Genomic DNA, 51,581 nt, shown 5'->3' with positions numbered 1-51,581 from the left:
CCCGCAATCATTGCGAAACGTCCCGGACACGTCCGACGACCCGGCAGTTGCGCCACCACCGCCCGCAGTATTGGTGACGGACGCCACCTGACCGGGAAATCCGCTGGGCAGCGATTGCAGCGTCTGGCCTGCGCCATTCACGCACGATGTCTGCCCGCCGCGATATCCATTCCCCGAACTGGCATTGCCCGCACCACCCGACCCGATCGTGAAAACGAGGTGATCGCCGGGGGTTACGGTATAAATCCCCTCCATGATGCCGCCACTGCCGCCGCCTGCGCCGGAAAATGTCTGCGACGTGGTGGTGGCCGAACATCCCGTTGCGCCCGCACCCGAACCAATCCCCCGCAGGTAAACCCGCGTCACACCAGATGGCACCACAACGGTGGTCGAGGCACTGACCAGAGAGAGCGGCGAGGACGCCAACGCCAGCGCGGAGAGCGGGGCAAACAGCGCCCGCAATGCGGCCAGGACCTGTGCGTTGTTGGTTTTGTCGGGTGTGAGCCCCCCAGCAAGCACAATGCTGCGCAACTCCTCCTGTATCATATTCAGCCACCAGTAACGGACTCTGGTGGGTGCCCCGCCACTTGTGGATCCGCCCGTAAAAAATCCGGGCAGGCCAATATTATCCGTCGGCAGCGCAGGCAGCGACGCCACGGCTGTTGCATCGTCGATCTGATATACCATTAGTGCAGTTATCCGTAGGAAAAGAAAACGGTTGTCCGTGCCGGTTTGCGGGACTGGATTTCACACTCCAGGACCGCGTTTCCCCATTCGGCGAGGGGTTCGTCAGCGAACGAAATATCGGCCGAGAAATATTCGACCGTGACGGCAGATGCATTGACGCGCCACATATAGGCCCAGAACGGGTCGTAAACGGGCTCGTCAGCACATAGGAAATCTGCGCGGGCAGGCGCGAATTCCGTGATACTGATGTCGTATCCAAGGTTTGCAGCGAACGTGACGAAATAGTCGATCGATGCACCGCCGCTATCGGTCAGGCGCGCGACGACCTGTGCACGCTGCTGCTCGATCGTAGGGTTCGTGCCTGCGCATGCATCCGGCAGGCCGAGTGACGCCTGCCATTCCGGCAGCAGTTCTACCGTCGTGGCCGGGAATGCATCGACCAGCAGATTTTCGTCACGCTGGGCAAGGCGTTCCAGCGTCGGCATCAGGCAGCCCAACGCAGTCGCCTGGGTAGATCCCGCCTCCCGCGGCCAGATCGGTCCCGTTGGTAGGTGGCGCTGGAACGCCGCCAGGAAATCAGCGGCAGAATAGCTCATTGATACGTCGGCTCCGCAGCAATGGGCAGGGATCCGACCGGAACAGAAACACTGCCGACAGGGGCAATCACGCTGAACGCCGGGATATCCGGGATCGCATTGAGCGCACCTGCAATCTGGGATCCCTGCACGGTCATTCCCAGTGGAGTACCAATACGCAGGAATAGGTCAGCCAGAGCCGCATCGATATCTGACTTCATATCGGTGGATATGCCGCCCAACCCCGTCAGCGTAATATTTATCGGATAGGGCTGTGGAGCCATGGCGACGACAATATCCGTCACCGGTTTTTCTGACTGCAGCACATTGGCGACCGTCAGCAGGTCCTGTGTTGCCGGAGTGTACCGTTTATCTGTGGACGACGTTCCGTTGCTGCCGCGCGGAAACCCGCCGTTGGCAGAATTGGCGTCGTCCATCATCACGTAGACCGGCACTGTGGCGTCACCACATAAACCCGGAGACCCACACCACGCGCGGGTGACGCCCGGAACGTCCAGTGCCCAGTTTTCGTAATCCGTTGCCGATCCGCCCTGCGCGGTACTGGCGTAACGGGCCAGATACCGTGACTTGAACGTGTCCTCGGTCTCCTGGTCGGTACCGGATGTCACGATTGAGGTTACGGTGCCCGAACCGTTGACGCTGTTTAGGGGGCTGGATATTCCAATCGCCGACCCGGCTGCCAGATTGTAGGCAGCACCCGTACCCTGCGAGGTCGCCTGCACCGTCAGGGTACCTGCATCGTCCACGGTGGCGTCAGCATTTGTGACAAACGACAGGTTGCCATCTGTCGTCAGGACAGTGCCTGCCTCCAGCACGGTTTCTGCGACACCTGTAAATGCCACGGCGATGACTGCGGCTGTGGCATCCTTACGGAAAACATTGACCAGCGCGCCCCACAACGTTGCATATTCGCCCGTTGCACCTGCAGGCGTTGCCATACGGGCGATATAGTCCTGATACCCGTAATGTTCATACGAGATCGCTGCGATCGCGTAGCTGAGGATCAGCAGGACCGACGGGTCCAGCAGGGGATCTGCTCCTTGCAGGCCGCCGTCCTGGACGTCCTGCTGGGCGCGGTCGATCAACTGCGTCAGTGTTGGGCGTGCATAGGGCATCAGGGCACCTGCCAGAGCCAGGAATACTGGCTGGTCGAACCGTCCGGACGGGTCAGGGATACCCCGATGGCGGTGGTATCATTGGTCGCCATGCCGACCCGAACAGAAATGGATTTGACGTAACCGGCTGTCTGGAGCGGTTGCAGCGCATCGGTCGCAATGGAGCGGATGCGCTGCAGCAGCTGTGCGCGGTTGGCGATCTTGGACCGGTTGAGGGTCCACAGCAGGGATCCGATCGGCTGCGCGCGGTAGGTATCGGCCCACCAGCCACGCCGGTCTGTCCCGGTATAGTCAGGCGGGGCGACACGATCCGTAAACAGGCAGATCATGACCATGTTTTTGAGCATGTCGATGCCGGACGGGGTCCGTGCGACGGTGCCATTTTCCATGGCCCAGTCACCGCGTCCGTTGGGCGTGTCCCATACGATCTCGATATCGCCGCCGCTGTTGGTGGTCTGGGTGACCGAAACCATACGACCTCTAGGATTGGGGTTTCTGTGTCGTGCTGCTACCGGACTGGACGCCGCCATGCAGATGATTGATGAAACTGATTCCGCCGATCGTGGCGTCGTCCGATACCTCCAGCGGGCCGTTGATGACCGTTTTGCCGTTCAGGGTGATCGGCTGCCCGGATTGGGACGTGACGGTAATGCCGCTGCCGTTGGTCAGGAGGATCTGATCGCCCGCCGCATCAAACAGGCAGACCTGTCCGCCTTTCAGCCCTTTCGGACGGGATTGCTGATGGATCGACCGGATGACGACCCCGTTCGAGGCGTCACCGGACACGTTGAGGACAACGACTTTGGTACCCACCGGCAGGACCGCTGAAAACCCGTAGTCCTGGACAATGGGCACGCTATCGCGCACGGCCGTGCCGTTCACTGTGACCTGTCCGGTCTGGACGATGCCGGTATCGTCCGGCGGCGTGGAAATCTGTCCTATCTGGAACAGGCCCTGCAACCGCCTGAATATCCGGTCAGCGTAGGAGTGTACTGTCATGCCGGTTTCCTCGCGCCACCAGACGGCAGGGACGCCGCAACCTGCCAGTCGATGGCCTGCAGGACGTTGGGCTCGGGCTCGTAGGCAGCCGGCGGCATCAGGATCATATGGGCGTGCGTCCCATCCTCGCCCCTTGAAAATTCGACTTCACCGATCACCAGTGTCTGGCTGATGATCTTGAGGGAGGGGATGTTGACGGGCACCAGATAGTTCGGGGTCCACAGTTTCCCGGCGCTGTCGCGCCAGCTATCCACCGTGACCTCGATTGACTGCGATTGCCCGATGCGCCGAGCCTTTTCCCAGTTCAGGCGCTGCATCGCGATCGGCTGCCCATTCTGGGTCTGTTCGGAAATGATCGCGCGCGGCCGGTAACGCGGCACCGTCGCATCTTTCACACGCCCGACGTCACCCTGGCCACCGATCTGCGAGAACTGATCAACTGACTGGACGAACGCAAAATAATCCGAAAACCGGCCGTCCATAGAAAATGTGGCGTCGGCCTGTTCCAGATTGACCCCTTCCTGCACGCCCGATGCCATGGACTGCTGACCAACGCGGGAAAGCACCAGATTGCCGTCCGCGCCCTCGTAACACAGCAACTGTGCCCAAACGGGGATTTGTCGGTGGCCATGATCTCGAAATCACGGGGTATGCGTTCCACGCCACAACTGACCCGCTGCTCCTGCCACCCTGCGTATGATTTTCCGCCGATGACCAGGCGCAACTGATTCGGGTCGTGATGCCGCCGGTGCGCGGTCACGTGCATAACCGTTGTTGTCATGATTGCAGCGCCTCGAAACTGGTGGGCATGAACGCGGGATGGACGGGATCCGCCCTACTGATCAGGTCGTCCGCCCGCGTGGCATCGCCATACAGGCGATAGGCAAGGGACAGCGCGCTGTCGGGAGCAGGCGTAGTAACAGTGATCAGTGCCGCCAGTTGCGCACCGCGTGTCGTGATGTCGATAACGACAGCGGTGCGCAGGGATCGGAGCGCCTGATAGGTCGCATCCTGGTATGCGTCAGCAGCGGCAAGGATTTCGACGTCAAACGCCTGCACCACCTGTGCTCGAATCGACAGAGCATCGTTATACGACGACGGCTCGTATTCGGCGCAGGCGTTGGCCAGTGACACCAGCGCGCATCGCCGGAGCGTCTGCCCCATGGCGCCGACCAATGTCGCGATCGCGGCACCAACCGGCGCCGTGGACGGCAGTGTCGTCGGCGTCCACGTCGCCAGTGACAGGAGCAGGCGGATGGCGTCAGCCGGATCCGCGCACGCGGTGCGCAGGGATTCGGTCAATGCCTGCACCGATGCGCAATATCCGTTGTCTGTTGCCGCAGTCACAGATTTCCAGCCAATTGAGTGGTGAGGACACCTGCATTAGTGATGCCGGTGCGGGCCGTAATGACGCGGCCGATGGCCTGCTCCGGTGTAGTTACGCCGGACAGGAGCGTCGTGCGGCTGCCGTTGGCGTACCGTCCGTAATTGCCGGACAGGCCTGTTACTGCAGACAGGACAAGTCCCGGATCGGAACCGAGGGCCGCGACCTCACCGCCCATGGATCGGGAGGCAGCGACACCAGCAGTCACGACGTCCACACCCTCGGTCAGGGCCGAGCCGACGCCAGACAGAAAATCGGACGTTATCGCCGACGTTGTGCTCAGTGCTGCGGTGCCGACAGCCGCCTGCGTATTCGTGGAGCCGGACGGATAGATGGGGTCGGAACTCTCGATGAATTCCATGCGCACCCCGACGGCCCGCCCCCGGTCCACGCGCTGTTCCGTGGTGATGGGGCCGACCAGACATACGGTTCGAGAACCGAGGGTCGGATGGTACAGGATGCCCGGTCCCGGCTGTTCGGCCGCTGCCAGCAATGCCTGTTCCTGCTGGTAGCAGTCATCGCCCACCACGAACCCGTAGAACGAATATCCCCGGACACCCCGGCCGAGATCTTCGACCCAGACCTCGTTCCGGTAGGGATATTCGTGGACGGTTGTGCGACGACCCATTCGGGTTTCGGAACGCTCTACCGCAAACGGGACGCCACGCCACGAGGCCGGCTGGAGCTGCTCCAACCACGACAACAACAGTTCTTCAACAATCACGGCACTGTCCTGGTCACGTTGCTACGCACGACACGGGTGGCGCCAGACGGGTCCGTCACCTTGGCGCGTGTTCCTGGCGCGGCGGAGACCTCGACACGATGTACAGTGTCCTGCGCCCGGCTGCCTGCCATCGTTGTTGACCCCGACGAGGCTCCGCCAGCCGGTCCTGTCGAGATTGACGCGACCTGCATCGGCGCGCCCGCAGCACCCTGCGAACGCATGAAATCCGCCTGTATGGACTGAGCCAGCGCGCCCCTGCGGTAAGCCTCTCCCGCGCGGTCACCAGGACGTTCATAATACAGGGAGGTCGCAGCCCCTGCTTCGCGGCCGGTATCCTGCATTGCGATGTGCCGTCCGGCCGCACGTTCGGCGCCCTGACGCAGTTCGTAATTGACGGCCTGCAACTGCTGCGCATAGTTCATGCGCCAGATAGACATGCCGAAATGTCGTTCGATATCCGCCAGTCGATCTGGATGCCACTGGGCAACCCCAGCAGCGCGCCCACCGTCCCCGACGGCGCGTTCGTTCAGCCCGCTTTCCCGGCGCAGGTTGGCTACGATCCCGGCGGCCTGACCGGGCGTCCAGCCCTGACTGACAAAATAGCGCATGGCTTCGGTCGTGCGCTGGCTGGTCTGGGCACTGGACAGACTGCTGCCTGAAGCAGGCCCGGATGCCCGCATTCCGCTGGTGCCCCCCGCACGGTCAAGCGCATTTTCCATGCGGTCGAGGACCGGGGAGATGTTACTCCAGGCCCCCTGAAAAACACTGATGATGCCGTCCCATAGGCCGGAAAACAGATTTTTGAGGCCGCTCCAGTGCTTCCATATCTCATAGGCGGCCAGACCTATTCCTGCGACGGCAGCAACGGCCAGTCCTGCAGGAGAGACCAGGGCCGGGATGATACCTGCCCCCACTGACACAATCACACGCCCTAGAGAACGTACAGCGGCTCCGGCGCGCGTCGCCATCGATCCAATGCCGCCCCTCCCTGCGGCTGACGTGGCAGCGAGAGCTTCCTGTGCCGTAGCCGCCTCCTTGGCTGCCGCTGTCCCCACTCGCATCTCCCTGATCCACAAGGCCAGCTTGAGTATGGATTTCCCTATGGCGAAGCCAAGCCCAAACCACGGGGCAGCCAGACGCATGGCAAAGCCACCCGCCATCAGGACCAATAGGTCACGGATTGCTTTTCCTGGACCTCCCAGCAGGTTTGTCACCCACAGGATACGATTTCCCCATCGTTGGAATCTCTGTCCCACAGCATTCCAGTCGATGGCCTTGAGCCAGTCGGCAAAACGCTGCACCCCGTCACCGAGCGCATTTATGCCTGCGGTGACTTTCGGGTTTGTCGCAATCCAGTCCGCAAACTGCGTCAGCAGCGGCCCCAATATCGGGGCCAGACGTTCGGAAATGCGATTTCCCAGACCCTCCACGGCAAGCGTAAGACGCGTCTGCGCTTCACGAAACGTATCGGCGGCCTGCGCCGTCTGGGGCGTGATGTGCAGATAGCGTTCGGCGGCCTGCTGGTATTCACGGATTCCAGCGGACCCACGGCGCAGGAATGGTAGCATGGCGGCGGCGGATCCGCCGAACAGGGCCGATGCGGCCTGCGCCTGCGCATACGGATCCTTGAGCGACGCGATCTTGTCCGCCAGTTCTGGCAACACGTCTGTCACGCTGCGGGCCTGCGTGGCATTTTTACGGAACGCCACGCCCAGCGTGTTCATCATGACCACGGCGCTGGCATTCCTGCCGCCGACCGCGTCGTAGAGGTTTTGTCCCAGCGCCCCCAGGCCGTTGGTCAATGCCTCGCCCGAGGAGCCTGCCATCTGGGCAGCACCCTGCAGGGTGCCCAGCGTCTGGGCGGTAATGCCCATATTGCGTGAGACATTCCCCAGTTCGGTGCCCCAGTTGGACCATGCAGCAACCATGCGGTACATGCCGCCCAGCGTGGCCGCGCCAGAAATGGCACCGAGCGGGGCAATGATGGATGACAGGCGCTGGAATGCATCCCGCGCACTGCGGCCGATATTGCCCAGCGCGCGCGCAATCCCGGAAACGCCGGTCGTGTGCATCAATCGTGTGACCGCTCCCCCCAGTTTCCGGAACGGGGCCAGGGCACGGTTCGCATTCTGGTTGATGCGGTTCAGCGTTTTCGACAGGTTGTCGACCGCTGAAATCGTAACGGCGTAACCGGCCATGACACCTCAACCCGAGAAACTGGGGAAATTATTGCTGCGCGCGCGCAGCTTCTTTTGCCTGCCGGTTTGCTTCGCGGCAGGCCTCAATCAACTGCGACCCGGTCATGCCCCAGAACGCCGCCGGGTCGCACCCGTAGTGTTTTGCGAGATCCCAGGTCAGCTGGCGCCAGTTTGACGGCCAGCCATGGAAAAAACCTCGATCGCGCGCGCAGCCTTCATCACGATCGTGACGGGGAAACGATGCACGTTCGCGGACGGCACACCGGTCACAAGACTTACCAAGGCCATCTGGTATCGTAACTGCGATGCAGGCCCCTGCGAATTGCGCAGGTGACTGTTTGCCTTGATGGCCTCCCCCGACGTGGGTTCGCGCAGGGACAGCGAGGTATATTCGATATTCCCCACCGTAACCGGCGCGGGAAACACGAACTCTGTTTCTGATTCGTCCAGCTCGAAACTTTCGACCTCAGATGCGATTGCATCCGACAGCCGTTCTGCACCGGTTACCATGATCGAAATGGGCAGATCGTTGACTGCGGATTCGGGAAGCCCGCTGGCCTTGGCGACGAGATCGCGGGCGAAAATCACGGACGCTTCCGGGTTTGCGCCCGTCTCGATCGCGCGCCAGGCGAGAAACATTTTCTGCGCCTCGGGCTCGGTCAGGACAAGTTCGGGGATCTCGCCCCCGGCATGGCGCAGTGGCGGATCAAGGGGAATGGCAATGGGTTGCATCAGCTACTGCTTTCCATGACCGGGCCTTCGAATTTGACCTCGAATGTGCCTTCGGCCGTGTTCACGCCACCGACGTCGGTGGCGATCAGGTAGGAACCCGCGACAATTTTGCCGCTGGCGAGGATCGCGACGACGGAGACGGGGCCGATATTGACGATGTTGGCTTGCGACATGGTCGCGGAATCGCGCAGGGTGGCCGAGATGAACCCGGCCTTGATGTTTTCCGTCCATCCCTGCAGGCCACTCTGCCCGACGAGGTATTCCCGTTTCACGGTGGTGGCGTCGTAGGTCAGCTCACTTGCGACATCGACGGCGACGCCGTTGATTTCAAGACTGGCAACGCCCGCGCGCGCGTTCTGCGGCGAGGGCGTTCCGCTATAGATATCGACCATCAGTTATCCAGGAATGAAATTGACTTTCATCGCGATTACCCGCAACTGCCCGACCAGGTTGAAGGGCAACAGCAGCGCGACGGTGCCATTGCCCAGGTTCTGGGCGCTGGCGGCCGCTTTGAACGCGGCGTAGTTCTGGGCATTCCCGTCGTCGCAATACTGTTTGTAGCGCGCGATGGCAGATGCCAGGACGGTCTGGCTGGTGACCAGATTGGATCCGCCGGGGATATTGGTCCCGTCGGCGACCAGTTTCTTGCGGGCGTAGATGGCCTGCAGCCACGCCTGCATGTCGCGGATCAGGGCCACCAGACTGTACGGCGTTTCGACGTTCAGCCAGGTCGTGTCGGCGCCACCGGCGGCGTCCTTCTGGTAGAAGGTAATCGCCCGATCAATCACGACCTGCCCGGTTGCATTGACGGTGAACGTACTGATCCCGTCATACAGCAGCGTGTTGCGTTCCGAAATGTCGAACCGGCTGGCAAGCGGCGGTGCTTTTACCGGGATGACCAGATCCTGCAGCGGCAGGCCCGGATCCGCGCGCAGGCTGACGGCACATGCCCCGGCATATCCCGCCGCCCAGAGCCACGCGGGATCCGGAGAGTCATCGAACCCCATCGGCGTGCCCTGATACGCATTGCGGGCTGCGCCAGCCGTGCCCAGGGCACCGACCGTGCCGCGCAGGGCGCAGAAATACCCGCCATACAGCATCTGGCTCCACGCCCAGCGTCCCGTGGTATCGTCGAGGAACTGATCCAGCAGGTCCAGCGATGCCGTGTCGGTATAGGGCATGATGATGAAATCGAACGTCTGCTCGCCCAGATTCAGGAGCGTGGCGGACAGGCCGGTGTCCGGGTTCTGCGTCCCGCCGGACATGGCGGTGAACGTCAGCGTCAGGCCTGCGGGGATGTTTTCGCCGCCTGCACTGCCGAGATAGGCGGCGCGCAGGTCGATCTCGTTCCCGCACGGCCCCTTGTTCAGGGCCGTGAACGTCACGGGCACGCTGCCGTCGGTATTGGCCGCGCCCGGCGCAGCGGTGACCATGATGTCCTGGGTGGCGTTGACGGCGGCCACGATCGCGGCGGCAATGTCCGTCAACGCCATGCCCAGCGTCACGCCGACCGCGACATAGGTACCCCCGATATATAGCGGGATTGTGCCGCTGGCCGTCAGGGTGCCGGAAACGGTCAGTGAGCCCGTTGCCACGACCGCCGCAGGATCATCGTCCTGTGGTGCAATCCAGACCTCGCCAAATGAATCTGCGTCCAGATATCGTGTATAAATCAGTTCCGCGATGGACCCGGCCCCCAGGCTGACACGAGCGTCGGAAATGCCGGTCGCGAGGAATGGGGTGTTTGCGACCGCGTTCCCGCTGGACAGCTTCTGGCCGAGGATCAGGGTGCGCAGGTTCTGGCTGCCACCCTGATTCTGGGGATCAATCTCGGCAAATACGCCATGCGTGCGCTGGCTGGTCGGGTAGCTGTTGAACGTGATCAAGCCGCTCATGCGTGGGCCTGTTCAGCGGTTGTGGCCGCAGCCGGTGTTGCAGGAATGGGGGATGGCGTTGCAGCAGCGGTCCCGGCGGATGCGGCCGGGGAGGCGCTGGATGCCTTGGCGGGGGCAACAGGCGTTGTGGCGGGGGACGTTCTGGTCACGTCACCGACGCGCAGACGGCGCTGCCAGTAGAACGAGGCGGGGATGCCGTTGCGGTCGGGGACCTCGACGCCACTGGCCGGGATCACGGCGTGCGTGATCGGGTCGCGGATCTGGAGACCCGCAGCAGGATAAAGGCGCATATTTTCCTGGATTATTTCTGGAGATTGTCCGCGACGAACGTGGCGAACGGGTCGCCGCTCGTCTGGTCGGTGATGCTGGCCTTGATCTCGTCCAGCGGGGTGATCGGGATCTGGAACCCCTCGACGTCGGTGATGGTCACGTCGATCGAGAAATCGAACTGCCACCACAGCCGCGCCCGGTTCGGGTCACCGACCAGGCCGCCGCGCGCATAGCGGAACCCCTGCGCGGCGTTGATATCGGGAGGACGCCAGTTGAGGAGCGCTGAAAATAGACTGGTTTTCAAATCGCTGACTGCGGTTGTCGCGGCGGCCTGCCCCCTGCGATCGGTGCTGTTATCCAGCAGGCACATGACCATGAACGTCTCGGTCACCACCTGTTGCAGTCCGGTCAGCTTGAGATTGGGGCCGGGCTCGTCATCCAATGGCACGACGTACCCGCAGGGGCACGCCATCCATGCCTGATCCTGGGCAAGGGCATATTCAGCAGCCCCCGCCACCCGACCGCCAAAGACCGGAGCATAGGTCCGCATCTGGCTGATGATCGTATCGATATTCATGAATTATATTGCTCGACGTAGTAATCGCCATGCGCGGCGACAACGCTGCGCGCCTGGAGACTGTGAACACTGCGCCCGACCTGGTCTCCCAACTCTCACAGTTGGCAAAACTTAAAGAGGTCGGCGTCCTGTCCCAGGAGGAATTTGATACAGCCAAACGAAGACTGATCGCAGGCTGACATCACGCGGATGGTTTTTCCAGTTTGATGCCCTGCTGGACCGCGCGGCGGATGCGTGGGCCGAGCGAGGTTTCCCGTTGCGCCAGGGCTATTTCGAGAAATGGGCGTGCCGTCAGGACACGGGATTTCCCGACCGCCTTGTTGCCCCGGCGGTAGGTGCGTCCGCTGATCTGCGTTCCTTTGGTCGCGCGACCACCCGCGCCACCGGAGCTGCTCCGTCCGCCGCCGTGGGCACCGGCCTCGAGAAACAGGGCATAAAATGCCGTGTCACGGATCGCGACGCCTTCGCCGGAGCGGAACGGCCGCACCTTGATCGAGCGGGCCAACGTGCCAGTGATCTTGGCCGGGATCTGTCCGGGCGCGGATGCCCGGTATTTCCCCGCCTTGTATCCCCCGCGATATGGCCCTGCTGAGCCGCCGGGGCCGTAATACAACCTGCCGCCACCAGAACTCTGCCGCAGTAGGGTGCGGGCCGTGGCTGCGACCTCGCTTCCAGCCTGCCGGAACACACGGGCGAGGGATTTTTTGTCAAATACGAGATTGTCCGCCGACAGGGTGACATTCATCCGGATTGCCGGTGTTGCCATCAGACGTTCTTTTCCTCCTCGCACTCCACGATTACGAACCGCTTACGGCCGTCGATCTCGCGGATTCGACGCACGCGGAATGTCTCGGTCCGGGTCGTGCCGTCCGGCAGCAGGGTCGAACGGGTGATAGCGTAGGCGTTCGGCAGAGAGTTCTGCCAGCGCATGAAAATGCGGTGCGTTATGGGGCTGTCGACCTGCTCGTTTCCACCAGCAGCCCCCCAGAACGTCAGGGCGCCGACCGGCTGCACGTCAGCGCGCACGGTGGCCACCGGCATAGGGGTTTCCACGACGCTCGTGCTATTGGGATCAGGCACCTGCACACGCTGCACGATCTGCACGGGCCAGCGCAGGCGGCCCAGCGGGAACGATTGGGGTTCAGGCATCGGCATCCCCGAAGCTGTACAGGCGGTACGGCCACAGCAGGTTTTTCACGGCCTCGGGCATTTCGCCCCCGTCGTCGCCGCGATGTTCATACAGGAACGTCGCCATCATCAGGATGGCCAACTGGATCGGCAGAGGGACGGATGTTCCGTCCGCACCATACCCGGCTACGAAGTCGATCACGATATGATCGGACGGCAATGTTGCAACGCCCGCATGCAGGCGCACACGCGCCGGGTCCGTCATCAGGTCCAGCGAGTACTGGTCCGTCGACAGGACGGTGTCTGACTGCCCCCATTCCCCGACGGAGATCGAACTGACGGCCTGCACCGGCGCGCGCGGAAGTTCGATCGGCCGCTGGAACAGCATGGAATAGGGCATCCACAGCGGGAAAATATAGGCCGTGAACGGGACGAGCGGGAACTGGTTGATGGGGGCCTGATGCGCCATGACCCAACGCAGGGTCTGCGTGATCAGGGCGCGCCCGAGGAACTGCTCCACCGCCTGGCGCGCGCCCGTCAAATACATGGCCAGCAGGGTATTGTCGTAATCGTAATCGATACGGGCATGCTGCTGCAGGACCTGTACCGTGACAGGTTCCGTGGCCGGGGGCGTCACGACCGAGACGGAAGAGTACATTCAGGCAGTTCCGTTACGCGGTGGACGGCGTGGATGCGGTGGTCGCAGGAGCGACCTTGGTCGCTGCTGGTGCCGTAGCGACAGGCGCGGGGGAGACCGGCACGTCCTGCGGTGTCGTCTCCGTCGCCCTGGCGCGTTCGCTTGCGCTCTGCACGACGCGGGTCGTGTCCAGTCCCGCCGCCGCAGGATCGACGGGCGACTGCTGCGGGCCACGGACATGGCACCGGGACGTACCCGGCACCGTGCTGCCCTCGATATTTTCCAGACCTGGCGAGAGGCTCTGCGCGTTTCTGGCGGTCGGATCGACCGTCAGGGGCTTCACGCCGGAAATCTGTTCGACGGTGCGGTATGGCGTGTCCATGTCAGCCCTTCCTCATCGTCCCGCGAACGGGCGCCTTCTGGGAGGAATCGCCCTGTGGCGTGCGGCCATCATTGACGATGATCCCCACGCCGAGCCTGACCAGCATGGCGGCACGGGCCGGGGAAAACCCGGCCTCCACCCCGCGATTGTAACACTGCCACGAGCGGGTAAAGCGCACCGTCTGTTCGCCTGATAACTGCATGTCCAATTCTCCTTACGCGATGCCCGCTTCGGTGCCGCCCGGTGCAACCGTCGCGCCGTTGCCGGGGTTGTTGGAGCCCGTGGGCGGCGTGCCCCACGTGCTGGCCGCAGCCGAGCCTGTGCCGCTGGGCGCCTGCACGTAGTAGGCGGCGCCGCCATTGGGCGTGTAACCGGTCGGTGCCCAGCCCGGAACGGTGGCGACGGCCAGCGAGGCCTGATGGCGCAGGCCGAAATCGTGTTCGCTGATCACGCGGAACACCGTCTGGTCACGACGGAACGCACTGACCTGCGCACCGCTCGTGTCCTGGTAGACAGCCACGTCGGACGCATCGATATAGATCTCGTATGTGTCCGCGATCACCACGTCCTTCATGTCGGCCATGAAGATGTAGGCCCCGTTGTTCACGGGTGCGGCCGTGGTGCCGGTGTTGATGTTCGACGGCAGCTGCTGGCTGATCTTGAGCGGATGTCCCATCAGGCGCGGATCGTCACCGGACAGTTCGTCGCGGAACACGAAGTTGCCCACGCCGTCGCGCAGCGTCATCAGATACATCTTGACCGACGGTGTGGTGATCCACGTCGGGCGGATCATCATGCTCATGCCGTTTTCAAGCAGCAGGAGCATGCCCTGCAGCACCGAAACGACTGCCGTAAGGATCGCCGCGTTATCCGTGGCGGCATCGCCGGTCGCAACGGGCAGCGCGGTCGCGATGATTTTGTTGGCCGCCGCCGCTTGGTTGAGCATCCCGATCGGGCTGTTGCCAGAGCCGTCACCCGTCAGGAACGCCAGATCCTCACGGCGCGCCATGGTCTGCAGCAGGTCGTCGCGGACTAGGGCCTCCACGCCGATGGGGCTGCGGCGGATCAGGTCATTGCTGACCGGAACCAGCGCGGTCAGCTTTTTGGCGTTGAGCTGCAAGTCATCGAACGTTTCCTGCGAAACGCTGATGTCATCCAGTTCCCCGGTGTATCCCGCGCTGGCACCCGCCGCGAGACGCGGAATGGTCAGGTTGCCGCCCGGCATGGGGATCGTGGTGGGATCGGAATCACGGACCACGGTGCGGGCGCGCAGCAGTTCAATGATCTCGGTGGCGAAGGCCTGCGGGATAAGGGCACCACCGGCGGCCGTGCCGGTGGTGTTCAGCGCCTTGGCGACTTCCTTGTCGCGGAAACGCTTTTCCACCCATGCCGAGGCTTCACGCATGCCGCACGTCTTGGCCTTCAACTGGCCCAGAATGAAACGTGCCGCCTTGAACCCCTTGGGCTCCTGCTGGCGCAGCGCGGGCTCGACGCGATAGGCGCTGCGCGTGACACGGGGGCCGAAACCACGTTCCTCGTTGTCCAGCGGTGTATCGGGGTCGCCCATGGTCTGCGGTTCATTTTCCGGATCCAGCGGATCGGCGTTCTCGCCCTCAAGGTTCAGGACCGCTTCCGCGCGACCGATGCGGTCGTCCAGTGCGGCGATTTCGGCCTGCAACTGGGAGATGGCGTCGAGGTCTTCCTGCGGCAGGCTCTCGTCGTCGGGGAGGCCGGCCTCCTTGTTGACCAGGGCCTTGATGGCGGCGACCTTCTGGGCGCGCTTGTTCTTCAGTTCATGGAGTTTGACCAATGATCGCTCCGGTCAATAAAAAAGGCGCCCGAAGGCGCCTTGCATGATCAAGCGGGGAGGAGGCCCGTCCGGGCCGTCACTCGGTGGTCAGAGGGTGGACGCCAGTGCCTGACGCGCACGCTTCTGACGGGCGATGCGATTGCGGCTGGCCGCCGCTTCGCGCTCTGCCTTTTCGATGTCGGGATCTGCCGCGCGCGTCTGCGCATCGGGGGCTTCCGGCAAAGTTGGAGAAGGGGTCGGGTCGGTGCCCGTCCCGTCATTTTCAGGGTCATCGTCGCGCAGTGCGTCGGGATTGCACGGCACGCTGACCAGGCTGAACTCCAGCAGTTCCTGCCGTTTGAAATCCATCGGCAGGAAAAACGTGTCATCGTCCTCCCGCTCACGGGAGATGTCGTATTCCAGCGGACGGAAACCGACACTCGTGGCGGGCAGGAAGCCGTCGCGGCTCAGACGGAACGCCGCTTCGGCGCGATCACCTGCATGCGGGATATCCGCCGGTGCGAACTCGACGGTGGCTTTCAGCATACCATCTTCGACGCCGATATCCACGCAGCGCCCGATCGGGAATTTGTCCTGGTCGTGCGCCCACAGGACAACCGGGTTTTTGCGGTAGTTCGTCAGGTCCCACCCATCGATGGAAATGACGTCGCCCTCGCGGTCGGGATCCGGCGTGCTAATGACGTAGCGAAGGGTGCGCTCGGACGGTCCCGGCTGCACCTCGCTGATGACGTCCTTGCGGATCTGGACGTTTTCGGGGTGTCGGCCCTTGCAGGCCAGCGACTTGAATCGCTTGGTGGTCATGAGTTTCGCCATGCGGCGCATATCCCATCAGGTCTGGGCGGCAGGGTCCGGCGCGGTGATGCGGGCCGGGTCATCGACTGCGGGCGCGGTCGATGCCGCGCCGGTATTGAGGGGCACGCGATACTCGTCCCCGCGGGGATAGGGGTTCATGCCCTCCCGGGCGCGCCATTCATTCGCGCTGATCAGCCCGGAATTGACGGCGGCTACCCCGGCCGTGACACGCGACTGCATGTCGCCACGCAGTAGTTCGTCAAAATTAAAGCGCACCCGCAGCCGCGCCTTTTCTTCCGAAAACACCAGTCGACTGTGGATCTGTTCCTCGGCCTGGCGGGCCTTCGGGATCAGGGCGTTGTCAATGTATTCCTGACTGGCGTTCTCGAAATTGCTGATCGTGACCTTGTCGCCACGACCGATCTTGTGGGGCGGGACACCGAACATGCCGCAGATGTCGATGTCCTCTTTTTCCCGCACCTCCAGGAACTGCGCTTCATCGGCGGTCATGCCGATGCGCTCATATTCCATTCCTTCCTCGAGCACGGCGGTTTTGCCGGTGTTATCGACGCCGCCGTAGGCATTGCGCCAGCTGCTCGCGATACGGGCGGCCGTCTCTTTCGACAGCGACTTGGCCGTTTTCAGGACGCCCTGAATCTGCGTACCATTGCGAAACAGCGTGGCGCCATGCCGCTGGGCGGCGATGGCAAGCCCGATTGCCTCGGGGCAGGCCATGATGGGCGAGATGCCCATGTATCCGTCCAGCGTAAACCCGCGCAAGTGGATCATGTCATCCTGATGCAGGCGGATGCCTTCCCCCACCAGCGGATGGCTGATGTGGTAGAATATCCAGCCGCGTGGTGACATCAGCACCGACACGCGGTCGGGCATGATCGGGATGAGCGATCGGGGCTGCCCATTCTGGCCGCGCACGATGGCCACGTAGGAATTACCCCGCATGCATAGGCAGACCGTGACGTAGAACCAGAACTGATAGGCGGTCATCCAGCGATTGGGTGACGCCAGCAGTTGCGCCAGCGGATGTGTGGTCGTGACCAGGGCACCGCGTCCGTTGGGCAGGATTTCCTGCACCTGCAGCGGTATTTTCGCCAGGTCCTCGGATATGCGGTTCACGCACGAAAACACGGCTGCGGCCTGCATCGCCGTGAACGGCGTGACCGGCAGGCCGGTGGCTGATGGCAGCGCCCCGAGGCCTGCGGACAGCCATGATGGGTAGGAGCCCGATGCAAAGCCGTCCGCCTTGGTACGGGTTGCGGGCAGACTGAGACGTGGCTCCCTGCGTTCGACCGCCCGGCGCGGGGAAAACAATGATGGCAGTAGGGCCATTACAGAACCATGATCCCCCGTTCCTCGTAAACTGACGCGCCGTCATCCACCAGCAGGCGGGACCTGCCCATGATCAGGGCGACGGGGCCGTCGATTTTGTTTTTGCCTTCGGCCTTTCGTGGATAGACCTGCTCCTTGGCGTCCACGCGGGCCTCCACGTTTGACATCATCCACGTCATGGGATGGGTGGGGCCGCACCCATGGACAATCCGCACCGCGTCGATTTCAGCGTCCACCTGTTTCATCGGCTCCGAATAATTCCGGGCGTTCTGGTCGAACTGGACGACGTTCGCGCCCTTGGACATCAGGCGCGTGACCAGATAGGTTGCCTGTGCCGGGTCGAACACGATCTCGTCGACGACAAACTGCGTGCGCAGCAGGTCGATATCCGCCTCGATGCGTTCGTAGTCGATGATCTCCCCGTCGGTTACGATCAGGGATGGGAGGCTGCCGTCGGTGCCGTAGGCCCACCCACGATAGTGATCGGCACCGTCCGCGTTCTCGACCGCTGCCTCTGGCAGGTAATAGCGCCCGAACGTCGCGATGCGACCGTCAGGGAGAGGCACCAGCATCTGCAGGGCAGCGATGTCTTTCTTGGACGCCAGATCCATCGCCAGGACGGCGCGACGGCCATGCAGGGCATCCTCGCTGAACGCCGGGTCGTAACAGGACGCCCACGACTGCATGTTGAAAAATGCGTTCCGGGCGTTCACCCAGAGGTTGAGGTGTTTGGTCTTGAACGTCGACTGCAGGCGCGGATTTCGGATTGCCGCAGTCTGTCGCGCGATCAGGAACTCCTCCTGCACGGACACCCCGATATTGGGGTTCGCCTTGCGCAGGGCCTCGATCGTGGTCCAGTCGTCTTCCGGGTCGATCGTCCATTCGACGAAAAACCGCTCGTCGTCCACGAAAATGCCCTGCAGCATCTTCCGGCCGGTCTGGATCTCGTCGTAGCAGGGGCAGGCAATGTTCGAGCCTGCCGTGGTGATCCCCCACAGGATGGGCTGGTCACGCGCCCCCATGCCAGTCAACATCGTGTCCCACAGGTCCGACGTGTCATGCTCGTGGTATTCGTCCACGATGGCGCATGAGGGGGAAGCGCCGTCGCCGGGCTTGCCGATCACGGGTTCGAACCGGCTGCCTGTGCTGACGACGTGCAGGTTCGAGGCATTGACGCCCACGCCGTAGAACGACCGGAAATCCGGTGTCTTGAGCGCCATTTCACGGGCGGGGCGAAATACCTCCCACGCCTGTTTTTTTGACGTGGCGCCGCAATAGACCTCGGCACCGGCCTCGTGGTCCGCTGCCAGCATGTACAGGCCGACAGGGGCAGAGAGAGCCGATTTCCCGTTTTTGCGCGGGACCACGATCAGGATTGTCCTGAACCGGCGCAGCCGTGTTGTCCGGTGGCGCCAGCCAAACACGTTCACCAGGATGAACGACTGCCAGGGCTCGAGCCGGATCAGCTCTTTTTTCTGCGCCCATTTGCCCTTGGTGTGGGGCATGAGTTCGGTGAACTCGCAGACGCGCTCCGCCTCGGCCGCGTCCAGTTCGTATGGCCAGTCCGCGTCACGCGCCAGGTCGGAGAGAAATCGGGCGCACGCCAAACGCACCCACTGGCACGCAGGGATTGCCCCCGACACGACCTCGTCCGCATACCGGATGGCCGCATCAACGTGAGGCTGCGGCGGCGGTTTGCGTGGTTTTTTTACCCGATTTTCTGGAAGGCATTTTCTTTTTGCTGCCCTTCCGCTCCGACTTTCGACCGGTCGGCCGGTGTCAGGCCGAATTTCGCCAGCCACATTGCCACCCTGCGGTTTGCATCAGCGATGGCGGCAACCTCGGGGCGCATACGCACCATTGGACCGCTCTTGCCTATTGTCACGTATGTTTGCGCACCGGCCGCAGCGACCTCGATTTCACGCATGATTGGCGTATCGTCGTCGCACATCCCATCGGGCACCTGCGTGACGATGGGACGTGCGAGGGATGCCCGCGCCTCCAGTTCATCCGCGACCGCCTCGCACAACCCCTCGAGCGCGAGGCCGTCCGCCGTGGTCAGGACACCCATTCCATCGAGCAGGCGCGCGGCTTTCGTCCACACCGTCTTCGCCCGCTTTGACAGGCCCGCTGGCGCAGTTGGACGTGCCCGCTTGGGCTTCGGCTCTTTGGGGTTGACCCGGTCAGACCGAGTTGTCCCCATCACCATCTTTAGGTGGGTTGGTTTCCTTGGACGCGCCATTCAGCGCCTCTCTCCACGCTTCAAGGCCGTGCGCGACAAGGTGGCGGACGGCCTCTGATCGATTCATTCCATGGGTCAATGCCCATTCATCGAGCGTCGCAGTTAACTCGGGGGAGAACCGGACGCCCACGAGTGGATGGCGACCGGTTGCAGGTCTTCCACGTTTTTTTGGTTTAACCTTTATTGACGATGTCATGCCTTTTGGTTTAACCAAAAATGCAGATCGGGACAAGGCGGCCACCTCGTCCCGATCCTAACCCAAGGCAAGGAGACTCCCATGCCCAAGGCTAATGCCACTCATACCACAGGACGGCGCCGCTTCCTCGAGCAACTTGCGACAGCATCGATCGCATCGACTCAGATTGCCTGCGCCGATGCCCATCACGCTAATACGGATGCGAAACTTATCGCGCTGTGCCATCGCTTCGATGCGGTTCAAGATGAGATATTGTCCTTCTATGAAGGCGGTTTACGATATGTCGAGGACGAAGCTGAGCGAGACCGATTAATCGAGCCTTTCGAAGACCAGCAAGCTGAGTTGTTGGAAGCCATGTGCGTGCTGCGCGCCATGACGCCCGAAGGGCACGTTGCCCGAGCGCGGACATTTGTAAAATGGTGGCCGCATGCGCTGTTGAAGATTGGCCCCGGTAATTGTTGGGACGAGCGTATGGTCGGCAGCTTAGTCCGTGACATGGCGGCTATCTGACTATGAGCAAGCCTCGTGCCAAGAGTCCGCTGACATGGGAACGCCTACGTGAGGTTCTCGACTATGACCCAGAAACGGGAATCTTTACGTGGCGTCTCCGCTTTGGAAAGGACGGCAGAAAATTAGGATGGTCGGGCAAGGTCGCAGGCAACATATGTCAGGCGTCTGGCTATCGGATCATAGGCATTGACGGAATTACCTATCGAGGCGGCCGACTGGCGTGGCTTTACATAAACGGGGAATGGCCGCCATGCGTGGTGGATCATATTGATTGCGACCGAGCGAATGATCGGTATGCGAACTTACGTCTCGCCAGCATCAGCGAGAATGCCAGAAACACAATATCGCTGGCCAATGCTCTTGGAGCGAAGGGTGTCGTGCAAACTGCCAGTGGGAAATTCCGTGCCCAGATTTTCGACCGGGGATCCGTGCTTCATCTGGGGGTTTACTCAACTCAAGAGGAAGCACATGCCGCATATTGTGGGGCAGCCATCGCTCTCTATCGGGATTTTTTCAACCCTGGATAGCCTGCAGACTTTTCTCTTTCATTTTGGCAATGCGTAAAAAAGGTTAGGTAGCGGTCCACATCAAAAGGAGGGTCGTTTTAGACCCCCCTATGGGGGGATCGTCGTGCATGCGCCGATTTCCGCCGTCATCCGGCGGGAGATCCCCGCTGGTCGCGCGCCGTGCGTGCGCTGTGGCAGGGTTTGCACAGCGGGCGCAGGTTCGACCAGTCGAGACGCAGGTCGGGACGTTCCTTGATGGTGAGGATATGGTCGACCTCGTTCGCCGGTGTCAGCCGTCCCTGCTCATAGCAGAACAGGCACAGCGGATGCGCGGCGAGGAAGGACCGGCGGCATTTCTGCCACCGGCGATCATAGCCCCTGGACGCTGCCGACCCACGCCACTGGTCGTACTGCTGCCGGGGCTGGATCGACGCCCCGGCAATTCTGTGACGTGGTGGCGCTGACGGCATCAGAAATCGCAGCCACCGCTATCGAACCCACCGCCACCGCAGTCAAAGCCACCGCCGGTATCGCCGCCGCCGCTGTAACTGAACCCGCCGGAACCCGCATCGTTTCCGCTTCCGGCGAACGGATCCGGTGCGGGGGCGGGTGCAGGCTCGCTGACCGTGCGCTCGATCACCGTGTCATGTCCGCGGTCGGAACCCATCACCGATCCGGCGATGCCGCCCAGCAGCGCACCTTCCAGAAAGCCATTGTCGCTGCCGCGCGATGCTCCGGCATTGACGATGACCGGCGCAGGGGCAAGTGCCGGGACCGCTGCGCTGTCATACGCATCCGACGCCGGACGCGGAGACATGGTCGGACGCGGGGAAACGGCACCGCCCGTGCCAGAAACCGGCACCGACGGACGCGACGCTACGTTCGCGGTGACCCGGCGTGCGACCTGCTCATCTTGCAGGCGCCGGATCCGCTCCATCCGTTCCTCGTGTTCCTGCTGGATCTGCAGGTTACAGAGAAGGGCCTGCCGCTTCGACCAGGACAGCCAGATGAATGGGGCAATGATGATGGTGATGAACAGCAGGCACACGAACATAAAGCTCATGCTGATATGTATATGGTGCGTAGGGTGCATTAACGATATACTTTATTGTATAGAAATAATTAGAAGGGTGATATAAAATGAAACGTTATGAAAATAATATTACTATATTTATTTTGTTGACTATATTATTATTTATATTTGTTTTTGTTGTGCCACTTTGTGTTGTTACATTTGTATATCCAAGATCAATAGATTTTAATAACAGGCTTTGGATTTATGGATCATCTGGGACTTGGGCAACTGTTATACTCGCGGCCGCTTCAATATTTTTTGCGTGGAAGGCCTCTGTAAAGAATAATCAGATAGCACAAGATGGTCATTTTTTAGGAATTGTTACAAGTATAGCCAAGAATGCTAATGATATTATATTTTCCATTTCTCCATTAATCTCAACGGGAGCGTCATCAATTCCCGGTGAGAGAGCAAAGTGGCTTTTGTCTTCTGCAGTAACAACTCTGATAAAAGGTCGAGAACTAATGAATAAAATATTTGAAAATGAAATTAGTTCGGAAAAATATATGACATATATTTCTATTTATTTGTCAGAAGAAGCAAAATCTGAATTTAAAAATAAGAAATTATTGAATAATTTTAAATTAATGGACACGGTTATAAATAAAGGACCTTTATCACCTGCTCAGGAAGAGTGGTATAAAACGTTAGAGAATCAATATGATGATGTGAGTTCAGGTTTGCACTAATAGAAGGTATAACCACTCTATAGTAACGCTTGGTCAGGCCCTCGCGATATCCAGCGGAACCTGCCGGAAATCATTTTCCGGCAGGTTCCGCTCATGGAAGCGGATGTATGCCTTGGTCGCATCAATGCGGATGCTGTCGGAGATGGCCTGCATCGCCCGCTGCCATTCCTCATCCTCGATATTGAGGCGACGCAGCCCCAAAATCTTGTCGGTGCGGATCTTACCTTCCTTGCCGACCTCGAACGCATCCGTGACAATGACCTTGAGGTTCGCATCAGCGCCCTCGGACCAGCGCTCCAAGCAGCTATCGATCAGCGACTTGGCGGCCTGCAGTTCCGGGCCAAACGAAATGGAATCACCCATTGCGATGGTGATCCGCTTTCGACCATCGAAGCTGGTGAGGGTGATGTTGCCCTTCTGCCCGCCATACGTGGTTCCGTACTGTTCGGTGATGAGTGCCAGTGCGGTATGGATCAGTTCGAAGGTCTCATCACGAAATCCCTTCAGGCCCACGCGCATGGTGCGGGCTTTATCAAACCGCTCCTCCACCAGGTCATTTACCATCAACTCCTGTGGCTTGACCTTGTCACGCGGCACCAGACGGCCGGCGGAATCCTGCATGTAGCCTTCGGGCACCATCATGCAGCCTCCCGCTGTGCCGCGCGCATGTTCGCCGCGCATTCCTGCGCGCGACCCGCCGCCCAGATCTTCACGCCAGGGCGGCGGTCGCGCTGGGTAATGCGACGATAATGCGCGGCAGCGCGTTCCCACACGGTGACGTCCGTGGCGGGTTTCCGGGGCCTGTGGCTCGGCTTCATGGGACTTCCTTGTTTCACGGGTGAGGGGACCTGCGCGCCGTGCGCTACGGGTCCAGATATTTGCCAGCGCCGTCACCCTCGCGGACGTGGCTGTATCGTGTCGTGGTGGCGAGCGAGGCATGTCCCAGCGTGGCCTGGACAACATGGGGCGGTGCGCCCCGGTCCTGCGCGTGAGATGCGCAGGCATGTCGCAGCCAGTGTGCCGATACGGAAGGGGACAGCCCCGCTCGCTTCGCGGCCCTCTTCACGATGCGGTCACCCGCTTTGGCATGAAGAGGGCCGCCATCGTGGCCGGGGACCACCGGCCCATCAGGCCGGTTATCAACACGCAGCGCCACGAGCTCTTTCCACAGCTTGGCAGGCACCAGGACCGAACGGGTCTTGCCCCCCTTGCCGTGGACAGTGGCAATGCCGCCCTGCTGGCGACGGGTCATGCTCCGCCACGTGAGGCCACACGCCTCACGAAGACGGAGCCCCATGACATACAGGACACGCAGGAACGCCCGCTTGCGGGGATCATCTTCCCCGTCGATCATGCGGGCGACGTCCTCCTGCGTCAGGATGCGCTCATGCAGCGTGTCGCGCCCACGCTCCATGCGGAAAGCCGCGCCCACGTCAGAGGGCAGCATCCCCAGCCGTGCGCCAAACGACAGCAGCGATTTGACTGCAGCCAACTTCCGCCGACGCGTGGCGTCCGCGCATTCCAGGCTGTCGAACCACAGTTGCAGGTCCGCCAGCACGACCCCATCCAGCATCTTGCCGGTGAAGGCGAGGAAGGCGCGGGCATCCCGCCCATAGGCATCGCGGGTGTTGTCACTCCGATTGTGGAGCCATGACCGGATGAGCATTTCATCCGCCGAGATATTGCGGGCAGATGGGGGCATCGTGGCGGGCGATCGGGCACGATCTCCACTAACCATTTGAAACGCCTAGATTATTGACCCAAAAACGACCGTCGAAAAACGGGGCATAACTACAGTTATGAGACGGATTTCCGGGGCCTGTAGGAGTTATGTCCTGCCCTACTGCTGCAAGGCCGTCACATAAGACCGGGTTATGGCCCCGGCTTTCACCGCTGCCGTCACCCCAGCGAAGGCGCACCAACACGACGTCCGCGACTGCCCATCATCGGGCCGAACGCCAGCGTCGAACGGACGAGTCCGGCGGGCAGGCGTTCGGTCTGGCGTGCCTCGGCCTCGCGCCGCATTGCAGCCATGACCGCGCGCATCGTCTGCATGCACACCTGCCCAACACGTTTCTGCTGATTGGCGTCAGCCCACGCCCACTGACCACAATGAATGATCGCACCGCGCAGGGAGATCATAGCCTCCCACGCGATCGGCATGACATCTGCCCTGTGAAGACACGCTGCCCCCCAGACTACGGGCACGATCAGGACGCGCGTTTCCGTCACGGTCACGACGATGCCACGCGCATTTCCACGCGCGACAACGTCGCCGCGCGTCAGCATCGGCGATGGTTTCATCAGATGACTCGATTGTGGGAATGCCCGTCCGGGCATAAAAAAAGCGTGGCGTCCATTCTCTGGACCCACGCATAACGATAGTTTGCCATATTTGTCTTAAATTGGTGGGCACGTCAACCCTTCCATAATGGCCCCGGCATCTCGTCGTAATGTTCCTCCAGTTGCTCCAGCAGGAAACACAGCACGCCAGAGGTGCTGCGCCGGTCCTGTTTCAGTCTGGCCACCATATCCATCAACGACAGCCCATCGATCATCAGCAGTACCAGAAGCTGCTCACCGCGCGCCCCAATGCGCTGGCGGATATAGTCGCGGCGCGCGGCAGACCCCATGCGCCCGATCATGGCGTCATGAATATCGCCCCGTTTTGCACCGCGCTCCATTTCCGGGTCGCTGCCGCCCAAGACGCCGATCTCGTAATCGACTGCCCACATCTGGGCATAGCTGACCTGACCGTCGGTGATTTTCCCGGAACGGCGCAGGCCATACAGGCCCGCGCACGTGCGCAGCACCTCGGTCGATGGACCGTTCGGTTTGAGTTTGACAGACACATCCACCAGATCGCCATGGGCCAGGCGTTCGGGCGAGGTGACGGCACCGCGATCGCGCGGCGCTGGACGAGAATGTGCGGACTGACGGGTCCGACGGCCGGAAAGCGCTGCGACTGACACGCGTGGCCTTTCAGTTTGGTATATCCCAACATGTCCGTGCCTTTGCAATGCCACCCAGTCGGTGGAAGGCGGGAGAACAGCGGCCGGGAATTGGGAAACAGTATAGACCCGTTTTTCAGTCAAAACAGCCTACAACGCGCTGAAAATCGCGGGTTTTCGATAAAAAAACCGGAAATCACAGCGGGATTTTATGCTCGGTCAGGCGTGCACCCTGCGCAGCAAACCTGCCGCGCCGATCCCGACGTTCCGACATTTTCAACGCGTCGTCGCGCTGCACTCGCATCATGGCAAGCGCCAACTGCATGGCCGCCAGTTCGCGCCCCAGATCCCGGTTTTCCCGCCGCAGCTTCGCAACCTCCTCGTGATCCGGTCGAAACAGCCCGAACAACCAATCGAACATCACTGCACCTCCTCTGCGCCGGGAACGGAAATCATCTCACAATCGGGACCACGCCTGCGCCGCTGTCGAGGCGGTCGGCCAATGTCCGGCAGCCAGCCGACAATCGGGGGGCCGCGATATCCATGCTCAAACACGAACCAGGCGTAATCAACCGCGCCACTTTTTCCCGGCACGACGCGGTCTCCGGGCGGCATGTTCATGCGTACGCTCGACACCCACAGCCGCGCGAAACAGGTCTGGGGCCACCACACGCGGCGCTTCTGTCCCGCCAGAAACCCCAGCCGCAGCAGGACGCACACACGATCCCATGTGTGCAGCAGCGCGTCCTCGATAAACTCCTGCGCCTGGTTGTAGGGGGGATTGGACACGACGCTGTCGGGGCGGAGCTGGCGCAGGCTGTCGCGGAAATCCATCGTCGCGATGTCCGGCCTGCGCGGTCGCAGGTCGGTCCCGATGGGGATGACGTCCTCAACGCCCGCCAGTTGCGTCGGCACGTTCCCCGCGCCACAGCACGGATCCAGCACCCGGCCGCGCAGGGGGCGCACCGTTGCCTCAGCCGCGATCAGGGCATCCACGGCCCAGGGCGGCTCAACGTACCAGTCATCGGCCACTCTGTCGTAGCCGGAATGCGCGTTCACGACGCCAGCGCCCGGCGCAGTTCCGCGCGCAGGTTTTTCAGGCCGCGTGGATCGCCAGTCTGGGCAGATCCGAAAACCGGCTGTCGCGCCGATGGATGACAGAACCGCAGGGTGTTGTGTCCGGTGATCATGTAGGTGTAGCCCAGCGCCTCGGCATACAGGATGATTTCCCGCGCCCCTTTGCGAAACCGCTGTTTCATGCCGCCTGCTCCACCGGGCGATAGGCCGCCAGATACGCGTCCAGTTTCAGATCCGCTGTTGGACGTCCCAGCCGCGCCGCTTCCTCGGCCCAGCGCCGACGCGCCTGCCCGTAATCGCGGTTTTCCTCGAACATCACGGCAAACGCCCTCTGGTCTGCCGCCAGATCGGCGCGGGCCTGCGCCTCCCATGCCGGGATTTCCCGCTGGGGCGCAGGCTCCGGTGCGTTGATGAGGGATTGTTCCCATGCTGCGCGGATCGCCGCCTGGAACGCGCCCATATGCTCCGGTGCGCTGTCCATCGTGGCCCGGTGCGTCTTGACCGCCTCAATCAGCAGGTCAGGCGGGCACCCTTGCGACAGCCACTTGCGGATTGCCGCATACTGGCGGCGTTTCCCGAGTGTGAAGCCCGCGGCCTCGATTACACGTTCGGCCGTGGTGGCGAGGAGCTCGGGCGAAACCGTTACGACCTGCACTGGCTGTTCGGTTTGGGCCGTCGGGTTTTCCGGTTCGTCAGGTGTAGATGTAGTTTTTAGATTAATATCTGAATCTATACCTATATCTAACGGAACCGAAAAACCCGATCCAGAAACCGAAACCCCGGAAACCGAAACCGTTTTCGGTTTTTGGTTTGGGTTTTGGGTTTCGACGGTTTCCGCACCCGGCAGCAACCGCATCAGGGGCATGTGCCGCTGATGCTGGGCGGCTTCGGCCTCCTGCGCACGCCGGATCCGGGCCTGTTCAGCCGTCTCACCCTTGCGCGGCCGGCCGCCTGAACTGCCATTGATCTTGGCCGCCACGCCCCGCAGCGTCGCGTCTGGCGCAATTTCCCCCGCCGCCTGGGCAGCCTCGAGCCGGCGCAGCGCCTCGTCCCGTTCCGCCCGCCGCCGCGCACGGTCCAGCCGCCGCAGTTCACGCGCCAGCAGGTGGGGGCTGTACAGCGCCCCGTCATCGTCACGGGCGGCGAACCCCCATTGTTCAATCACCGGCAGGGTGCGTGCCAGCACGTCGGGCTGCTCACAGATGAACGCGGCCACCTCCTGATCCGACAGCAGATGGCCGCCGCTGCGCAGCACGATCATGCGGTGGGACCGAAGCGTATCGACCAAGGAATGCGCCACGCCGCGCGCCTCGGCAGGCAGCGACCGGATCAGGTTCCACGCAGGCACACCCGCCAGGTCAAACTCGGCAATCGTCGGCAGCAACGTCATGACGGATCCTGCCTCCCCGGTAGCAGTGGGCAGTCCCGGCACTGGTCCACGCATTTGTGTCTCAGGCGCGTGATTTCGTCGCGGGCCTCACGCAGCTGCTGGCGGTCGCCGACGAAACGCAGCACAATGCCCGCCATCCCGTCACGCAGCGCATAGATGCGCACGACAAACAGGCTGATCGATGGCAGGTCGCCCCGGTCATAGCGCAGGCCGAAATTGCGACCGTACTCAATGGCAATACCGCGCGGGATTATTCGTCCGGGCATCGCTTGCCTTCCTCTACCAGGCGGAAAATCTCGTCCCGCAGTTCGTCACATTCAGACATCAGTTTCAGCAGCTCCTCCCCGCGCGGTGCAGCGGTCCCGGCAATCCATTTCTGGACGGTGCGCGGGCTGGCCTCGATACTGCGCGCGAGGGTTTTTGCGCCGTTCCTGACGCGCCCATATTTGCGCTGCAGGACAGCGCAGAGGGTGTCGCGATAGGCTGCGGCGATCAAAAAACGACTCTTTTGGGTACTTTGCGCACGAGCCTTTTCCACGAAAATCCTCCATGATCTCGATTATTCGGAGTCGAGATGAGGAATTTTCTGGAAAGGAGACGGCACAATGAAGCGGCGCATGTTCTATCCATCGTGGGTGACAGACGGGGCATGCGCCGCAAACCAACAGATGGGAACATCATCATGATGCAACTCCATCTTTCTCGGTTTCGTTACGCTCATCCGCACGCGGCTGACGGAAAACACGCACCGCATGCTCACCACACCACACACGACGCACGCACGCGGGCCTGCCGCAGAACGCAGGGCGCGCGTCATGCCGCACGTCCCCGTCGATCCACTGGCAGGTTGCACCCGCAGTCATGGCGGTGGGTGAAGGAATGGACATCAGAAATTCGCAGGCATCGTCCAGTGGAAGGCTGGACCAACACCATGCAAAGGAGGATCGATATGTAGACGGCAGCCCATCGCGTGCAGGGAAATGATCATGAACCGCATCAACCAGATGGTATCTTTCTCAGCGCTATCAATGTGCCGCATTCCGACCGGCGGCGGAACGACGATGACTTTCGTCCTGCCGCCATCGATAGCAGTCAGCTCTACATGGCCGCCTGCGGTGTACAGCACAGTAAGCAGGGGATTGATGGTCTCTACCGATCTTGTAATCAGCGCCCGGTCACTTTCGGACATCGCAGGGAGGTCACTTTCCGCCTGCTCATCGCCGACTGGCGTAGCGGGGGCCGAAGCCGCATCGACCTGTTTGTCATCGCCATCATGGATATGTGCAGGGGTCGCCTCTGTTACTGGCGGCTTGCCGTGCAGGACGTATTCATGAAACCTGTCCGCACGGCTGATGATCGAGCCGGTCAGATCGCGATAGCTGTTGATTTTTCCATAAGGCCCCTCGATTGCCGCCTGCAGGCACCACAGCCTGGTCTTCTGTCCGGCATCCATGAAATCATAGTTCATGATGTTTCTGTTCCTGTAGCAGTGGGGAAACTGGGAAGCGCACCGGCTCGACCGCACAGGCGGGAGCACGCGGTGCATATGTCTGGCCCATGGGCGCGCAGGCACCCTCGCGGGCCGATCGATTGCCCGACCGGCCCGCTTGGCCCACCATGGTTGCTCTCACACAGCCCATGGAGGATTCGCTTTGTCCGACGACGTCAAAATGAGCACGGAAGTCGCCGATCTGATCTTTGTCCTGAACGGCATGATCGAAGCCGCGATGCCGCACCTTTCCAAGGAGGCGCAACTCGATATTGGCGACATGCTGCTCAACCTGAGCACACGCACCAAAGGCACCGACCTGATGAAACACATCGCAGGATCGTTCGGGCATCATTTTCCTACCCGTTCCTAGCCGCACGATTTATCGATTGGGCGTCTTCTGGCCCTGAAGCCTTTGAAGAGCGCATTAGCGATGAAATTTGCTTTCAACTCCTGAAAGACCGAGCGGTCGCCTTCATAAGCAGCAGGTTCAGGGGTGTCGGGAGCAATCTGATGGATTGTCGCCATCACCCTCTTGATCTCCAGATCAAGTTCAGCGCCCTCAGCCGCGCGCTCGGCAATGACAGCAGGCCCATAGTCCACGACATCAGCGCAATCGCGCCGTTTGCGCTGCAGTACCGTGACGATAGCCAGCAAATCGTCAACCAGTTGGTCGGGTGCAGCAGCTGTGTCGCTAAAGCCGGTTGGGCCGCCCAGACCGGATACAGTCTCGCGATGTGCTCCTTGCTGCCCCAGCCCACGCTCCAGCCAGTCCGGCGCAACCAACGTTGGGGAGACCTGACCAGTAACGGTCTCATGGGTGGCAGCACCGGCTTTGCTACCATGCCATTCACCCGGAGAAATCAGGCCGGCGGCCATGCCTGTAACGCCGGGGGATGACATGACGCCATCCCCCGTATCCTCTATCCTGTCGGCTTCCACACCAGAGACAGGAGAGGAATCACGTGAACCAGTATCGCCTGACGGAACTGCGGGGCCATTGGACAGGTCAGCAGGGCTACCGCATTTCGGGCGCGGTGCAGGTTCTGGCAGATCGGGATCATTCTTTTTCAGATCAACACAGCACTGGAATGTTGTCGCTTGTGTCGTCCCAAACGCCAGATCCTGTCGCGGAACTAAAATTCGATTGCCAGCTTCCAGCCCTTCCAGCCACGACGGAAGATGAATGGAATGATTGGGCGACTTCCTACCTTCGATCGTTGTTTCCAGCATCTTGACCAGCGCAACCATCTGCCGCGTGCTGATCAGGAATGTCCGGTCAGTATCGTGGTTGATGGTGTCTTGTTGACCAAATTCGATGCCGATGATGGTGCGATCGTGCTGAATCATGCTGCCCCCCGACCAGTCATGGCCACGCGGGCAATCAGCACCATCGCGAACGCATCGCGGCCCTCGGGCCGCGTATCGAAATACGAGCGGGTCAACCGTTCGGTCCGTTCCGCTGGAGAATTCGCGGACATGTCGCGGCGGATGCTGCGTTCAGCAATCGCCATCTCATTTTGAACTTGAGTAGTGGAATAATCAGACATGGTACGAATTGCCTTTGTGCATGAATCATGCTGCCCCCCGGTGTTCGCGCTGGGGGACTGATGCTGCCATAATCCGGTTGCGGGTCAGTCGTGTCCGCGGCCGACCCGCGTTGATCACCATGACGACAATCACAACCACCATGGAGAACAGGAATGCCCAATGAAGTTGGATCAGGGAGCGAGAATACCCCTGTGCCCGCCGTCTCGCCTTCTCGGACCCACGCAATAACGCTGGAAAAACTGCAGATCGAATGGCTTTCCGATCCCGATAAGAACCCGCCCGTCCGGCCCCATTTTCAGGTGAACTGTTCAGTCTTTTACTGGAAGCTGCAGGATCACAGGTTTCTGATGCACCCTTCGGAAGCACGAATGGAGTTTCAGTTCCGTTTTCAAACCCTTCCAGCCACGACAGAGAAGGAGTGGTTGCGGTGGCTCCTTGCCGAAGTTCCAGCAATGTTCGAACGTAGTGCGTAAGAGCCCGAAACTGGCGCTCGCTCACGGCGTGGGTAAGGGGGGCATCATCATTGATGATACTTCCGTCACCCAATGCGCCCGGCATAGGAAAACCAAGCCCAAGGCAGAAATTATACGGACCAGACAATTCAGTCATGCTGCCCCCGCCCTTTTTGAGAGGAAAATTTGAATGGACCCCGAAATAGCGGAACTGAAAGAGCGCGTTGCCCAACTGGAGATCGATGTAGGCATACGTGGGTCGACGCTGGAGACCCTCGTCAAATGGACTGCGGTGATCGACGACATGCACAAAGACTTGGTGCAAGCCCACATGGAACAGGGCGACCGCGTCCAGCAGCTTACGTTCACGACTTTGCTCTCTGTCATTTCCGCAGCACAGGTCATTTCGACCCAGAACATCTGGAAGAAGCGTAAAATCCGAGCGCAGCTAAAGAAATTCCCAACAAAAGAGCTTGCGCCCACACGGCAGAACGCCGTGTCCACACAGTATTACGAGATGTTTCTTTCGATGCATGCGCTACTGCTAAAAGCCACGCAGTGGCGCGCAATTGATCTGCTTGCCGAAGCGAAGCCACTTCTTTTCGCAGCGCTTGGGCATGCTCCAAGCGCTTTTTGACCAATGTGTCAGTAAGAAGCACTTCGGGCGATGCGGATAATTTGCTCATGCTGCCCCCCGCTGCTCAGGTTGTGGCGTCGGTCCGAACATATCCGGACGCAGATCAGCAGGAGGCCTGCCGACCACAATCGAAACAATTTCCACGCGGCGTTTGGGCACTCGCCGCCATTTTGAGACAGCAGCAGTACTAATGCCGCACGCAGCAGCAACTCTGGTGACAGCGCCTCTACGCTGGAAAATTTCTTCGAGGATACGATCTCGCATGCCTGAATGGTTAGCAATGCTAATGATTGGATGCAAGCAAATTAAGGATGCAGCGTTAAGAGGGCTGGTTAAGCGTTGAGTATGAACGAAAAACCCAAATCCAAACCTAGGCGGCCAGACCCTCGCGCCCTGGCCATTGGGACACGCATACGAACGAAAAGGGAACTTTTGGGGTTCACGACAGACGAACTTGGGGGCATGATTGGTGTAACAGGCAATGCCGTAACCCAATATGAGACTGGGCGGGCAACAGCAAAACCCAAGAGATTCGAGGCTCTTGCAATGGCTTTAGGTACGACCACGACGTGGTTACTGACAGGAAATGAGCCCGATGAACTTGCCCGCGCACAGACTAAAAACGAACTCGAAGCCCTCACCTTGCTACGTGAAGTTCCTATAGACCAGCATTCTATGGTCCTCGCCGCCCTGAAGGGGATAGCTACGTCGTTACAGAAAAAATAGGAGGCAGGTTAGTGTTGCTAACTTTTTTCTTGCCTTGGTTTTCTTAGCAACGCTAATGTTCCTTCATCGCCACCCGCGATGGAGGTTTTTTCGTGTCAATCGCTATTCTCAACTCCAGAGGCTCCGGCGCGCCGCCAGTGCGTCCCGACGCCCTGCAGGCCACCGTCAGCCGCCGACAGGCCGCCGCCCACGCATTGCGCAGCATCCTGCCGCAACAGGCATGCGACGGCATTGTCCTGCTCATGTCCGAACGCCGCGCCATCCGCGTGGCCATGGCCCACCTTGAAAGCATGATGGTCGAGGAGGAGGCGCAGCTCGCCCGCTTCGCCCGGCGCCACGCCGCCAGCCGTCTTCTTCTGACCGGGCGGGGTGTAGCATGATCCCCCAATATCGTGGCGGTCGTCCCAGAAAGGGGGAGACCTGTGAGCAGCACAGGGCTCGCCGTGAAGCCGAGCGTCTTGCTCATGAACGTGAGCAGGTACATGTGCAAGACGAGGAGCAAATTTTAGTCCTGGAAGTCAGGCTCAATAGTTCTATCGTTGATAAATATTTCCGCGCCCCGCTCGACGGCATGCAAAAAATGAGAAAGATCTGCGGAAATATTATGCCATTCAAGTATTTTGGAGATTTTTTCTCTTTTTTTCTCGGTGGAAATCGACAAATCATCAAGGATAAGCGCGCTGTCACAGCGAATCTTTTCCTGAAGAAGAGTCATGGCCGCTTCAAGGTAATAGGTTGGAACCTGTGGAAACGGTCTTCCGGTCGTCATGAGTTTTCCTTCCGCGAGTCTGTTGACACCTCAAGGATGGAAAAGGCGGGGAAGGCTGACAACAGCCTTCCCCATATGCCTGCTGCTCCTGCCATGCGTATGGAAGGTGCGGCATGACCCACGATTTCACACCCGTTTCTCCCGGCGATCTGGTGGAACGCCTGTCGCAGGCAGGTCAGGCAGCCGCGATCAACCTGCATTCCCAGTTCCGTATGTATTTCCTGACGGTCAAGGACTACCGCGCGGCAGGGCAGCACAGCACCGCGCGATCCCACGCCCGGCAGGCCGACGCCCGCATGCGGGATCTGGAAGACCTGATCATCGGCGCGTTCCGCGCCGAAGGCCCGGAGATCGAGGCCCAGAACTGGGCACGCCGCAACGAGGGAAAGGTCCGGACATGACGTGCATTGCAGCGATTGTCATGGACGGCGCGGTGCACATGATGGGTGACAGCGCTGGCGTGGCAGGGTTGGACCTTTCCTTGCGCAAGGACAGCAAGGTGTTTCGCCTCGGTGACGTCGTGATGGGTTTCACCAGTTCGTTCCGCATGGGGCAGCTTCTGCAATACAATCTGTCCGTACCGAAGCATCATCCTGATGTGGGCCTCTTCGCCTATATGGTCACAGCCTTCATCCCGGCGGTTCGGGATTGCCTGAAAAGCGGTGGTTATGCCCGCATAGATAATAATGAGGAGCACGGTGGCTCCTTCCTTGTTGGCATCAAGGGGCGCCTGTTCCGGATTGAATCCGACTTTCAGGTGGGTGAAAGCCATTACCCGTTTGATGCTGTCGGATGTGGCGCACCCTATGCACTCGGCGCGCTTTCTGTCCTCATTGATGACGAGAGCAGGACGCCGGAACAGGCGTTGAGCTTTGCCCTGTTACGCGCTGAGCGGTTCAGCGCGGGCGTGCGCAGGCCCTTTCATTATGAAAAGCTGGAGGCCACGCCATGACCCCGCTATCCGACCAGCAGGTTGAACGCCTGCGTGACTGCCTGCCGACTGCCGAAGAGGTCGCGGCGCATGTGCTGTTTTGTTGCGTGGTGTGGGGATGCCTGGAACTGATCGTTCTGGAGTGCCTGCCATGAAGACAGTCCACATCGACATGCGCCAGAAGGTGCTGGACGCCCACCGCGACGCCATCCGCTACACCCACGCGCCCGCTGTTCCGGCCACCATAGTACGCCGCTTCATGCCCGGCCTGAAACGGCAGAGTCATGTCACGCGGATTCTCAATGACCTGGTGCGCGGCGGCCTGCTGTCCAGTTCCGGGCATCAGGATCAAGGGCAGTTCGTCATGACCTATAGCCTGCCTGACATGCATGCACCGTATCCAGACAATGAAGCCAAATAACAATATGGCTATGCTTAAGAAGGGTCAGTCATGACCGGGAAGAATACCGAAACACCGATGTATCTTGTGCCGGGGCGGCTGACAAAGGCGCAAATTTCAATAGCTAATAGCTCATTATACAACCCAGGCACACTTGCCCCTATGGAAGCTGTAATTGACGCCATCGGCATCCCTATCCAGCCGTGCGCGGATGTGGAAACTGTCTATAGGCTGCCGGTCCTCGAAGCTGACGAAATTAGGCCCGGAGTGTCCTCTCTGGTGTTTAGGCAGGGCGCAGAACTTGTCCGACGCACTGACATGGATGTGCAGATTGCCGCGCGGGATGCAGAGATTACACGGCTGCGCGTGGTCGAGGCTGAAATGCACCTTCTGGAGGAGGTCTGTGCATTTTACGCCAATGACGAAGACCGGTTCATCAAGTCCGATGGCAATGCCGAGCCATATGGGATGATCCCCACCGATGTAGGGATGAAAGCCCGCAGCGCACGCGCCCGGTTCATGGCGCGGGAACAGGCTGCGCAGAATACGGGAGGACAGGCATGAGCTACGACCATGCATCCCGCCTGACAGATCATGTCATGAGCGAAGCGCCGTGCCGGTCCTTCCATTTCAGCCGCCCCAACCGCTCGGCCTATTGGTTCAATCTGATGTGGATACCGGGCAAGCTGATCCTGACCGGTGACGGCTGCGACATGACGTTCACCCACTACCAGGCGTGTTCATCGTTTGATGCGGCCATCAAGTGGGCGTCGGAATCGGAGATGGATTACCTTCTGCGCAAGGCGGATCAGCGGGAAGAATATGACGCGGCCGCCACCCTGCAGACCATCATCCAGTGGGCAAACGTCCCGGTGATCGAGGCTCTGAATGGCGGGGTCGAAGAGAAATACGTCCAGTATGTCGAGGACGGCCGCACGAAATACCGCACTATCCGCACGCCCCGCCGGGATGGTTATCGTCACCTGTGCCAGGAATACCGCCGCGCTGTCGCCGCAGGCACGCAGGACGATTTCTATGAGGATCTGGAAGCGACGGATCCGCGTCATATCACGCGCCGTGAGACTGGCACCGAATATCTGGATATGGCCTGTCCCGTATTCACCGACTTCTATGATTTTGACCCGTGCTGGGAGAACTGGCTGAGTCTCTGGCGGGATACCCTTGGATCTGACTGGGATCCCCGTATTTCGGCCTACCTGCCCGCGATGGTCGCCACGCATGATGGCCGCTGGCGGATCAAGGATGAACTGGAACGTCGCTTGGATGAAACCAGTATCAGGGGCCTCGACTGCCTTTTCAACGGCAGTGTAGAGCACGTCTACAACTGGACCCACGCACAGAAATACCAGTTCGAGGCCGTCCAGTTCGCCTGCCGCAAGATTGTCGAGGCTGGCCTGGTCGATATGACGGTGGAGGTCCCATGAGCCAGAAAGCAGCTATGGAGCGCCTCAAGAAGCTGCTGGCGCTGTCCAGGTCCAGCAACGCGCACGAAGCCGCCGCCGCACTGGCGCGCGCGCAGCAGCTCATGCACGAACACCAGATCACCGAGGATGATCTGGTCCTGTCGAATGTAGGGGATTTTGCGTGCCGCTTCACATGGGGCGCGAAGACCCGACCGACCAGATACCAGACCCGTCTCTGGTCAATGATCAATGCCGTCTTCGGAGTAAGGTCGGTCTTTATGGAGGGCTCTGGCCGGATCAGGTTCTACGGCCTGTCAGACCGTGCCGAAATCGCAGCCTATACGTGCGATGTGCTCAGCCGCCAGTTGCGCCAGGCGCGTGCTGACTTCTTGGCGGCGCAGAACAAACGCATCAAACGCACCACCAAGATCAGCCGGGCCGACAATTTTGCCGAAGGCTGGATCCTTGCCGTGCGCAGCAAGGCGCAGCGCCTTGTCATCTCGCCCGAGGAAGAGCAGCTGCTGCTCCGCTACGAGGACACGGCATTGGGCAAGATGGAGGAAATGACCGGGCGTGCCGCACCACCCTCCCGCCGGTCTGATCAGGCGTTCTGTGATGGCCACAGGGAAGGCCGCAAGGCACAGCTGCACGCCCCCATGACCGGTGAACAGCGGCTGGCTATCGCAGGAGAGAGGGCGTGAGCACCATTCCCAGCGAAGTTGTAGAGGCCGGAGCGCGTGCGCTGTGCGAATCATACAGTGACCCGCTCGGTCCGGACGCGATGGTCGTGCCTCTCAAGGGCGGCGATATGGTGCCCAACTGGCAGAAATACCGCCGTGCTGCCGCCAACGTCCTGATCGCGGCCGCCTATGCGTCCAAGGGGCTGAAACCCCATGATCTGAGCGACCAGAACCATCCCTGCCTGCGGGGCCTCCAGTTTGGCCAGGAGATCTATGACGTCGAGATCTACGGCAATGGAACGGGAGAATATCTAGGCCAGGTGATCGAAAGCGGCAGCCCCTGCAGGATCGTGTTCCGGGGACTTTTGGTCCGGGAAGGGAATGTGAAGCTGATCCGCGCGCGTGGTGTGCAGGCGTGGCTGGAAGAGAAAAAAGAAGGAGACGCAGACCATGGCTGAACTGCCGTCGAAGCGCCTACGGATTGCCGACGTGGCATCTACGTGGGGCTGCTCCCATCAGCATGTGCGTAATTTGATCAAGCGCGGCGAACTGCCGGCGATCCGTATAGGGTCGCTGTTCCGAATTCGCCCCGATGATGTTGTTGCCTACGAAAACCGAGAGAAATGTCAGAAAACCACGTCCCTACTTACAGCCTCGCAGTCCGAAGCGGTTATTTCTACGCACAGTGGTGGGATCCCCAGAAGGGCAAGAGACGTATTTCGCTTGGGACAAAAGATCGGGCAGCAGCACAGCGCGCGTTAGGCCAGTTGATGGCGGGTCTGACATCTCCTGAGCCGCCAGACCGTCCATCAATCGAGAAGATTATGGGGGAATATCTTCACGATCGCCGTTCAAGGGTTGCAAGTATCGCAACTCTTGAACACGCGTCGTCTGCGCTTTGTGAGCATCTGGGTTATCTGCAGCCTGATAACCTGACCACTCAGGTCTGTCGTGCGTACGCTGACAAACGGCGCGAACAGGGAAAGCGGGGGTTACCACAAGGACAGTGGCGCCCGTTAAGCGACGGGACCATCATTCGGGAGCTGGTAACGCTACGAGCAGCCATGCGCTGGGCCGTCAGAGAGAAATGGATCGATAGCGCACCAACGATTGAGGTCCCGCGTGCGCCGCCGCCGCGTGAACGGTGGCTCACGCATCAGGAGGCAAACCGCCTGATAGGCGTCACAGATACTCCGCACGTCCAGTTGTTCATTCTGATGGCGCTGTTTACCGGTGCCAGATCCGGCGCAATTCTTGACCTGCGGTGGGACCAGGTCAATCTGGACCAGCGCATCATCAGTTTTGGCCGAGGCACTGGTAATAAAGGCCGTTCGATTGTTCCCATGGTTCCCCAGTTGCATGAGGCCCTGGCGCAGGCGGCTGAGGGGCGTACCACCGACTGGGTAATCGAGTATCGAGGAGAGCGGATCTACAAGATCAAGACCGCGTTCAATAAGAGGGTTGCGAAGGCGGGTCTGGAAGACGTAACGCCTCACACGTTGCGACATACATGCGCCACATGGATGGTAATGGCAGGCGTGCCGTTTGAAATGGTCGCGAAGTTCTTAGGGAACAGCGTGGAGATGATCGAGCGCGTTTATGGACACCACAGCCCGGACTGGCTGAAAAAAGCCACAGACGCTCTCTCGGTATTCTCTGGTCCACGTGGACCAGACAACCAGAAATGCGAAACAGAAAAAAACTAGGAAATTCATGGTGCTGCTGGACAGGATTGAACTGTCGACCTCTCCCTTACCAAGGGAGTGCTCTACCACTGAGCTACAGCAGCAACGCCGTGGGCGGTTGGTAGCTTTTCCCGCCCTACGTTGCAACCCCTTTCATGGGATTTTGTGCATCTTGTGCCAACGCAGGGTGGGAAAAGGTATCGTCAATCGTCGCGATGGATCTTTTCCATACGTTCGTGACGCTCCTGCGCCTCGATCGACAGGGTGGCGATGGGGCGCGCTTCCAACCGCTTCAGGCCAATCGGCTCGCCTGTTTCCTCGCAATAGCCATAGGTCCCCGCCTCGATCCGCTGCAACGCCTGATTGATCTTGGTAATCAGCTTGCGCGCGCGGTCACGGGTGCGCAGCTCCAGCGCACGGTCGGTTTCCACGCTGGCGCGGTCGGTGATGTCGGCTTCGTGAATGCCGCCTTCAGACAGGCTGGCCAATGTCTCGTCCGCTTCCTTCAGGAGTTCCCCGCGCCACCGCAACAGCTTGTGGCGAAAATATTCCACCTGGAGGGGATTCATGAATTCCTCGGATTCCGAGGGATGATAGTCGGGTGGCAATGTAAGCATATCAACTGGTCCCTGCACCTCGGTTCCGGCATGCGGCCCCCGCGTCGGGACCGGCAGGGCGGAACCGCGCGGCTTATATCAGGCACGGTCAGACCACGCCAAGCATTTCCGCACGATCATGGTCTTTTTGCCGCTATGCCGGTGTGCGGCCCGACGTCGGCGCACCCGGTATTGGGGGGGTGGATGTCGGGGCACCGCCGGGTGTGGAGGAGGCGGCGACGGGCGTTGTCGCAGGAGTGGTCGCAGGGTTAGTCACAGGGGTTTTCGTCGTCGCGCCGTGCTTTGGCGTGGGCAGGGGATATGTCGTCTCCCACCCGCCGCCAAGGGCGTTGTACAACCGCACGAGGTTGGCAGAAATCGCCGCCGTGCTGGTCGTCAGTTCGGATTGTGACGACAGGAGCTGACGTTGCGCGTCAAGCACCGAAAGATAGGTCACAAGCCCCTGCGCATACTGGTCCTGCGCCAGCCGCAGGGAAGCCCGGGTCGCCTCCACCTGTGCCGCGAGGAAGTCATGATGGCGCTGCTCATCCGTATAGGCGGTCAGCGCGTTGTCCACGTCATGCCAGGCCTGTAGCACCGTCTGCTGATAGGCAAGTGCTGCCTCTTTCTGTTCGGACTTGCGCAATTCAAGCTGCCCGCGCAGGCGTCCGCCCTGGAACAGCGGCAGCGTGATCGACGGGCCGACATTCCATGCCTTTGCATTCCAGAACCCCATATCGCGGAATGACAGCGATTCGAAACCGAACCCGGCATTGATCGTCACACGGGGATAAAACTCGGCCACGGCCTCGCCCACCTGTGCGGTGGCGGCGTGCAGGTTGGCTTCGGCGCGACGGATGTCGGGCCTGCGGCGGGCCAGTTCGGACGGCACGCCAATCGGCACGGCAGGCGGGACGGGCGGGATGGCCGACGCCACCAGCAACCTGTCGGACAGCGCGCGCGGCGGTTCCCCCATCAGCATGCTCAGCGCATTGACCTGGGAGGCAAGCTGCTGCTCAAGCTGGGGCATGCGCGCCACCGTCGCCTCAAGCTGGGCGCGGGCACGTTCGACATTCAGGTCGCTGCTCATCCCGTGGGCATAACGCTGCTGGTTCAGGTCCAGCATACGTTGCGCCACATCGCGGTTTTCCATCACGATGCGCAACTGTTCCTGCGTCGCGCGCAGGTCCATGTAATCGCGTGCAACCTCCGCCTGACGCGAAATCAGCATGCCGCGCCGTGCTTCTTGCGTTACCTGCGCCGATGCGGCCGCGGCCTCGTACTGGCGACGCACACGCCCCCACAGGTCCACTTCCCACGTGGCGTCGATACTGTCGCGCCACTGGTTGAACAGCGGGATTTTCGCCTGCCCGGGCGACGGCGCAAGCCCCTGCAGTTCGGGATGTTCCTGTTCGATGTCGGTCACGATCCGCTGCAGCATCTTGGTGCTGTACTGCTGGCGGGCATATGACCCCGAAGCCGACATGGCGGGAAAGCGTTCGGCACCCGCAATCCGCAGTTCCGCGCGGCTTTCAGCCATGCGATAGGCAAAGCGGCGGACATCAAGGTTGTCCGTCGCGACCCGGCGTTCCAGATCCGACAGGATAGGGTCGTGAAAACAGTCCCACCATGCCGGATCGGGCATGTCGGACGTCACCTGGCTGGCGACGGGTTTTTCCCCGGCCTTTGTTTCCGTGTGCATGTTGGTCGGGCCGCCATATTTTTTTGGCGTCCACGGGGTTGGTTTATGGAAATTGGGGCCAACGGCACAGCCTGCCGTCACCACCGACAACCCGACCACGGCGGTGCGCCATGAAAATCCCCTAACCACCAACGCGGCCCCCTGTTTTACATGTCGCCAATACGATAAACCTGTTCGTACGCAACGGTTGCGCGATATCATCTTCGATTGACCGATCAGTTCGGTCAGGTCCATAACCTATCCGCTTTATGCATCGGGTCAATCGAAACTAACGGACAAAAAGGTCAGGACACGTCTGATGGCTGCAACGCCCCCCTTCCCCGGCAAGGACACGGCGCAGGTTCCCCCCACCGCGACCGGCACCTCCCCGGCCAAGCGTGCGCAGATCCTTGAAGGGGCGGCGCGCATCTTTGCCGAACATGGGTATGAAGGTGCCAGCATGTCGTGCATCGCGCGCAACGCGGGCGTGTCGAAGGGGACACTCTATAACTATTTCGACAGCAAGGCCGTCCTGTTCTGCGCCTTTATCGAACAATGCACCCGTGAAAAGCTGCCGCTGATGTTCCGCCGCATCGACGAAGGCGCGAACATGGCGGAATCGCTGGAACATGTGGCCCGCGCGCTGATCCAGTTGATTACGTCGCCACTGTCGCTGATGCTCAACCGCATCATCATATCAGAGGCGGGGAATTTCCCCGAACTGGCCAAGACCTTCTGGACGAACGGCCCGCAAAAAGCCACCAGCATCCTGGCCGCATGGCTGGCGCGCGCACCGCAAAGCAGCCTGCTGGACGTGCCCGACCCGACCTTCGCGGCGGAACAATTCTATGCCCTGTGCCAGACGCATATCGCGGGGCGCGCGCGCATGCAGCTTCCGGTTGATACCAGCCCTGAACATATCGACTTCATCGCACATTCGGCCGTGCGCGTCTTCCTCAACACCTATCAGCGCACCGGCGCGCGCCAGCCGCCGCAGGCCTATACCGGCAAGGCCGCCGCCGAACCCGCCACGGACACTGCCACTGGCATTTCCACTGACACCTCCACAGGCACCTCCACTGAAACCACGACCGGAACCGCCACCCGCCCCTGACCGGGCCAACAGCCACAAGGGCAAGGGCACACGCACAAAGCCACCATCACGCGCGCGCCGTCACGCGCCCGGCATCATGGGGTCACCGTCACGCAACGGCCCCATGAGACAGTGGCCGCGGAACCGCCAGAAAATACACGTCATGGTAGCTTTTGATGACAAACCATTGCCCACCCGCCCATTCACGCAAGCGTGTTCCGATGCGACGCCCACGGGGCTTGCACCCACAGGCCCCGGACGCAGACTCTGCCCCCCGGTGCAGGAAGGGGACAGTATCGTGGGACGCATATACATAATCGGCACATGCGACACCAAGGCCGTGGAACTGCGTTATGTACACGACCTCATCACCGGGCAGGGCGTGCCCGCCGTGATCGTGGATGTCAGCACAGCCCTGCGCGCCCCTGGTCCCGACAGCGCCGATACGATCCCCCCCACCGCCATCGCCGCCGCGCACCCTGATGGGACAGAGGCCGTCTTTACCCGCCGGCGCGGGTCCTCCATCGCCGCGATGGCGACCGCGCTGCGCCATTTCCTGTGTGCGCGCAACGATATCTCCGGCGTGCTGGGAATCGGCGGGTCGGGGGGGACTGCACTGATCGCCCCCGCCCTGCAGGCCCTGCCGCTTGGCCTGCCGAAAATGATGGTGTCCACCGTCGCATCCGGCAATGTCGCCGCGTATGTCGGTGGCTCGGACATCGCCATGGTCTATTCCGTGACGGATATGGAGGGGCTGAACCGCCTGTCGCGCCGCATCCTGGCCAACGCCGCCAACGCAATGGCGGGCATGGCCAGCCATCTGCCCCCGGCACAGCACGACCCCCGCCCGGCGGTCGGCCTGACGATGTTCGGCGTCACCACGCCATGTGTGGAACGTATCGTCAGCAACCTTGACGACACCTTCGACTGCATGGTGTTCCACGCCACCGGCACCGGGGGGCGGGCCATGGAACGCATGGCCGATTCCGGGCAGCTCGCGGGCATCATCGACGTCACGACCACGGAAATCTGCGATTATCTGTCTGGCGGGATATTCCCGTGCGATGGGGACCGGCTGGGTGCCGCAATCCGCACCGGCGTCCCCTATGTCGGCAGTTGCGGTGCGCTGGACATGGTCAATTTCGGCGCGCCTGACACCGTGCCTGCGCATTACCGCAACCGCCGCCTGCTTGAACATAATCCGCAGATCACGTTGATGCGTACGTCCGTCGACGAATGCCAGGCCATTGGGGAATGGATTGGCGACCGGCTGAACCAATGCCGGGGGGAGGTGCGGTTTTTCCTGCCCGAAGGTGGTTTTTCCATGCTGGACCGCATGGGGGAACCATTTTACGACCCACAGGCAGACCAGGCCCTGTTCGAGGCCCTGGAACGCACGGTGGAACAGACGCCCCGCCGCCGGTTGATCCCGCTGCCTTATGGGGTGAATGACGCGGCGTTTGCCGATACACTCGCGGTTACGTTCCGCAGCCTCTTTAACGGAGAAAACACCTGATGCCTTCGATTCCACGCGCAGAAATACTGGCGAAATTCCGCAAGATGATCGCCGACAAACATCCTATCATCGGTGGTGGCGCCGGCACCGGCCTGTCCGCCAAGTGCGAGGCGGCGGGCGGGATCGACCTGATCGTGATCTATAATTCCGGCCGTTACCGCATGGCGGGTCGCGGGTCGCTGGCGGGGGTGCTGGCCTATGGCAATGCGAACCAGATCGTCATGGACATGGCGCGCGAGGTCCTGCCGGTGGTGCCGCACACCCCGGTGCTGGCGGGTGTGTGCGGCACCGACCCGTTTGTCGATTTCGACGTGTTCCTTGATGATGTAAAACGGGTTGGATTTTCCGGCATCCAGAACTTTCCCACCGTGGGGCTGATTGATGGGAATTTCCGCCGCAACCTCGAAGAAACCGGCATGAGCTATGCGCTGGAGGTCGATGTCGTCGCCCGCGCGCACAAAAAGGACCTGCTGACGACCCCCTATGTCTTTGACGCCGAACAGGCGCGCGACATGACAAAGGCCGGGGCCGACGTTCTGGTTGCCCATATGGGCCTGACTTCTGGCGGGGCCATCGGGGCGGGCACGACCATGACGCTGGAACAGTCGATCACCCTGATTAACGAGATTTCAGAGGCCGCGCGTTCCATCCGCCCCGACGTCATGCTGCTGTGTCATGGCGGCCCGATCGCAATGCCCGACGATGCGCAAAAGGTGCTGGACAACTGCCCCGACTGCCACGGTTTTTATGGCGCATCGAGCATGGAGCGCCTGCCGGTGGAGGTCGCATTGACCGAACAGACACGCCGCTTCAAGGCGATGAAACGCTAAACCCGCACCCAGCATAAGAGGCTGCCTGAAACATCAGGATCAATAACATCCTGAAACGATAAAGGTTTTTGGTGAAGCTTTTTCCAAAAAGCTTCGAAAGACGCTGCCTTTTAAAAAAAGGCAGCACCCAAAAACTTTTCTTTTTTATCACTGATGTGTTTTCAAACACCCTGCTACGCAACACCCCGCCGGGGACGGTGTAACCGGCAGGGCCTGCAACCGGGTGGCACACGAAACCCCTGTGGGGATGCTTTTTTCAAAAAGCGTCCTGCCCCTTTCGCGCGCCATCCGGCCTATGCCGGTCAATCAGGGTGTTTTCAGACCGTCCCCCACTACATCGCGCGGGGCAAACATGCGGCGATAGGCACGCGGCGTCATGCCCCGCAGAGCCCTGAACTGCCGGTTGAAATTGGCAAGCGAAGGATAGCCCACAGCCTCTGCGATCAGGCCGATGGGCTGCATTGTGGTGGACAGGCGCGAACAGGCCTCCCCGATCCGCAATCCCGCGACATAACGGGTGATGCTGGTCTGTGTGTGGCGTGCAAACATGCGGTGCAGGCCAGAGACGCTGAGCGCCGCAATCCCGGCAAGTTCGGCCATACGGAGCGGTTCGGCATAATGCCGGTGCAGGTGGGCCAGCACCCGGTCCAGCCGCGAACGCCCTCCTTGCACCACCTGCGGCACGGCGCGCGACAGGGGGCGGGCGGTTGCATCCCCCGCCAGCCGCATCAGGATGGAAAGCAGCCCATGCAGCCGTTGCAGTGGCGGCAGGTCGAACATGTCCTGAAAATCCGCCATAAGGGCCAGTCCCGTTTCCGGCGCGAAGGCAAGCCCCGCCTGCGCACGTTCCAGCAGGTCACGCACCGGGCGCAGTTCGACCGTCCCATCGGTCATGCCCGCGATCCACGCCCCACGGAACCAGAAGACAAGGGCGACATGCGGCGCATCGGCCAGCAGTTTCGCGCGTGATACCCATGTATGGGGCAGGTTCGGCCCAATCAGGACAAGGTCCGCATGCCCGTACGTGCCAACATGGTCGCCCACGAAACGCTGCCCGCGTGAATTCAGCGTCAGGGTCAGTTCATATTCCGGGTGATGGTGCCACTGAAAGGGAATGACATCATCCAGCCGCCGGTCACGCAGGCTCCATGACGCGGTATCCGATACCGGCAGATGTTCCAGATAGGCGCGCATCCAGCCCCCTTCAGGCAACAGACGCCATAATAGTATCAAAATACGCCCATGCGGCACAACACGAACCGGCACGGCGGGATAACCTACCGCTTCTCCCCCGGTAACATTGGGTCATATGGGGGCACGCAGATGGGGACAATGGATGCCGCAGAGACCGCCAGACAGACGCCACAGCCATCCCACGGCCACCGCGACGACGCAGTTGCGGGATATTCGCAAGACCCTGCCGTTACGTGTCCTGTCACAGGCCGATTGGGAACACTGGACATGCCGGGGATATGTCATCGTCCGACAGGCCGTGCCTGCCGCCAATGTGGAACGGCTGGTCGATCTGCTGTGGCGGTTTGATGACAAGGATCCTGATGACCCGTCAACATGGTACGCGCCACAACGGCGTGCGCATAAAATGCGCGAACTCGACAATACCGGGATGCTTGAACTCTATAACCATCAGTTCCTGTGGGACAACCGGATGGAACGCCGCATCCATGACACGTTCGTGGATATCTGGGACCGCGAGGATTTGTGGGTGACAATCGACCGCGCCAACCTCAACCCACCCGTGCGCGACCCGGGCAATGGCAATCGTGACGGGTTCATCCACTGGGACGTCGATACGTCGCTGCGTCCGTTGCCCATTGGCGTACAGGGAGTGCTGAGCCTTGGGACACAGGGCGGCGACACCGGCGGGTTCCAGTGCGTGCCCTCCCTGTTCGAACATTTCGCGGACTGGGTCAGGACACAACCCGCGGACCGCGACCCGATGCACCCGGACATGACGGGACTCAATGTGGTCAATATCGACATGGACGCGGGCGACCTGCTGGTCTTCAACTCCCTGCTGGCCCATGGCGTGCGGCCCAACCATTCGGAACGCCGCGTGCGCATGGCGCAATATATCTCCATGCATCCGGCACAATGGGATAACGAAGCCGAACGGCGCGAACGTATCCGGCTGTGGCGCGAACGCGACCATCCCCGGCGCGACGCCTTCCCCGGCGACCCGCGTGAATGGGAACGGCATAATGCCACGACCGCCCGCCTGACGCCGCTGGGTGAAAAACTGCTGGGCCTGACGCCCTGGTGACAGGCGATACGCATATCATGCGCATATGCGCCCTGAACGGGCCGCCGGGCTTCAGAACCCGATCACCGCGTCACCACCAAAGGTGAACATGCCGTTGTTGCGCCCGCCATTAAACGGTGTCGTGCCATTGAGCGAGCGGTCGAAACGGATTTCGGGGCGCAGCATGAACACCCGCACATGGTGGCCAAGATCGGGTTTGTACGTCACACCCAGCGTCATTTCACCATAGGTCGTGCCATGTCCCGTCGGGCCGGGCATCAGCGCATCGGCAGGCGTCGTGCGGCCGGAAATGCCATCCATATAGGCATTGTTGCCAATGAAGGTCGAAACCATAAGGTTGTTATTGTCGCGATAGATTTCACCGCGATAGTTGAAGGTCAGGACCTTGTTGATCCTGTAGCTGAGGAAGCTGACGAAGCTTTCGGCATCGGCGGCCTTGAAATTGCCATTCGCACGGATGCCATTCAGCCCCTGGTCATGGATATAATTGAACTCCGCCGTCAGGGTCAGGCGGTCATTCACGGCATAGACGGCATTTATGTCGTTCCAGAAACGTTCGGCATGATTGGCCTCATACGCCCCGCCGGCAGAAGAATAGCGCGAGTTCTCCGGCCCCACACGGCTGAGTTCAATAATATTGAGCTTCCCATGCGCAAGGTTGTTCAGGTTGAACCCGAAATACCCTGCGGGGGCGTTATTGTTGTCGGATCGGCCAAACGATGTCTGGTTGCCGGTATCGATCCCGAACGTCACATCCAGCATGTCAGTGACATGCCAGTTGAACATCGCGCCGATATGCTGAAAGGGAACGGAATATTCAGACGTATAGGCAATCGTGTAAAAGGGCCGCGTCGTGGGGTCCAGCGTCTCCACCCCCATCGGGGCCTGCAGGATGCCGGCATGCATGTCCAATCCGCCCTTCGTCGCCCATGGCAGGTGAACATCGGCATGGGCCTGGGCCGGGATCAACTGGTACCGCGCGTTCCATTCATGCGCGCTGACGCCAAGGAGCTGGTAATAACGCGCATCCGAACCATACATCCCCTCCAGCGTGAATCCGACCTGATAACCACCACGCGACGGGTCGATGGCTTTTTGCAAGGTGAACTCCGCCTGATTAAGCTGCACCTGATTGGCATGGTCGGCAAAAAAGTCGCCAAAGTTGTAGCCGGGCTGCGGACGGGCGGGATTGGCCATGATGCCGCCTTCGACCTGCCCCGTCAGGGTCACGCCCGACAGCCAGCGCGCGAACGGGGAATCGCTTTTTTCCATGCTCTTGAACACGGACACCTGCGCATGGGCATGATGCGCATCAAGCAACAGCCCCATGCCCAGCGCCACGATACATCCGATGCCCGTGCGCAACGCCCGCGCGCCCATCCCCGCCTTTTGCATAAGCTGCCCCCGCCGCTTTCTTAGTTATAGATCCTGATTAGCAGTTTCGGTTTTATCCACACACCGTAACACTCCGACATCCGTAACATTCGGCAAGGTATGTGTCAAAATAATCACATACCATATTGCGAATGTGCAACATTCCGGAACCGGAATCAGAACAGGGGCAAAGACACAAAAAAGGCGGGGACATGCCCCGCCTTCCGTACTCCCATGTCACACGACATGCACCGGGTCAGGAATTGATGCGCTCCCCATGCAGCGCCATATCCAGCCCTTCCATTTCCTCATCCGGGCTGACACGCAGGCCGATCGTCAGGTCCACCAGCTTGAGGATCACGAACGTCACGACCGCACACCATACGATGGTGACACCCACGGATTCCGCCTGTGCCAGGAACTGTGCAAACGAACCGCTGACGCCGTCGGGGCTGGCATCCGTGGCCGACAGCGGGCCATAGGCGAACACACCCGTCAGCAACGCGCCGACGATACCGCCGATGCCATGCACGCCAAACGCATCAAGGCTGTCGTCATATCCCATCATGTGCTTCAGGCCGGTTGCCCCCCAGAAGCACACGACACCGGCGATCAGCCCGATGGCCAGCGCACCGCCCGGCAGGACAAAGCCCGCGGCAGGGGTAATCGCCACCAGGCCACCCACCGCACCGGAAATGATGCCCAGCACCGTCGGCTTGCCGGTCTTGATCCATTCGGCGCACATCCACGCCACCCCCGCGGCGGCGGCGGCGATCTGGGTCGTGGCCATTGCCATGCCCGCACGCCCGTTCGCCCCACCGGCGGACCCGGCATTGAACCCGAACCAGCCCACCCACAGCAGGGACGCGCCGATGATGGCATAGGTCAGGTTGTACGGTGACATGTCATCATGGCCGTACCCCTTGCGCCGCCCGATCACCAGGGCCGCGACCAGACCCGCGATACCGGCATTGATATGCACGACCGTACCACCGGCAAAGTCGATGGCCCCGATTTTCGCCGCGACCCAGCCATCCGGCCCCCAGACCCAGTGCGCGACCGGCACATAGACCAGCAGTGACCACACGATGGTAAAGACACACAGCGCACTGAACTTCATGCGTTCGGCGAAGGCCCCCGCGATCAGGGCGGGCGTGATGATGGCGAACGTCATCTGGAACGTCATCCACACGCTTTCGGGGATGGTCATGGTCGTGGCGGCGGACGTGCCCGCCGCCATGGTAAACGCCACGTCGGACCCCTTGGAAATCCCGGCCCCCATGCCATTCAGCATCACGCGCGACAGGCCACCGATGAACGCATTACCCGACGTAAAGGTCAGGCTGTACCCCACGACCATCCATACCACCGTCATGATGCAGCAGATGGCGAATGACTGCATCAACGTGGCCAGCACGTTCTTCTTGCGCACCATGCCGGCATAAAACAGGCCAAGGCCCGGAATGGTCATCATCAGTACCAGCGCCGTGCTGATCAGCATCCATGCCGTATCACCGGTATCGATGGCGGGGGGTGGGGGGGGCGCTGCATCGGCGGCCAGAGCGGAGGCACCGCCCATCGCCACGGCAAAGGCCGCAACCGGGGCACACCCGCGCAGCCAGGCGTTCATCTTGTTCACAGCGCGTTTTCTCCCGTTTCCTGGGTCCTGATCCGCATGGCATTTTCCAGATCGAGGACAAAAATCTTCCCATCGCCAATCTTGCCGGTATTGGCGGCCGCTTGGATCACCTCCATCACGCGGTCGGCCATGTCATCGGGTACGGCGATCTCCAGCTTGATCTTGGGCAGGAACTGGATGTTGTATTCCGCCCCGCGATAGATCTCGGTCTGGCCCTTCTGGCGGCCATATCCCTTGACCTCGGTCGCGGTCAGGGCATCAACGCCGATCGAGGAAAGCGCCTCCCTGACCTCATCAAGCTTGAACGGCTTGATGACCGCAATGACGAATTTCATGTCTATTTCCTTCCCCAACCTGCGTACGCGACAACGCCCGTGGCACGGCCGGGCCTGTACGGCGGCACGTCGCAACGCCCCAATCACATTCCCTGAACGAAATAATCGGTCACTGCGACAGCCCGCATCCCGCCCACGGACCAGCACGAACGCCCTGTACTGCCATATTCCTGACAAGGCCGATCCATGCAAGTAATCATTGCGATTCTGCAAGACCACACGTGTCTTTTCAATCACGCCCCGGAACATGATTGCCACAAAGGACGGCCACAGAGGACGGCCACTGTGGACGGCCACTGTGGACGGCCATAGTGGGAACATGCCACCCGGCCCCTGCGGGACAGGGTTTTTTCATATCGTCTTTTGCATCCCGCGCGGACATCCTGCATAGAATTGGGCCGCCATGACCCTGCCCCCTTCCCCGTCCGGCGCATCCGCCGCGTCCCACCCCGCCACACCTGCCGCCCCGCCCATACCCACGCCCACGCCCACGCCCACGCCCGGCGCGCGCATGGTCCTTGCGGTCATCGCAACCGGCATCATGTCGGGGCTGGGCGGGACGGCGCTGGCGCTGGTGCTGCACACGATCCAGCATCTGGCCTATGGCTATGGGCAGGCAGGGGGGCCACAGAATTTCCTGCAGGGCATCAGCGCCGCGCCACACTGGCGACGGGTTGCGGCACTGTTTGCATGCGGGATGGTCGCGGGCCTTGGCTGGTGGGGGCTGCAACGCGGCGGACGGCCATTGGTCAGCGTAACGGCCGCCGTGGGGCGGGGCGATGCCCCAGGCAGGGCCATGCCCGCATTGTCCACCCTTATCCATGTTGTACTACAGATCGTGACCGTCGCCCTTGGCTCCCCCCTGGGGCGGGAGGTGGCGCCACGTGAACTCGGCGCGCTGCTGGCGGCACGCGGGGGGCGGATACTTGGCCTGACGCCGGAGGATGCACGCATCATCATCGCCTGTGGCGCGGGCGCGGGGCTTGCGGCGGTCTATAACGTGCCGCTGGCGGGGACGCTTTTCATCCTCGAAGTATTGCTCAAGGCATTTTCCACCCGCGCGGCGATGGCCGCACTGGGTGCGTGCGGCATTGCCGCCATGATGCCATGGACCGTACTGGGCGATGTGCAGCAATATGATATCGGCCCCATGCCCCTGACGCCCGCCATCCTGCTATGGGCCATCTGTGCGGCACCGGTCATCGGCATATGCGCCCATGCGATCAAGAGCCTTTGCACACTGGTGCAGAACCGGGCGGCATCCGGGGCGGCGCGCATTGCCTGGTGCGTTGCGGTCTTTACGGGCATCGGCCTGCTGTCCTGCCTGTTTCCACAACTGCCGGGCAACGGGCGCGGGCCGACGCAACTTGCCCTGGCGGGACATGTGGGCATGATGCTGGGGCTCGAACTACTCGGGCTGAAAATCCTTGTCGTCATGGGGGCGTTGCGCGCGGGCGCGGCGGGCGGCCTGCTGACGCCAAGCCTGACCATGGGCGCATTGCTGTCCACCGTGCTGGTCGCGGGATGGAACCTTGCCGCCCCCGCCGTGCCGGTGGACGCTGCCGCCCTGATCGGCGGGATGG

72 protein-coding genes, 1 tRNA gene and 1 pseudogene (2 of these 74 only partly in view) are annotated in these 51,581 nt (G+C 61.1%); 24 read left to right on the top strand and 50 right to left on the bottom strand.

Going from position 1 to position 51,581, the window contains the following annotated elements:
* From FYB92_RS04585 to FYB92_RS04520, 14 genes are all read right to left on the bottom strand, one after another.
* On the bottom strand, positions 1-687 hold the 5' portion of the coding sequence (locus FYB92_RS04585) for a hypothetical protein (protein ID WP_332828284.1). It extends 222 nt beyond the left edge of the window; only the first 687 of its 909 coding nucleotides appear in the window; it begins with the start codon at positions 685-687; the stop codon falls past the left edge of the window.
* An 8-nt stretch (positions 688-695) separates the two neighbouring features.
* Positions 696-1,283, bottom strand: a complete 588-nt coding sequence (locus FYB92_RS04580) for a putative phage tail protein (RefSeq protein WP_332828283.1) — start codon at positions 1,281-1,283, stop codon at positions 696-698.
* The gene (locus FYB92_RS04575) at positions 1,280-2,398 is read right to left on the bottom strand and encodes a baseplate J/gp47 family protein (RefSeq protein WP_332828282.1); all 1,119 of its coding nucleotides are present in this window, start codon (positions 2,396-2,398) and stop codon (positions 1,280-1,282) included. The genes FYB92_RS04580 and FYB92_RS04575 overlap by 4 nt, the downstream gene beginning before the upstream one ends.
* Positions 2,398-2,871, bottom strand: a complete 474-nt coding sequence (locus FYB92_RS04570) for a phage GP46 family protein (protein ID WP_332828281.1) — start codon at positions 2,869-2,871, stop codon at positions 2,398-2,400. The genes FYB92_RS04575 and FYB92_RS04570 overlap by 1 nt, the downstream gene beginning before the upstream one ends.
* Before the next feature lie 7 nt (positions 2,872-2,878).
* A complete protein-coding gene (locus tag FYB92_RS04565; protein ID WP_332828280.1) occupies positions 2,879-3,397 on the bottom strand; it encodes a phage baseplate assembly protein in 519 nt (172 codons plus the stop codon).
* Entirely contained in the window at positions 3,394-3,963 is a 570-nt protein-coding gene (locus tag FYB92_RS04560) for a phage baseplate assembly protein (RefSeq protein WP_332828279.1), read from the bottom strand. The genes FYB92_RS04565 and FYB92_RS04560 overlap by 4 nt, the downstream gene beginning before the upstream one ends.
* A gap of 211 nt (positions 3,964-4,174) precedes the next feature.
* Complete coding sequence (locus FYB92_RS04555) at positions 4,175-4,744, bottom strand: hypothetical protein (RefSeq protein WP_332828278.1); 570 nt, start codon at positions 4,742-4,744, stop codon at positions 4,175-4,177.
* The gene (locus tag FYB92_RS04550; protein ID WP_332828277.1) at positions 4,741-5,505 is read right to left on the bottom strand and encodes a DNA circularization N-terminal domain-containing protein; all 765 of its coding nucleotides are present in this window, start codon (positions 5,503-5,505) and stop codon (positions 4,741-4,743) included. Before FYB92_RS04550 ends, FYB92_RS04555 begins: the two co-directional genes overlap by 4 nt.
* Complete coding sequence (locus tag FYB92_RS04545) at positions 5,502-7,703, bottom strand: phage tail tip lysozyme (RefSeq protein WP_332828276.1); 2,202 nt, start codon at positions 7,701-7,703, stop codon at positions 5,502-5,504. The genes FYB92_RS04550 and FYB92_RS04545 overlap by 4 nt, the downstream gene beginning before the upstream one ends.
* A 156-nt stretch (positions 7,704-7,859) precedes the next feature.
* On the bottom strand, positions 7,860-8,435 hold the full coding sequence (locus FYB92_RS04540) for a phage tail assembly protein (protein ID WP_332828275.1): 576 nt from the start codon (positions 8,433-8,435) through the stop codon (positions 7,860-7,862).
* Complete coding sequence (locus FYB92_RS04535) at positions 8,435-8,827, bottom strand: phage tail tube protein (RefSeq protein WP_110094086.1); 393 nt, start codon at positions 8,825-8,827, stop codon at positions 8,435-8,437. Before FYB92_RS04535 ends, FYB92_RS04540 begins: the two co-directional genes overlap by 1 nt.
* A 3-nt stretch (positions 8,828-8,830) precedes the next feature.
* Positions 8,831-10,330 carry a phage tail sheath subtilisin-like domain-containing protein gene (locus FYB92_RS04530; protein ID WP_332828274.1) on the bottom strand — a complete coding sequence of 500 codons (1,500 nt, stop codon included), beginning with the start codon at positions 10,328-10,330 and terminating at the stop codon, positions 8,831-8,833.
* Entirely contained in the window at positions 10,327-10,620 is a 294-nt protein-coding gene (locus FYB92_RS04525; protein ID WP_332828273.1) for a DUF2635 domain-containing protein, read from the bottom strand. Before FYB92_RS04525 ends, FYB92_RS04530 begins: the two co-directional genes overlap by 4 nt.
* 11 nt (positions 10,621-10,631) lie before the next feature.
* The gene (locus FYB92_RS04520; protein WP_332828272.1) at positions 10,632-11,177 is read right to left on the bottom strand and encodes a hypothetical protein; all 546 of its coding nucleotides are present in this window, start codon (positions 11,175-11,177) and stop codon (positions 10,632-10,634) included.
* Positions 11,178-11,185: 8 nt separating this feature from the next.
* Between FYB92_RS04520 and FYB92_RS04515 the strand changes: the two genes are divergently transcribed.
* Positions 11,186-11,356: an SHOCT domain-containing protein gene (locus FYB92_RS04515; RefSeq protein WP_332828271.1), complete on the top strand. Its 171-nt coding sequence runs from the start codon at positions 11,186-11,188 to the stop codon at positions 11,354-11,356.
* Positions 11,357-11,358: 2 nt separating this feature from the next.
* Here FYB92_RS04515 and FYB92_RS04510 read toward each other — a convergent pair whose 3' ends face one another.
* From FYB92_RS04510 to FYB92_RS04460, 11 genes are all read right to left on the bottom strand, one after another.
* Positions 11,359-11,943: a hypothetical protein gene (locus FYB92_RS04510; protein WP_332828270.1), complete on the bottom strand. Its 585-nt coding sequence runs from the start codon at positions 11,941-11,943 to the stop codon at positions 11,359-11,361.
* Positions 11,943-12,326, bottom strand: a complete 384-nt coding sequence (locus FYB92_RS04505; RefSeq protein WP_332828269.1) for a head-tail adaptor protein — start codon at positions 12,324-12,326, stop codon at positions 11,943-11,945. The genes FYB92_RS04510 and FYB92_RS04505 overlap by 1 nt, the downstream gene beginning before the upstream one ends.
* On the bottom strand, positions 12,319-12,963 hold the full coding sequence (locus tag FYB92_RS04500; protein ID WP_332828268.1) for a head-tail connector protein: 645 nt from the start codon (positions 12,961-12,963) through the stop codon (positions 12,319-12,321). Before FYB92_RS04500 ends, FYB92_RS04505 begins: the two co-directional genes overlap by 8 nt.
* A gap of 13 nt (positions 12,964-12,976) precedes the next feature.
* A complete protein-coding gene (locus FYB92_RS04495) occupies positions 12,977-13,324 on the bottom strand; it encodes a hypothetical protein (RefSeq protein ID WP_332828267.1) in 348 nt (115 codons plus the stop codon).
* Between the two features lies 1 nt (position 13,325).
* Positions 13,326-13,526 (bottom strand): hypothetical protein, encoded by a 201-nt coding sequence (locus tag FYB92_RS04490; protein WP_332828266.1) that lies wholly within the window; start codon positions 13,524-13,526, stop codon positions 13,326-13,328.
* 12 nt (positions 13,527-13,538) lie between these two features.
* Positions 13,539-15,134 carry a phage major capsid protein gene (locus FYB92_RS04485; RefSeq protein WP_332828265.1) on the bottom strand — a complete coding sequence of 532 codons (1,596 nt, stop codon included), beginning with the start codon at positions 15,132-15,134 and terminating at the stop codon, positions 13,539-13,541.
* A gap of 87 nt (positions 15,135-15,221) precedes the next feature.
* Positions 15,222-15,935, bottom strand: coding sequence for a hypothetical protein (locus FYB92_RS04480; protein WP_332828264.1), 714 nt, complete (start codon positions 15,933-15,935; stop codon positions 15,222-15,224).
* 27 nt (positions 15,936-15,962) lie between these two features.
* On the bottom strand, positions 15,963-17,273 hold the full coding sequence (locus FYB92_RS04475; protein ID WP_332828263.1) for a phage portal protein: 1,311 nt from the start codon (positions 17,271-17,273) through the stop codon (positions 15,963-15,965).
* Positions 17,273-18,916, bottom strand: a complete 1,644-nt coding sequence (locus FYB92_RS04470; RefSeq protein ID WP_332828262.1) for a terminase TerL endonuclease subunit — start codon at positions 18,914-18,916, stop codon at positions 17,273-17,275. The genes FYB92_RS04475 and FYB92_RS04470 overlap by 1 nt, the downstream gene beginning before the upstream one ends.
* Positions 18,917-18,981: 65 nt before the next feature.
* Positions 18,982-19,476, bottom strand: coding sequence for a phage terminase small subunit P27 family (locus tag FYB92_RS04465; RefSeq protein WP_332828261.1), 495 nt, complete (start codon positions 19,474-19,476; stop codon positions 18,982-18,984).
* A complete protein-coding gene (locus FYB92_RS04460; RefSeq protein ID WP_332829033.1) occupies positions 19,457-19,582 on the bottom strand; it encodes a hypothetical protein in 126 nt (41 codons plus the stop codon). The genes FYB92_RS04465 and FYB92_RS04460 overlap by 20 nt, the downstream gene beginning before the upstream one ends.
* A gap of 210 nt (positions 19,583-19,792) precedes the next feature.
* Between FYB92_RS04460 and FYB92_RS04455 the strand changes: the two genes are divergently transcribed.
* The gene (locus FYB92_RS04455; RefSeq protein ID WP_332828260.1) at positions 19,793-20,221 is read left to right on the top strand and encodes a hypothetical protein; all 429 of its coding nucleotides are present in this window, start codon (positions 19,793-19,795) and stop codon (positions 20,219-20,221) included.
* Positions 20,222-20,223: 2 nt separating this feature from the next.
* Positions 20,224-20,748: an HNH endonuclease gene (locus tag FYB92_RS04450; protein WP_332828259.1), complete on the top strand. Its 525-nt coding sequence runs from the start codon at positions 20,224-20,226 to the stop codon at positions 20,746-20,748.
* Positions 20,749-20,873: 125 nt separating this feature from the next.
* Here the strand turns inward: FYB92_RS04450 and FYB92_RS04445 are convergent, their stop codons facing one another.
* Together FYB92_RS04445 and FYB92_RS04440 are read right to left on the bottom strand one after the other, a co-directional pair.
* A complete protein-coding gene (locus FYB92_RS04445) occupies positions 20,874-21,197 on the bottom strand; it encodes an HNH endonuclease (protein WP_332828258.1) in 324 nt (107 codons plus the stop codon).
* Complete coding sequence (locus FYB92_RS04440) at positions 21,197-21,790, bottom strand: hypothetical protein (RefSeq protein ID WP_332828257.1); 594 nt, start codon at positions 21,788-21,790, stop codon at positions 21,197-21,199. Before FYB92_RS04440 ends, FYB92_RS04445 begins: the two co-directional genes overlap by 1 nt.
* Positions 21,791-21,867: 77 nt before the next feature.
* Here FYB92_RS04440 and FYB92_RS04435 point away from each other — a divergent pair, with 77 nt between their 5' ends.
* Positions 21,868-22,491 carry a hypothetical protein gene (locus FYB92_RS04435; RefSeq protein WP_332828256.1) on the top strand — a complete coding sequence of 208 codons (624 nt, stop codon included), beginning with the start codon at positions 21,868-21,870 and terminating at the stop codon, positions 22,489-22,491.
* Between the two features lie 33 nt (positions 22,492-22,524).
* Here the strand turns inward: FYB92_RS04435 and FYB92_RS04430 are convergent, their stop codons facing one another.
* From FYB92_RS04430 to FYB92_RS04370, 13 genes are all read right to left on the bottom strand, one after another.
* A complete protein-coding gene (locus FYB92_RS04430) occupies positions 22,525-23,133 on the bottom strand; it encodes a DUF3164 family protein (RefSeq protein WP_332828255.1) in 609 nt (202 codons plus the stop codon).
* Positions 23,130-23,309, bottom strand: coding sequence for a hypothetical protein (locus tag FYB92_RS04425; RefSeq protein WP_110095746.1), 180 nt, complete (start codon positions 23,307-23,309; stop codon positions 23,130-23,132). The genes FYB92_RS04430 and FYB92_RS04425 overlap by 4 nt, the downstream gene beginning before the upstream one ends.
* Positions 23,310-23,353: 44 nt before the next feature.
* Positions 23,354-24,229, bottom strand: a complete 876-nt coding sequence (locus FYB92_RS04420) for a tyrosine-type recombinase/integrase (RefSeq protein WP_332828254.1) — start codon at positions 24,227-24,229, stop codon at positions 23,354-23,356.
* Positions 24,230-24,390: 161 nt separating this feature from the next.
* Positions 24,391-24,795 (bottom strand): hypothetical protein, encoded by a 405-nt coding sequence (locus FYB92_RS04415; protein ID WP_332828253.1) that lies wholly within the window; start codon positions 24,793-24,795, stop codon positions 24,391-24,393.
* Between the two features lie 113 nt (positions 24,796-24,908).
* On the bottom strand, positions 24,909-25,463 hold the full coding sequence (locus FYB92_RS04410) for a hypothetical protein (protein ID WP_332828252.1): 555 nt from the start codon (positions 25,461-25,463) through the stop codon (positions 24,909-24,911).
* A gap of 175 nt (positions 25,464-25,638) precedes the next feature.
* The gene (locus tag FYB92_RS04405; protein ID WP_332828251.1) at positions 25,639-25,863 is read right to left on the bottom strand and encodes a hypothetical protein; all 225 of its coding nucleotides are present in this window, start codon (positions 25,861-25,863) and stop codon (positions 25,639-25,641) included.
* Positions 25,863-26,501 (bottom strand): hypothetical protein, encoded by a 639-nt coding sequence (locus tag FYB92_RS04400; protein ID WP_332828250.1) that lies wholly within the window; start codon positions 26,499-26,501, stop codon positions 25,863-25,865. The genes FYB92_RS04405 and FYB92_RS04400 overlap by 1 nt, the downstream gene beginning before the upstream one ends.
* Positions 26,498-26,701, bottom strand: coding sequence for a hypothetical protein (locus FYB92_RS04395; protein ID WP_332828249.1), 204 nt, complete (start codon positions 26,699-26,701; stop codon positions 26,498-26,500). Before FYB92_RS04395 ends, FYB92_RS04400 begins: the two co-directional genes overlap by 4 nt.
* The gene (locus tag FYB92_RS04390; protein WP_332828248.1) at positions 26,698-27,909 is read right to left on the bottom strand and encodes a hypothetical protein; all 1,212 of its coding nucleotides are present in this window, start codon (positions 27,907-27,909) and stop codon (positions 26,698-26,700) included. The genes FYB92_RS04395 and FYB92_RS04390 overlap by 4 nt, the downstream gene beginning before the upstream one ends.
* Positions 27,906-28,175, bottom strand: coding sequence for a hypothetical protein (locus FYB92_RS04385; RefSeq protein WP_332828247.1), 270 nt, complete (start codon positions 28,173-28,175; stop codon positions 27,906-27,908). Before FYB92_RS04385 ends, FYB92_RS04390 begins: the two co-directional genes overlap by 4 nt.
* Positions 28,160-28,447, bottom strand: coding sequence for a hypothetical protein (locus tag FYB92_RS04380; protein ID WP_332828246.1), 288 nt, complete (start codon positions 28,445-28,447; stop codon positions 28,160-28,162). Before FYB92_RS04380 ends, FYB92_RS04385 begins: the two co-directional genes overlap by 16 nt.
* Positions 28,448-28,589: 142 nt before the next feature.
* Positions 28,590-28,796, bottom strand: coding sequence for a hypothetical protein (locus FYB92_RS04375; RefSeq protein ID WP_332828245.1), 207 nt, complete (start codon positions 28,794-28,796; stop codon positions 28,590-28,592).
* Entirely contained in the window at positions 28,796-29,377 is a 582-nt protein-coding gene (locus tag FYB92_RS04370) for a hypothetical protein (RefSeq protein WP_332828244.1), read from the bottom strand. Before FYB92_RS04370 ends, FYB92_RS04375 begins: the two co-directional genes overlap by 1 nt.
* Before the next feature lie 184 nt (positions 29,378-29,561).
* Here FYB92_RS04370 and FYB92_RS04365 point away from each other — a divergent pair, with 184 nt between their 5' ends.
* On the top strand, positions 29,562-29,771 hold the full coding sequence (locus FYB92_RS04365) for a hypothetical protein (RefSeq protein ID WP_332828243.1): 210 nt from the start codon (positions 29,562-29,564) through the stop codon (positions 29,769-29,771).
* Here the strand turns inward: FYB92_RS04365 and FYB92_RS04360 are convergent.
* The 3 genes from FYB92_RS04360 to FYB92_RS04350 are packed head-to-tail and all read right to left on the bottom strand — an operon-like array spanning position 29,768 to position 31,558.
* A complete protein-coding gene (locus tag FYB92_RS04360) occupies positions 29,768-30,748 on the bottom strand; it encodes a hypothetical protein (protein ID WP_332828242.1) in 981 nt (326 codons plus the stop codon). The two genes, FYB92_RS04365 and FYB92_RS04360, sit on opposite strands and share 4 nt — an antisense overlap.
* Positions 30,745-30,948, bottom strand: coding sequence for a hypothetical protein (locus tag FYB92_RS04355; protein WP_332828241.1), 204 nt, complete (start codon positions 30,946-30,948; stop codon positions 30,745-30,747). The genes FYB92_RS04360 and FYB92_RS04355 overlap by 4 nt, the downstream gene beginning before the upstream one ends.
* Positions 30,949-30,973: 25 nt before the next feature.
* Positions 30,974-31,558, bottom strand: coding sequence for a hypothetical protein (locus tag FYB92_RS04350; RefSeq protein WP_332828240.1), 585 nt, complete (start codon positions 31,556-31,558; stop codon positions 30,974-30,976).
* A gap of 33 nt (positions 31,559-31,591) precedes the next feature.
* On the opposite strand from FYB92_RS04350, the gene FYB92_RS04345 reads away from it, so the two are divergent.
* From FYB92_RS04345 to FYB92_RS04285, 14 genes and pseudogenes are all read left to right on the top strand, one after another.
* Positions 31,592-32,038, top strand: a complete 447-nt coding sequence (locus tag FYB92_RS04345; RefSeq protein WP_332828239.1) for a hypothetical protein — start codon at positions 31,592-31,594, stop codon at positions 32,036-32,038.
* Between the two features lie 345 nt (positions 32,039-32,383).
* On the top strand, positions 32,384-32,764 hold the full coding sequence (locus tag FYB92_RS04340) for a helix-turn-helix domain-containing protein (protein ID WP_332828238.1): 381 nt from the start codon (positions 32,384-32,386) through the stop codon (positions 32,762-32,764).
* A gap of 92 nt (positions 32,765-32,856) precedes the next feature.
* Entirely contained in the window at positions 32,857-33,144 is a 288-nt protein-coding gene (locus tag FYB92_RS04335) for a hypothetical protein (protein WP_332828237.1), read from the top strand.
* The gene (locus FYB92_RS04330) at positions 33,141-33,650 is read left to right on the top strand and encodes a hypothetical protein (protein WP_332828236.1); all 510 of its coding nucleotides are present in this window, start codon (positions 33,141-33,143) and stop codon (positions 33,648-33,650) included. Before FYB92_RS04335 ends, FYB92_RS04330 begins: the two co-directional genes overlap by 4 nt.
* Positions 33,647-33,934 (top strand): hypothetical protein, encoded by a 288-nt coding sequence (locus FYB92_RS04325; RefSeq protein WP_332828235.1) that lies wholly within the window; start codon positions 33,647-33,649, stop codon positions 33,932-33,934. The genes FYB92_RS04330 and FYB92_RS04325 overlap by 4 nt, the downstream gene beginning before the upstream one ends.
* Positions 33,931-34,485: a hypothetical protein gene (locus tag FYB92_RS04320; RefSeq protein ID WP_332828234.1), complete on the top strand. Its 555-nt coding sequence runs from the start codon at positions 33,931-33,933 to the stop codon at positions 34,483-34,485. The genes FYB92_RS04325 and FYB92_RS04320 overlap by 4 nt, the downstream gene beginning before the upstream one ends.
* The gene (locus FYB92_RS04315) at positions 34,482-34,619 is read left to right on the top strand and encodes a hypothetical protein (protein ID WP_332828233.1); all 138 of its coding nucleotides are present in this window, start codon (positions 34,482-34,484) and stop codon (positions 34,617-34,619) included. The genes FYB92_RS04320 and FYB92_RS04315 overlap by 4 nt, the downstream gene beginning before the upstream one ends.
* Positions 34,616-34,885, top strand: a complete 270-nt coding sequence (locus FYB92_RS04310; RefSeq protein WP_332828232.1) for a hypothetical protein — start codon at positions 34,616-34,618, stop codon at positions 34,883-34,885. Before FYB92_RS04315 ends, FYB92_RS04310 begins: the two co-directional genes overlap by 4 nt.
* Positions 34,886-35,026: 141 nt before the next feature.
* Positions 35,027-35,428, top strand: a complete 402-nt coding sequence (locus FYB92_RS04305) for a hypothetical protein (protein WP_332828231.1) — start codon at positions 35,027-35,029, stop codon at positions 35,426-35,428.
* Entirely contained in the window at positions 35,425-36,309 is an 885-nt protein-coding gene (locus tag FYB92_RS04300; RefSeq protein WP_332828230.1) for a hypothetical protein, read from the top strand. The genes FYB92_RS04305 and FYB92_RS04300 overlap by 4 nt, the downstream gene beginning before the upstream one ends.
* Positions 36,306-36,989 carry a DUF2786 domain-containing protein gene (locus FYB92_RS04295; RefSeq protein WP_332828229.1) on the top strand — a complete coding sequence of 228 codons (684 nt, stop codon included), beginning with the start codon at positions 36,306-36,308 and terminating at the stop codon, positions 36,987-36,989. Before FYB92_RS04300 ends, FYB92_RS04295 begins: the two co-directional genes overlap by 4 nt.
* Positions 36,986-37,426 carry a hypothetical protein gene (locus tag FYB92_RS04290; protein WP_332828228.1) on the top strand — a complete coding sequence of 147 codons (441 nt, stop codon included), beginning with the start codon at positions 36,986-36,988 and terminating at the stop codon, positions 37,424-37,426. Before FYB92_RS04295 ends, FYB92_RS04290 begins: the two co-directional genes overlap by 4 nt.
* Positions 37,419-37,574, top strand: a pseudogene (locus tag FYB92_RS15460) (helix-turn-helix domain-containing protein); the annotation flags it as partial. The gene FYB92_RS04290 and the pseudogene FYB92_RS15460, both read left to right, overlap by 8 nt.
* Before the next feature lie 17 nt (positions 37,575-37,591).
* Positions 37,592-38,674, top strand: a complete 1,083-nt coding sequence (locus tag FYB92_RS04285; RefSeq protein WP_332828227.1) for a site-specific integrase — start codon at positions 37,592-37,594, stop codon at positions 38,672-38,674.
* Between the two features lie 8 nt (positions 38,675-38,682).
* Here the strand turns inward: FYB92_RS04285 and FYB92_RS04280 are convergent.
* From FYB92_RS04280 to FYB92_RS04270, 3 genes are all read right to left on the bottom strand, one after another.
* Positions 38,683-38,757 (bottom strand) — tRNA-Thr (locus FYB92_RS04280).
* A gap of 99 nt (positions 38,758-38,856) precedes the next feature.
* A complete protein-coding gene (dksA, locus tag FYB92_RS04275; RefSeq protein ID WP_003621930.1) occupies positions 38,857-39,270 on the bottom strand; it encodes an RNA polymerase-binding protein DksA in 414 nt (137 codons plus the stop codon).
* Positions 39,271-39,403: 133 nt separating this feature from the next.
* On the bottom strand, positions 39,404-41,152 hold the full coding sequence (locus FYB92_RS04270) for an efflux transporter outer membrane subunit (protein ID WP_062810010.1): 1,749 nt from the start codon (positions 41,150-41,152) through the stop codon (positions 39,404-39,406).
* 97 nt (positions 41,153-41,249) lie between these two features.
* Here FYB92_RS04270 and FYB92_RS04265 point away from each other — a divergent pair, with 97 nt between their 5' ends.
* From FYB92_RS04265 to FYB92_RS04255, 3 genes are all read left to right on the top strand, one after another.
* On the top strand, positions 41,250-42,044 hold the full coding sequence (locus FYB92_RS04265) for a TetR/AcrR family transcriptional regulator (protein WP_332828226.1): 795 nt from the start codon (positions 41,250-41,252) through the stop codon (positions 42,042-42,044).
* A gap of 274 nt (positions 42,045-42,318) precedes the next feature.
* Positions 42,319-43,539: a Tm-1-like ATP-binding domain-containing protein gene (locus FYB92_RS04260; RefSeq protein WP_040512865.1), complete on the top strand. Its 1,221-nt coding sequence runs from the start codon at positions 42,319-42,321 to the stop codon at positions 43,537-43,539.
* The gene (locus FYB92_RS04255; RefSeq protein ID WP_062809457.1) at positions 43,539-44,369 is read left to right on the top strand and encodes a phosphoenolpyruvate hydrolase family protein; all 831 of its coding nucleotides are present in this window, start codon (positions 43,539-43,541) and stop codon (positions 44,367-44,369) included. Before FYB92_RS04260 ends, FYB92_RS04255 begins: the two co-directional genes overlap by 1 nt.
* Positions 44,370-44,675: 306 nt before the next feature.
* Here the strand turns inward: FYB92_RS04255 and FYB92_RS04250 are convergent, their stop codons facing one another.
* The gene (locus FYB92_RS04250; protein ID WP_332828225.1) at positions 44,676-45,635 is read right to left on the bottom strand and encodes an AraC family transcriptional regulator; all 960 of its coding nucleotides are present in this window, start codon (positions 45,633-45,635) and stop codon (positions 44,676-44,678) included.
* A gap of 70 nt (positions 45,636-45,705) precedes the next feature.
* On the opposite strand from FYB92_RS04250, the gene FYB92_RS04245 reads away from it, so the two are divergent.
* Complete coding sequence (locus tag FYB92_RS04245; protein WP_247067289.1) at positions 45,706-46,650, top strand: phytanoyl-CoA dioxygenase family protein; 945 nt, start codon at positions 45,706-45,708, stop codon at positions 46,648-46,650.
* A gap of 51 nt (positions 46,651-46,701) precedes the next feature.
* Here the strand turns inward: FYB92_RS04245 and FYB92_RS04240 are convergent, their stop codons facing one another.
* The 3 genes from FYB92_RS04240 to FYB92_RS04230 form a co-directional block, all read right to left on the bottom strand.
* Entirely contained in the window at positions 46,702-47,979 is a 1,278-nt protein-coding gene (locus FYB92_RS04240; RefSeq protein ID WP_048858802.1) for an outer membrane beta-barrel protein, read from the bottom strand.
* Positions 47,980-48,280: 301 nt separating this feature from the next.
* The gene (locus tag FYB92_RS04235) at positions 48,281-49,603 is read right to left on the bottom strand and encodes an ammonium transporter (protein ID WP_275395035.1); all 1,323 of its coding nucleotides are present in this window, start codon (positions 49,601-49,603) and stop codon (positions 48,281-48,283) included.
* A 56-nt stretch (positions 49,604-49,659) separates the two neighbouring features.
* Positions 49,660-49,998: a P-II family nitrogen regulator gene (locus tag FYB92_RS04230; RefSeq protein WP_003621910.1), complete on the bottom strand. Its 339-nt coding sequence runs from the start codon at positions 49,996-49,998 to the stop codon at positions 49,660-49,662.
* A gap of 403 nt (positions 49,999-50,401) precedes the next feature.
* Between FYB92_RS04230 and FYB92_RS04225 the strand changes: the two genes are divergently transcribed.
* Positions 50,402-51,581, top strand: partial view of a chloride channel protein gene (locus FYB92_RS04225; protein WP_332828224.1) — the 5' portion only. The gene runs 206 nt beyond the window's last position; only the first 1,180 of its 1,386 coding nucleotides appear in the window; its start codon is at positions 50,402-50,404; the stop codon falls past the right edge of the window.

This window comes from Novacetimonas sp. GS1 (assembly GCF_036686925.1).
GTDB classification, from domain to species: Bacteria; Pseudomonadota; Alphaproteobacteria; order Acetobacterales; family Acetobacteraceae; genus Novacetimonas; species Novacetimonas hansenii.
This window is presented reverse-complemented; position numbering and strand designations above follow the sequence as displayed.

What these genes read in the sequence shown, in the direction of transcription:
- FYB92_RS04390 (WP_332828248.1), bottom strand. Translation starts at nt 27,909, where the DNA reads ATGACGTTGCTGCCGACGATTGCCGAGTTTGACCTGGCGGGTGTGCCT.
- FYB92_RS04580 (WP_332828283.1), bottom strand. Translation starts at nt 1,283, where the DNA reads ATGAGCTATTCTGCCGCTGATTTCCTGGCGGCGTTCCAGCGCCACCTA.
- FYB92_RS04490 (WP_332828266.1), bottom strand. Translation starts at nt 13,526, where the DNA reads ATGCAGTTATCAGGCGAACAGACGGTGCGCTTTACCCGCTCGTGGCAG.
- FYB92_RS04575 (WP_332828282.1), bottom strand. Translation starts at nt 2,398, where the DNA reads ATGCCCTATGCACGCCCAACACTGACGCAGTTGATCGACCGCGCCCAG.
- FYB92_RS04440 (WP_332828257.1), bottom strand. Translation starts at nt 21,790, where the DNA reads ATGAGCTTTATGTTCGTGTGCCTGCTGTTCATCACCATCATCATTGCC.
- FYB92_RS04465 (WP_332828261.1), bottom strand. Translation starts at nt 19,476, where the DNA reads ATGGGGACAACTCGGTCTGACCGGGTCAACCCCAAAGAGCCGAAGCCC.
- FYB92_RS04415 (WP_332828253.1), bottom strand. Translation starts at nt 24,795, where the DNA reads ATGAAACCATCGCCGATGCTGACGCGCGGCGACGTTGTCGCGCGTGGA.
- FYB92_RS04295 (WP_332828229.1), top strand. Translation starts at nt 36,306, where the DNA reads ATGAGCCAGAAAGCAGCTATGGAGCGCCTCAAGAAGCTGCTGGCGCTG.
- dksA (WP_003621930.1), bottom strand. Translation starts at nt 39,270, where the DNA reads ATGCTTACATTGCCACCCGACTATCATCCCTCGGAATCCGAGGAATTC.
- FYB92_RS04355 (WP_332828241.1), bottom strand. Translation starts at nt 30,948, where the DNA reads ATGTCTGATTATTCCACTACTCAAGTTCAAAATGAGATGGCGATTGCT.
- FYB92_RS04540 (WP_332828275.1), bottom strand. Translation starts at nt 8,435, where the DNA reads ATGCAACCCATTGCCATTCCCCTTGATCCGCCACTGCGCCATGCCGGG.
- FYB92_RS04525 (WP_332828273.1), bottom strand. Translation starts at nt 10,620, where the DNA reads ATGCGCCTTTATCCTGCTGCGGGTCTCCAGATCCGCGACCCGATCACG.
- FYB92_RS04240 (WP_048858802.1), bottom strand. Translation starts at nt 47,979, where the DNA reads ATGGGGCTGTTGCTTGATGCGCATCATGCCCATGCGCAGGTGTCCGTG.
- FYB92_RS04570 (WP_332828281.1), bottom strand. Translation starts at nt 2,871, where the DNA reads ATGGTTTCGGTCACCCAGACCACCAACAGCGGCGGCGATATCGAGATC.
- FYB92_RS04285 (WP_332828227.1), top strand. Translation starts at nt 37,592, where the DNA reads ATGTCAGAAAACCACGTCCCTACTTACAGCCTCGCAGTCCGAAGCGGT.
- FYB92_RS04545 (WP_332828276.1), bottom strand. Translation starts at nt 7,703, where the DNA reads ATGGCCGGTTACGCCGTTACGATTTCAGCGGTCGACAACCTGTCGAAA.
- FYB92_RS04565 (WP_332828280.1), bottom strand. Translation starts at nt 3,397, where the DNA reads ATGACAGTACACTCCTACGCTGACCGGATATTCAGGCGGTTGCAGGGC.
- FYB92_RS04375 (WP_332828245.1), bottom strand. Translation starts at nt 28,796, where the DNA reads ATGTCCATTCCTTCACCCACCGCCATGACTGCGGGTGCAACCTGCCAG.
- FYB92_RS04445 (WP_332828258.1), bottom strand. Translation starts at nt 21,197, where the DNA reads ATGCCGTCAGCGCCACCACGTCACAGAATTGCCGGGGCGTCGATCCAG.
- FYB92_RS04320 (WP_332828234.1), top strand. Translation starts at nt 33,931, where the DNA reads ATGACGTGCATTGCAGCGATTGTCATGGACGGCGCGGTGCACATGATG.
- FYB92_RS04235 (WP_275395035.1), bottom strand. Translation starts at nt 49,603, where the DNA reads ATGGGCGGTGCCTCCGCTCTGGCCGCCGATGCAGCGCCCCCCCCACCC.
- FYB92_RS04370 (WP_332828244.1), bottom strand. Translation starts at nt 29,377, where the DNA reads ATGAACTATGATTTCATGGATGCCGGACAGAAGACCAGGCTGTGGTGC.
- FYB92_RS04255 (WP_062809457.1), top strand. Translation starts at nt 43,539, where the DNA reads ATGCCTTCGATTCCACGCGCAGAAATACTGGCGAAATTCCGCAAGATG.
- FYB92_RS04530 (WP_332828274.1), bottom strand. Translation starts at nt 10,330, where the DNA reads ATGAGCGGCTTGATCACGTTCAACAGCTACCCGACCAGCCAGCGCACG.
- FYB92_RS04330 (WP_332828236.1), top strand. Translation starts at nt 33,141, where the DNA reads ATGATCCCCCAATATCGTGGCGGTCGTCCCAGAAAGGGGGAGACCTGT.
- FYB92_RS04505 (WP_332828269.1), bottom strand. Translation starts at nt 12,326, where the DNA reads ATGCCTGAACCCCAATCGTTCCCGCTGGGCCGCCTGCGCTGGCCCGTG.
- FYB92_RS04510 (WP_332828270.1), bottom strand. Translation starts at nt 11,943, where the DNA reads ATGGCAACACCGGCAATCCGGATGAATGTCACCCTGTCGGCGGACAAT.
- FYB92_RS04480 (WP_332828264.1), bottom strand. Translation starts at nt 15,935, where the DNA reads ATGACCACCAAGCGATTCAAGTCGCTGGCCTGCAAGGGCCGACACCCC.
- FYB92_RS04265 (WP_332828226.1), top strand. Translation starts at nt 41,250, where the DNA reads ATGGCTGCAACGCCCCCCTTCCCCGGCAAGGACACGGCGCAGGTTCCC.
- FYB92_RS04310 (WP_332828232.1), top strand. Translation starts at nt 34,616, where the DNA reads ATGAAGACAGTCCACATCGACATGCGCCAGAAGGTGCTGGACGCCCAC.
- FYB92_RS04405 (WP_332828251.1), bottom strand. Translation starts at nt 25,863, where the DNA reads ATGTTCGATTGGTTGTTCGGGCTGTTTCGACCGGATCACGAGGAGGTT.
- FYB92_RS04450 (WP_332828259.1), top strand. Translation starts at nt 20,224, where the DNA reads ATGAGCAAGCCTCGTGCCAAGAGTCCGCTGACATGGGAACGCCTACGT.
- FYB92_RS04495 (WP_332828267.1), bottom strand. Translation starts at nt 13,324, where the DNA reads ATGGACACGCCATACCGCACCGTCGAACAGATTTCCGGCGTGAAGCCC.
- FYB92_RS04300 (WP_332828230.1), top strand. Translation starts at nt 35,425, where the DNA reads ATGAGCTACGACCATGCATCCCGCCTGACAGATCATGTCATGAGCGAA.
- FYB92_RS04230 (WP_003621910.1), bottom strand. Translation starts at nt 49,998, where the DNA reads ATGAAATTCGTCATTGCGGTCATCAAGCCGTTCAAGCTTGATGAGGTC.
- FYB92_RS04345 (WP_332828239.1), top strand. Translation starts at nt 31,592, where the DNA reads ATGGACCCCGAAATAGCGGAACTGAAAGAGCGCGTTGCCCAACTGGAG.
- FYB92_RS04325 (WP_332828235.1), top strand. Translation starts at nt 33,647, where the DNA reads ATGACCCACGATTTCACACCCGTTTCTCCCGGCGATCTGGTGGAACGC.
- FYB92_RS04385 (WP_332828247.1), bottom strand. Translation starts at nt 28,175, where the DNA reads ATGCCCGGACGAATAATCCCGCGCGGTATTGCCATTGAGTACGGTCGC.
- FYB92_RS04435 (WP_332828256.1), top strand. Translation starts at nt 21,868, where the DNA reads ATGAAACGTTATGAAAATAATATTACTATATTTATTTTGTTGACTATA.
- FYB92_RS04245 (WP_247067289.1), top strand. Translation starts at nt 45,706, where the DNA reads ATGCCGCAGAGACCGCCAGACAGACGCCACAGCCATCCCACGGCCACC.
- FYB92_RS04520 (WP_332828272.1), bottom strand. Translation starts at nt 11,177, where the DNA reads ATGAATATCGATACGATCATCAGCCAGATGCGGACCTATGCTCCGGTC.
- FYB92_RS04500 (WP_332828268.1), bottom strand. Translation starts at nt 12,963, where the DNA reads ATGTACTCTTCCGTCTCGGTCGTGACGCCCCCGGCCACGGAACCTGTC.
- FYB92_RS04305 (WP_332828231.1), top strand. Translation starts at nt 35,027, where the DNA reads ATGGAAGCTGTAATTGACGCCATCGGCATCCCTATCCAGCCGTGCGCG.
- FYB92_RS04420 (WP_332828254.1), bottom strand. Translation starts at nt 24,229, where the DNA reads ATGGTTAGTGGAGATCGTGCCCGATCGCCCGCCACGATGCCCCCATCT.
- FYB92_RS04395 (WP_332828249.1), bottom strand. Translation starts at nt 26,701, where the DNA reads ATGAAACAGCGGTTTCGCAAAGGGGCGCGGGAAATCATCCTGTATGCC.
- FYB92_RS04350 (WP_332828240.1), bottom strand. Translation starts at nt 31,558, where the DNA reads ATGACTGAATTGTCTGGTCCGTATAATTTCTGCCTTGGGCTTGGTTTT.
- FYB92_RS04340 (WP_332828238.1), top strand. Translation starts at nt 32,384, where the DNA reads ATGAACGAAAAACCCAAATCCAAACCTAGGCGGCCAGACCCTCGCGCC.
- FYB92_RS04315 (WP_332828233.1), top strand. Translation starts at nt 34,482, where the DNA reads ATGACCCCGCTATCCGACCAGCAGGTTGAACGCCTGCGTGACTGCCTG.
- FYB92_RS04270 (WP_062810010.1), bottom strand. Translation starts at nt 41,152, where the DNA reads ATGATATCGCGCAACCGTTGCGTACGAACAGGTTTATCGTATTGGCGA.
- FYB92_RS04430 (WP_332828255.1), bottom strand. Translation starts at nt 23,133, where the DNA reads ATGATGGTGCCCGAAGGCTACATGCAGGATTCCGCCGGCCGTCTGGTG.
- FYB92_RS04475 (WP_332828263.1), bottom strand. Translation starts at nt 17,273, where the DNA reads ATGGCCCTACTGCCATCATTGTTTTCCCCGCGCCGGGCGGTCGAACGC.
- FYB92_RS04425 (WP_110095746.1), bottom strand. Translation starts at nt 23,309, where the DNA reads ATGAAGCCGAGCCACAGGCCCCGGAAACCCGCCACGGACGTCACCGTG.
- FYB92_RS04360 (WP_332828242.1), bottom strand. Translation starts at nt 30,748, where the DNA reads ATGATTCAGCACGATCGCACCATCATCGGCATCGAATTTGGTCAACAA.
- FYB92_RS04460 (WP_332829033.1), bottom strand. Translation starts at nt 19,582, where the DNA reads ATGAATCGATCAGAGGCCGTCCGCCACCTTGTCGCGCACGGCCTTGAA.
- FYB92_RS04535 (WP_110094086.1), bottom strand. Translation starts at nt 8,827, where the DNA reads ATGGTCGATATCTATAGCGGAACGCCCTCGCCGCAGAACGCGCGCGCG.
- FYB92_RS04455 (WP_332828260.1), top strand. Translation starts at nt 19,793, where the DNA reads ATGCCCAAGGCTAATGCCACTCATACCACAGGACGGCGCCGCTTCCTC.